Origin of the sequence: Marinitenerispora sediminis, from assembly GCF_003336425.1 — a bacterium.
Taxonomy (GTDB): Bacteria; Actinomycetota; Actinomycetes; order Streptosporangiales; family Streptosporangiaceae; genus Marinitenerispora; species Marinitenerispora sediminis.
Map to the genome: position 1 here is coordinate 1 of NZ_QEIO01000036.1, position 42,227 is coordinate 42,227.

The window sequence follows — 42,227 nt, forward strand, 5'->3', positions numbered from 1 at the left end:
CCGCGGAACGCGTTGGTGAAGCAGTATCAGCGGTTGTTCGAGTTGGACAATGTGGAGTTGGAGTTCAGTGCGGACGCGCTGGACGCCATCGCCGAGCAGGCGATCATCCGCGGCACCGGCGCCCGCGGCCTGCGGGCCATCATCGAGGAGGTTCTGCTCTCGGTGATGTACGAGGTTCCCAGCCGCGAGGACGTCGGGCAGGTCATCATCACCCGCGAGGCCGTGCTCGAACACGTCAACCCCACCATCGTCCCCCGCACCAAGCCGAGCACCGAGCGCCAGGAGAAGAGCGCCTGAGCGAGGCGCCGCCCGCCCGGCGCCGCGGCCCGGGCGGGAGCCCGCCGCGGGCGGCCTCAGCGCTCGACCGGCGCGCCGAGGACCAGCGTGATCCGGGCCCCGGACGGGGAGTCCGCGGCGAGTGAACCGCCGGAGCTCTCGGCGGCCCTGCGGGCGATGTCCAGTCCGAGTCCGCTGGAGCCCGCGCCGCTGGTGCCGCGTTCGGTCGCCGACTCGGGCAGCCCGGGCCCCTCGTCCTCGACCACCAGGACCGCTCCGTCCGGCCCGCCCGGCCGCAGCCGGACCGCGAACGCCGTGCCGTCCGGGGTGTGCGCGAACACGTTGCCGAGCAGCGCGTCGACCGCGGGCTCCAGTTCGTCATCCGGCAGCCCCACCGGGAGCGGCCGGTCGGGGAGCTCCACCGTCAGCGGGCGCTCCTGGTCCTCGGCGAGCACCGACCAGAACTCCACCCGCTCCCGCACCACCCGCGTGGCGTCGCAGCGCCCGCCCTCGCCTGCCGGCCGGCGGGCGTCGTTGATGCTCCGGGTCACCGCGCGCTCCAGGGCCGCGACGGACATCTCCAGCCGCTCCCGCTCGGCGGGGTCGCGGACGGACTCCACGTCGAGCCGCAGCGCCGTCAGCGGCGTGCGAACCCGGTGCGACAGGTCGGCCACCCGCTCCCGCTCGCGCACCAGCAGGTCGCTGATCCTGGTGGCCAGGGTGTTGAGGGTGCCGGCCACCGCGCTGATCTCGGGCGGGCCCTCCGGCCGGGCGCGCGCGGTGAGGTCCCCCTCGGCCAGCCGGCGGGAGGTGTCGGCGAGCCCGTCGATGGAGCGCACCAGGGAGCGCGCCAGGCGGTTGGCCACCAGCAGGCCGATGCCGAGCAGCGTCGTCCCGAGCAGCGCCAGGATGAGCCAGGCGCGGTAGACCCCGGCGCGCTGCTCCTCGGGGCCGACGTAGACCCGGATCACCGACGTGCCCTCGGCGGCGCCGACGCTGAACAGCACCTCGATCCCGCCGTCGGGCAGCTCGGCGTTGAGGGTGCGCCCGGTCCGCGCCAACCGCACCGCCGGCGACTCCGGCGCGGGCTCGCCGATGACCGTGCCGTCCGGACGGAAGACCGTGACCGGGAACGGCTCTCCGGCGTTGGTGCGCTGTACGACGCTGCGCAGGGCGGCCTCGTCTCCGGTGACGACCGCGCTGAGCGCCCGCGCCTCGATGGCCGCGGAGCTGATCGCGCGGTCGTGGGCCACGGTGTGCACGAGCAGGGCGAGCGGTACCAGGAACGCGACCAGCACCAGTGAGGTGGTGGCGCCGACCAGCAGCGTCAGCCGGCGCCTCACCGGCCGTCCTCCGGCGCCGCGTTCGAGCCCGCGTCGCGCGGAGCGGACAGCTTCACACCGACGCCGCGGACCGTCTGCAGGTAGCGCGGCCGCTGCGCGGTCTCGCCGAGCTTGCGGCGCAGCCAGGACAGGTGGACGTCCACGGACTTGTCGGCGCCGCCGTAGGGCACCTGCCACACCTCGGTGAGCAGCTCCTTTTTGGAGACCACCTGGCCGGCGCGGGCCGCCAGGTAGTGCAGCAGGTCGAACTCCTTGGGGGAGAGGTCCAGCTGCCGGCCGTCCAGGACCGCCTCCCGGGAGACCGGGTCGACCCGCAGCCCGGCGACGGCGACGGACGTGTCGCCGCCGGCCTCCGAACCCAGGCGGCGCAGCACGGCGCGGATCCGGGCGTCGAGCTGCGCGGCGCTGAACGGCTTGACCACGTAGTCGTCGGCGCCCGCGTCGAGGACGCGGACGATCTCGCGCTCGTCGTCGCGGGCGGTCGCCACGATCACCGGGACACGGGAGACCGCGCGCAGCATCCGCAGCATCTCCACCCCGTCGAGGTCGGGCAGCCCGAGGTCGAGTACCACGAGGTCGGGCCGGTTCTCGACCGCCTCGCGCAGGCCGCCCATGGCGGTGCCCGCCGAGGCGACCGCGTGTCCGCGGTCGCCGAGCGCGCGGACCAGGCCGCTGCGGATGGTGGGGTCGTCTTCGATGAGGAGCAGCTGGGGCACTCCTGCACGTTAACCAATGGGCGGCGGCCCGACGCCGGTGGTGGGGGAGCGATAGTCGAGGATTAAGGTCGCCTTAGCGTAGGCGTTGGCAGAGTGGGGGCCATGAAGCGGCAATCCCTCCTGGCCGTGGGCGGCTGGGTCGCGGCGGCGGTGCTGGCCGTCGTCGTCGGCGTCACCGCGGTCAGCCTGCTGGGCACGGGCATCACCTCGGGCGCCGTGCGGCCGGTGTCGCAGGACGATGCGGAGCAGCAGCTCGCCTCACGTGAGCCGAGCGCGCCGCCGGCGGCCGGTGGGTCGGCTCCGGCCTCGCCCAGCCCGTCGGGGGGAGCCGACGGTGCGGCTCCCAGCGCCGGCGCGCCCGAGGCCGAGGTGATGCAGAGCGACGCGGGTTCGGTCGCGGCGCGCTGCGTCGGCGACGACGCGGTGCTGGACTGGTGGGCGCCGACGCAGGGCTACACGGTCGACGACGTGGACTCGGGGCCGGACGAGGACGTGTCGGTGGAGTTCGAGAGCCAGCAGGACGCGCCCGACATGGAGATGACGGTGGTCTGCGCCGCGGGGACGCCGCGGCTGGTGGTCTCCGACGACGACTGACCCCGGCGCCGGCCGGCGGGGCGCCGCACCGGACGCTCAGCCCGGCGTCAGCCCTCCATGATCCGGCGCATCCGCTCGATCTCGGTGCGCTGCTCGGCGACAACGTCGGTCGCCATCTGGCTCACCAGGACGTTCTCCCCGTCGGAGAGCACCTCCTCGGCCATGCTGACGGCGCCTTCGTGGTGGGTGGTCATCAGCTCCACGAACAGCTCGTCGAACTCCGCGCCCTCGGCCGCCTCCAGTTCCGCGAGCTGCTCCTCGGTGGCCATGCCCGGCATGTCCTCGTGGTCGATGGGGACGCAGTCGCCGCCGTGGTGCGACTCCTGCTCCTGCAGCCCGCAGTAGTTCTGGTGGGCCGGGTTCTCCCGGGCCGGGCCGTAGACGTTCGTCTCCAGCCAGCTCTCCATGACGTCGATCTCGGGCCCCTGCGCGGCCGCGATCCGGTCGGCGATCAGCTCCAGGTCGCCGTCCTCCACGCGGTCCGGGACGAGGTCGGTCATCTCCAGCGCCTGGCCATGGTGCTCGATCATCTTGAGGACGTACTCCACGTCGGCCTCGTTGTGCTGCACGCTGGCCGTGGCCGAGGCGAGCTGGTCCTCGGTGGCCGGTGAGGCCGACTCGCCCGGGGCCCCGGGCGCCAGAACCGGCGGGCCGCCAGCTGAGTCGGACTCGGACTGAGCGCAGCCGGCGACGCCCGCCAGCAGCACGGCGGTTCCTGCCGCAACGAGCCAACGCCCCACGGGAGATCCTTCCAGCACGGTTGCCCGGCGCCCTCATGGGCCGCCGTAGGATGCCTGTTTACTCAGTTCCGGCGGGAGTTGTCCAGTATTGGCATGATCCGGCGGGTGCTACGGAGCGTATTTCCGGGCATTGAACTGGGTGAATGCCCTCCATCGCAGCTCTTGTGTCTTCTACCTCTAGGCAGGCTGTGGGCGTCCTATGTATTTTCGTGGTGTTTTATGCACTTTACGGCGTGCATCGGAAGAGGAGACCACATGCCGATATCCCCCAAGCCGTCCGGAGGACGGACGGCGCTACGGCGCCTGCGACAATCCGGCGTCGCCGTGCTCGGTGCGGCATCCCTGCTGCTGGGCACGGCGTTCACATCCGCGGCGCAGGCCGACGAGATCCCCGGGGTGGACGAGGTCGTCTCCAGCGACAACATCACCCACGTCTCGAACCTGCCCAAGCCGGCGGGCTTCAGCACCAACTCCGACCTCGCGTTCACCGGTGACTACGCGATCGGCGGAAACTACAACGGCTTCATCATCTACGACATCTCCGAACCGGAGTCCCCGGAGATCGTCAGCCAGGTGCTGTGCGAGGGCGGTCAGGGCGACGTCTCCGTCAGCGGGGACCTGCTCTACTTCTCCGTGGACTACCCGCGGGCCGACGACAACTGCGGCAGCCCCGCGAGCACGCCCGCGGATCCGAACGCCTTCGAGGGCATCCGGATCTTCGACATCTCGGACAAGGCCAACCCGCAGTACGTGGCGGCCGTGCGCACCGACTGCGGCTCGCACACCAACACCCTGCTGCCGGGCAAGGACGGCGAGACGGACTACATCTACGTCTCCTCCTACGCGCCCTCCGGCAACTTCCCGAACTGCCAGCCGCCGCACGACAAGATCTCGATCATCGAGGTCCCGCTGGACGACCCGGCCTCGGCGGCGATCGTCAACGAGCCGGTGCTGTTCCCCGACGGCGGCAACCACGAGCAGGACGGCCTGCTCCGGCCCACCGAGGGCTGCCACGACATCACCGTCTACCCGGAGCGGGACATCGCCGCGGGTGCCTGCATGGGCGACGGCGTCCTGATGGACATCAGCGACCCGGTGAACCCCGTCATCATCGACCAGGTGCAGGACGAGAACTTCGCGTTCTGGCACTCCGCCACGTTCAACAACGACGGCACGAAGGTGATCTTCACCGACGAGCTCGGCGGCGGCGGCGCGGCCACCTGCAACGACGAGATCGGCCCGCACCGCGGCGCCGACGCGATCTTCACCGTCAAGGGCAAGCTCGGCAAGGGCGACGGCCCCGAGCTGAGGTTCGCCAGCTACTTCAAGATCCCCCGCGACCAGGCCGACACCGAGAACTGCGTCGCCCACAACGGGTCCCTGATCCCGGTCCCCGGCGGTGACTTCTTCGTGCAGTCCTGGTACCAGGGCGGGGTCTCCATCATCGACTTCAACAACGCCCGCCGCCCGCGCGAGATCGGCTACTTCGAGCGCGGCCCGCTCTCCGACACCCAGCTGGTGGGCGGCGGCACCTGGTCCGCCTACTACTACAACGGCTACATCTACTCGTCGGACATGGCGAAGGGCTTCGACGTCCTCAAGATCGACGACCGCCGCCTGAACCGGGCGGAGAACGTCGAGTACGACGAGTTCAACCCGCAGAGCCAGCCGAGATACAGCAGGCGCTGACCCCGGCCCGGAACCGAGCGACCGACGGCCCACCGCCCTTCCGGCGGTGGGCCGTCCCCGTACCGGGGCACTGGCCCGTCGGGAGCCATGACGCGTCAGACGAGTCAGCCACGCCGTCCGCCCTCAAGCTCCGAGAAGTGGTCGTGCTGGACGACCGAGAGCCGCTGGTGAGCGGACGGGAAGGCCGGACGGGGTCATAGACTCGAAGCGCACCAGTGTCCCCGGCGCCCTGACCGGAACCGGTCATCCAGCGCCTCAGCCCGACTTCGAGAGATCCGTGAGCTCAGCCGACTACCAGGACGTCCAGGCAGCCATACTCGCTCGTGCCGGCGAGTCGCTCATCCATCCAACGCTGGACCGGATCCGCGCGGTCATGGACCTGCTCGGTGAACCGCAGCGCAACTACCGGGTCATCCATCTGACCGGGACCAACGGCAAGACGTCGACCGCGCGCATGGTCGACGCGCTGCTGCGGGAGCGGCGGCTGCGGGTCGGGCGGTACACGAGTCCGCATCTGGTGACCATGCGGGAGCGGATCGTCATCGACGGGGAGCCGATCTCCGAGGAGGCGTTCGTCGCGACCTACCGGGACGTGCTGCCCTACGTCGAGATGGTGGACGCCCGCGGGGGTGTGCCCATGTCGTTCTTCGAGGTTCTCACGGCCATGGCGTACGCGGCGTTCGCGGACGCGCCGGTGGACGTCGCCGTCGTCGAGGTCGGTATGGGGGGCCGGTGGGACGCCACCAACGTGGTGGACGCCGACGTCGCGGTGGTGACGCCCATCGCGATCGACCACACCGACTACCTGCCGGACACCGTCGACGGCATCGCCGATGAGAAGGGCGGCATCATCAAGCCCGGGGCCGTCGCGGTGGTCGCGCAGCAGCCGGTGGCGGCGGCCGAGGTGCTGATGCGGCGGGCCGCCGAGGTCGGGGCCCGGGTGGCGCGGGAGGGACTGGAGTTCGGTGTCGTGCACCGGGACGTCGCGCTCGGCGGGCAGCAGATCGCGCTGAAGGGGCTGCGCGGCGGGTACGACGGCGTGTTCCTGCCGCTGTTCGGCGGCCACCAGGCGAGCAACGCGGCGGTGGCGGTCGCGGCGGTGGAGGCGTTCGCCGCCCCGGGCGAGGGCGACGAGCAGCTCGATCCGGATCTGGTGCGCACGGCGCTGGCCGGGGCCAGCTCGCCGGGGCGCATGGAGGTGGTCCGGCGCAGCCCGACCGTGCTGGTGGACGCCGCGCACAACCCGGCGGGCATGGCCGCCACGGTGGACACCGTCCAGGAGGCGTTCACGTTCAGCCGGCTGGTCGGGGTGGTCTCCGTCATGGCGGACAAGGACGTCGAGGGCATCCTGGAGCCGCTGGAGCCGCTGCTCACCGAGATCGTGGTGACCCGCAACTCCTCTCCGCGCGCCATGGAGGTACCGGAACTGGCGCGCATCGCCGAGGACATCTTCGGGCCGGACCGGGTGCACACGGCCCCGCGGCTGGACGACGCCATCGACGCGGCCGTCACCCTCGCCGAGAGCACCGGTGAGTTCGGCGGGGCCGGGGTGCTCGTCACCGGTTCGGTGGTCACCGCCGGTGACGCGAGGCATCTCATGAAGGGGGCGTGACCGTGCGGACGATGTGCGCGGTGGTACTGGCGTTCGAGGCCGTGGTGATCGCGCTGGCGGTTCCGGTGGCCATCCAGCTGGGCGGGTACTCCCCGGCGGTCGCCGGCGGCGTCTGGGGCGGGCTCGCCGCCGCGGCGCTGGTGCTCGCCGCCCTCCAGCGGTTCGCGTGGGGGCACTACGCCGGATGGGTGCTGCAGGCGGCGTTCGTCGTGAGCGGCGTCTTGGTGCCCGGTCTGTTCGTGCTGGGGATCGTCTTCGCCGCCCTGTGGGTGGCCGGCGTGTGGCTCGGTCGGCGCACCGACGCCATCCGGGCCGCCAGGGAGGCGGGCGCCTCCGCCGGGGCAGGGACCGGGGCCGCCGAGGCGCGCCGCGACGGGTGACACCGCCGCCGGCGAAGACTGATCCGGCCGACCGCGCGGCCGGTGGCCCCACGCCGCCACCGGCCAGGTGACCGGTCCGCAACCGGTAGGGTTGCGCACGACCGGGATGGCGGTTCCCAGGGCTGGTCACAGCCTCCGTGGCGTGAACGGAGAAAATGATCTCCGTGGCGTGAACGGAGAAAACGGCCTCCGTGGCGGCTACGGAGAACTGCCTCCGTGGCGGGTACGGGGAATCCGGTCTCCGTGGTGTGTACGGGACGACGGGCCTCCGTGGCGGCTGCGGAAAGCCGTCTCCGTGGCGGTACGGGGGAACGGATCTCCGTCGCGTGAACGGAGGAACCGGTCTCCCGTACGCGGGGGAGGAAGGGACCTCCGCGGCGTGAGCAGAGGCACGGACCTCCGCGGCGCACACGGGGCAGACCAGGCCACCCGGTCCACCAGTCAACATCCAGGTGTCGAGGAGACAACCACCGTGGAGCGCACTCTTGTCCTGATCAAGCCCGATGGCGTGCGGCGCAGCATCATCGGGGAGGTCATCTCCCGTATCGAGCGCAAGGGCCTGAAGATCGTGGCCCTGGACCTGCGCACGCTCGACGCGGACACCGCGAAGACGCACTACGAGGAGCACGCCGCCCGGCCGTTCTTCGACTCGCTGGTCGAGTTCATCACCGGCGGCCCGCTCGTGGCCATGGTGGTCGAGGGCGAGCGCGCCGTCGAGGCGTTCCGTGCGCTGGCCGGCGCGACCGACCCGGTGCAGGCCGCCCCCGGCACCATCCGCGGCGACTTCGCGCTGGAGGTCCAGCAGAACATCGTGCACGGCTCGGACTCCACCTACTCCGCCGACCGCGAGATCAAGCTGTTCTTCCCGGAACTCGGCTGACACACGGCGGCTCCGGCCCGCCATCCCCGCCTTCCGGCCGGGCGAGACCCCTCGGGTTTCGCCCGGCCGTATTCGTTCTCGCAGCCCACAGAGTTCGGTGTGTTTGCGTAACGGTGTGACTGCTGAGCGTTACGATACGGGTAGCTCGGTCCGCTTCCGTGTCGGATCGGGGTCGTAATGACCGCCCTGTGCAGTAACCCGCCCCGTGTACGTCGCACCCGATTGGTGTCGCCGAGGACGTTTCATGACCAATAATCTCGCCTTTCTCGGCCGCGACATGGCCGTCGATCTCGGGACCGCCAACACGCTGGTTTACGTGCGGGGCCGTGGGATCGTCCTCAACGAACCCTCGGTGGTGGCCCTGAACACGTCGACCGGGAAGATCGTCGCGGTCGGCATCGAGGCCAAGCAGATGATCGGGCGCACACCGAGCAACATCACCGCCGTGCGCCCGCTCAAGGACGGCGTCATCGCCGACTTCGAGATCACCGAGCGCATGCTGCGCTACTTCATCCAGAAGATCCACCGGCGCAGGCACTTCGCCAAACCGCGCATCATCGTCGCGGTACCGAGCGGGATCACCTCCGTCGAGCACCGCGCGGTCAAGGAGGCCGGCTACCAGGCCGGCGCCCGCCGGGTCTACATCATCGAGGAACCCATGGCCGCCGCGATCGGCGCCGGGCTCCCGGTGCACGAACCGACCGGCAACATGGTCGTCGACATCGGCGGCGGCACCACCGAGGTCGCCGTGATCTCCATGGGCGGGATCGTCACCTCGCAGTCCATCCGGGTCGGCGGCGACGAGCTCGACCAGGCGATCATGACCTTCGTCAAGAAGGAGTACTCCCTGATGATCGGGGAGCGCACCGCCGAGGAGATCAAGGTCGCCATCGGCTCCGCCTACCCCACGACCGCCGAGGAGCTGCACGCCGAGGTCCGCGGCCGCGACCTCATCAGCGGGCTCCCCAAGACCGTGGTGATGTCGGCCGCCGACGTGCGGCAGGCCATCGAGGAGCCGGTCACCGCCATCATCGACGCCGTCCGAACCTCGCTGGACAAGTGCCCGCCGGAGCTGTCCGGCGACATCATGGACCGCGGCATCGCCGTGACCGGCGGCGGCGCCCTGCTGCGCGGACTCGACGAGCGGCTCCGCCACGAGACCGGAATGCCCATCCACGTGGCCGAGAACGCCCTCGACTCCGTGGCCATCGGGTCGGGCACCTGCGTGGAGAACTACGAACGCCTGAGCCAGGTGCTGATCCCGGACCGGCGTCGCTGATGCCGACCGCACCCGGTGACGCAGCACCGGAGGGAGCCTGACCATGTTTCGCGACACCTCCCGCTCGCGGCTCGTCCTCGGAGTCCTGCTGGCCCTCTCGCTGACCCTGCTCGTCCTGGACGAGCGGGACGACGCCAACCCGGTCTCCGGCACCGCGCGCGCCGTCGGCGCGGCGGTGTTCGAGCCGATCTCCGCGGCCGTCACCCTCGCCTCCCGCCCGATCAGCGACGGCTACCGCGCGCTGGCCGCCGCGCCCGGCGCCCAGCGCCGCATCGCGGAGCTGGAGGCGCGCAACGCCGAGTTGACCCGGGAACTGGAGAGCGTCGACGCCGACGCCGCGCGCTCCCGGGAGCTGGCGGACCTGCTCCACCTGGCCGGGCTCGGCCGCTACGAGGTCGTCGCGGCGCACGCCGTCACCCGGATGACCGCCCAGGGCTTCTCCGACACCGCCACCCTCGACGTCGGCCGCCGCGACGGGGTCACCGCCGACATGACCGTGGTCAACGGCGACGGGCTGGTCGGCCGGGTGGTGCGGACCACCGAGCGCACCTCCACGGTGCTGCTCGTCACCGACGGCGCCTCCTCGGTCGGCGCCCGCCTGGAGGGCTCGAAGGAGATCGGGGTCATCAGCGGCGGCACGCACGGCATCGCCGACACGGCGCCGCTGCGCCTCGAACTGCTCGACGGCACGGCGACCGTCCGCAAGGGCGAACGCGTCGTCACGCTCGGCTCGCACGGCGGAGCCCCGTACGTGCCCGGTGTCCCGATCGGCACCGTGCGCCACGTCGAGGACACCCCCGGGGCGCTGACCCGCACCGCCAGGGTCGCACCGGCGGTGGACCTCAGCCGGCTGGACGTGGTGGGCGTGGTGGTGGCCCCGCCCGAGACCGACCCGCGCGACTCCGTGCTGCCGCCCAAACCCGATCCGCGCGCCCAGGCCGAGCAGCGCCACAACGGCCGGCCGGACCGGGGGCGCAAGACGGCCCCGAAGCACGACGGCGCCGAGGATCCGGCGGACCCGCGGCACCCGGACGGGGCGGTCGCGCGCGGCAAGGCCAGCACCAGCGCCGGCCAGGTCGCCCCCGCCCGGCCGGCCGAGCCCGCGCCGCGCGCCCCCGGAGGCGGGGGCGGCCCGCCGTCCGGCGGGCAGAGCCGCCCGCCCGCGCCGGCCGACCCGCCCGCCGCCGAGCCGGCCGCGCCGGCCGACACCGGGGGTGTCGCCGGCCCCGCCGGTGCGGAACCGGGTGATCTCGCCAACCCGCCGCGCCGCCCGCCCCGGCCGCCGGAGCGCGGCTGATGCGGGCCGCCTGCCGCGGGCGGTCCGCGCGGCCCGCGCGGCGGCGCGGCCCGGCCGGCGCATCAGCGGCGCCGGAACACCGCGCCGCGCCACCGGCCCCCGTCGAACACGCCCTGGAGGAGGAGCCCCGATGATCCGACGGACACTGGCCGCCGTACTCGTGGCGGTGGCCGTGCTGCTCCAGACCGTGGTGGTGAACCGGCTGCCGATGCCATGGGGGGTCGGGCCGGACCTGGCCCTGCTGACCGTGGTGGCGGTCGCCATGCGCACGACGGCGGTGACCGGCGCCGTCGCCGGCTTCCTGGGCGGCCTGGCCATCGACATCCTGCCGCCCGCCGACCACGAGCTCGGCCGCTACGCCCTGGTGCTCTGCCTGGCCGGCTACCTGGCCGGCGCGCTGCGCGATCCCATCTCGCGCGCCGGCGGGCTGTGGCCGTTCGGCGTCGCCGCGCTGGCCACGGCCGGGGTCTCCCTGGGCTTCGCCGGCGTCGGGGTCGTCCTCGGCGATCCGCGGGTGACCCTGGGCGGGGTCCTCGGTGTCCTGCCGCCCACCCTGCTCCTGACCATGGTGGTGAGCCCGTTCGTGCTGTACCCGGTGTTCTGGATGCTGCGTCGGACCGAGCGCGACGACTTCCGGGCCGTCGGCGCGACCCCGTGGGCGAACGGGGGCATCGTCAGATGAGGACGTACCCCCGGCCCACGATCGTCGAGCCGCCGCGGCGCCCGGGGCGGCGCGGCCTGATCACGGCGCAGGTGCTGGTGCTGAGCCTGCTGGCCGTGCTCACCGGCCGGCTCTGGTACCTCCAGGTGCCCATGGCCGACCACTACCGGCAGCTGGCCGCCGCCAACCACAGCCAGGACCTCATCATCCCCGCGACCCGGGGCCAGATCCTCGACGGCGCGGGGCGCCCCCTGGTCCGCAACCGCACGGAGCTGGTCGTCTCCGCCGACTTCCACGCGCTCGCCCGGCAGGAGGACGGCGGTGACGCGGTGCTGCGCCGGGTGGCCGAGGTACTCGGCGTCCCGCACGCGGAGCTCCGGCAGCGGGTCCGGCTGTGCGGGCCGCAGGTCAGCCGGCCGTGCTGGCCCGGATCGCCCTACCAGCCCATCACGCTGGCCGAGGGCGTCGAACCGCAGCTCGCGCTGCAGATCATGGAGCGCCAGGAGGAGTTCCCCGGCATCTCCGCCCAGCAGAGCGCGGTCCGCGACTACCCCGGCGGCGCGAGCGCGGTCCAGGCCCTCGGCTACCTCCAGCCGGCCACCGAGGAGGAGCTCGCCGCGCGCGAGGAGCTGCGGGCGCAGTTCAGCGGCGTCACCCAGGTGGGCCGTGACGGCCTGGAGGCCACCTACGACGAGCAGCTGCGCGGCGTGGCGGGCGTGCGCACGCTCGCCGTGGACAGCCGGGGCAACGTCACCGGCCTGGTCACCGAGCGCCGGGCGCAGCCCGGCCAGCACCTCGTCACCAGCCTCGACGCCCGGGTGCAGCGGGTGGTCGAGGAGGCCCTGACCCACGGGATCGAGCGCTCCCGGGCCAACGGCTACCCCGCCGACTCCGCCGCCAGCGTGGTCATGGACGTGCGCACCGGCCGGGTGATCGCCATGGCCAGCGTTCCCACCTACGACCCCGAGGTGTGGGACGGCGGGATCGACCAGCGCACCTACGACCGCCTGCTCAGCGAGGAGGCCGGCGAGCCGCTGATCTCCCGCGCGCTCCAGGGCCAGTTCCCGCCCGCGTCGACCTTCAAGGTCTCCTCGCTCGCGGCCGCCGTGGAGAACGGCTCCCCGCTGCGCGGCACCTACTCCTGCCCCAGCTCCATCAACGTCGGCGACCGCGCGTTCCACAACTACGAGAGCAACGCGCACGGCAGCCTCAGCCTGCACCAGGCCATCGTGGTCTCCTGCAACACCGTCTTCTACCAGCTGGCCTACGACATGTGGAAGGCCGACGGGGGCATGCGGCCGAAGGAGGAGCCGCGCGACGCCATGTCCGCCATGGCGAAGGGGTTCGGCTTCGGCAAGCCCACCGGCATCGACCTCCCGAACGAGTCCGTCGGCCGCATCCCCGACCGGGACTGGAAGCTGGAGTACTGGGAGAGTACCCGCGAGGACATCTGCCGGCGCGCCAAGTCCGGCTATCCGGAGGTCGCCCGCAAGGATCCCGCGCACGCGGCCTACCTCCAGGCGGTGGCCAAGGAGCAGTGCGTCGACGGCTACGTGTGGCGGGCCGGCGACGCCGCCAACTTCGCCATCGGCCAGGGCGACGTGCTCGTCACCCCGCTGCAGCTCGCCCGTGCCTACGCGGCCATCGCCAACGGCGGCACCCTGTACGCGCCGCGGGTCGGCAAGGCGTTCATCTCCGCCGACGGCGAGCAGGTCGAGGAGATCCCGCCGAAGCCCAATGGGCGGCTGCCGGTCAGTGACGAGACGCTGGCCTACCTGCGCGCCGCCCTCGCCGACGTACCCAAGAAGGGCACCGCGGCCGGGGCCTTCCACGGGTTCCCGCAGGACCGCGTCTCCATCGCCGGCAAGACCGGGTCCGCCACGGTCGTCGGCAAGCGGGAGTCCGCCTGGTTCGCCTCCTACGCGCCGGCGGACGACCCGCAGCTCGCGGTCGTCGTCCTCATCTCCCAGGGCGGTACCGGCGGCACCGCAGCGGCGCCGGTGGCCCGGGAGATCTACGACGGCATCTACGGCTTCGAGCCGCCGGAGGACCTCCCCGAGGCGCAGGAGGCCGGGCAGGAGCAGCCGGGCCCGCGGCCCGGCGACCAGCGCGAGGGCCGTCCGCGCCGCGCGCCGCGCCCGGCCCTGCCGGGGGGCGTACCGCCCGCCCAGCTCCCGGTGGTCCGGCCGGACGGCACGGTGGCCGCACCCGCGGGCTACGAGTAGCCCAGGGCCCCGCATCCACGCATCCGCCCCGCGCGCCCCGCGGCCCCGTGCCGCGGCGCCGCCCTACCGGAACAGGTCGATCGGCATGTCGCTGTATCCGAGTCCGCAGGTCCAGCCGCGGTCATGGCGCGGCCGCGTCGTGTGGTTCATGGTCGCCGGGATGCACCGCCGCATCGACTGGCCGCTGCTGTCGGCCGTCGCCGGCCTCTCCGTGATCGGCCTGCTGCTGGTGTGGGCGTCCACGGCCGCGGGCGGCGACCCGGCCGCCTCCATGGGCTTCGTCCGCCGGCACCTCGCGCACCTGGGTCTGGGGGCGGTGGTCTGCCTCGCGGTCGCGGCCGTCGACTACCGCGTGCCGCGCGCCTACGCGCCGATCATCTTCGTTCTCGCCGCGGTCGGGCTGTCCCTGGTGCTGACGCCGCTCGGTGCGGTGATCAACGGATCGCGGTCATGGATCGTGGTCGGCGGTTTCCAGGCGCAGCCGGGCGAGGTCGCCAAGATCGCGCTCATCCTGGGCGTGGCGATGCTGCTGGGGGAGCCGCGCGACGGCGAGCACGCGCCCACCACCCGCGACGTGCTGGGCAGCCTGGTGGCGCTGGCCGTGCCGATGGGCCTCATCCTGCTGCAGCCTGACCTGGGCACCGCCATGGTGCTCGGCGCCATCTACCTGGGGATGCTCGCGCTGTCCGGGGCGCCGATCCGCTGGGTGCTCGGACTGGTGGGCTGCGGGCTGCTCGGAATCCTGGCGGTCTGGTGGTTCGGGCTGCTCAAGGACTACCAGCTGGCCCGGTTCGCGACGTTCGTCGATCCCACGGCCGACCCGCAGGGCGCCGGCTACAACGCCAACCAGGCGCTCATCGCGATCGGCTCCGGCGGCCTCAGCGGCACCGGACTGTTCCGCGGCGAGCAGACCGCCGGCCGCTTCGTCCCGGAGCAGCACACCGACTTCATCTTCACGGTGGCGGGTGAGGAGCTCGGGTTCTTGGGGGGCGCGCTGATCATCGGCCTGATCGGCGTCGTCATCTGGCGCACCCTGCGGATCGCGGCCGGCTGCGACGGGCCCTACGGCCGGCTGGTGTGCGTCGGCGTCGCGTCCTGGCTGACCTTCCAGAGCTTCATCAACATCGGCATGACGCTCGGGATCATGCCGATCACCGGGCTGCCGCTGCCCTTCGTCTCCTACGGCGGCACCGCCAGCATCGCCCACCTCACCGCGATCGGCCTGGTGCTCGGCATCCACGGGCGCTACCGGGCGTTCCACTGACCGCGCCGGGCCGCGCCGCGCCAGCGCGCGGTGGGAACGGGCCCGTGCGCGGGCCCGTAGGCTGGGAGACCGACCACAAAGTCGACCGATTAGCCATCTCCAGCGGAGGCGTCCCACCATGCCGATCGAGTCCGTCTTCCCACGACTGGAGGCGCTGCTGCCGCGCGTGCAGAAGCCGATTCAGTATGTGGGCGGTGAGCTGAACTCCGTCGTCAAGGACTGGGACGAGGCGGAGGTGCGGTGGGCCCTCATGTACCCCGACGCCTACGAGGTCGGGGTGCCCAACCAGGGCGTGCAGATCCTGTACGAGGTGCTCAACGAGCGCGAGGGCGTGCTCGCCGAGCGCTGCTACGCCGTGTGGCCGGACCTCGAACAGCTCATGCGCGAGCACGGGATCCCGCACTTCACCGTGGACGCGCACCGCCCGCTGGGGGCGTTCGACGTGCTCGGTATCAGCTTCGCCAGCGAGATGGGCTACACCAACATGCTCACCGCGCTGGACCTCGCGGGCGTGCCGCTGCGGGCGGCGGAGCGCCGCGAGGAGGACCCCATCGTGCTGGCGGGCGGGCACTCCGCGTTCAACCCCGAGCCCATCGCCGACTTCCTCGACGCCGCGGTGCTCGGCGACGGCGAGGAGATCGCGCTGGCCATCACCGAGGTGATCCGCGAGTGGAAGCGCGAGGGGAGCCCGGGCGGCCGCGACGAGGTGCTGCTCCGCCTTGCGGCCACCGGCGGGGTGTACGTCCCCCGGTTCTACGACGTGGACTACCTGCCCGACGGCCGCATCGAGCGGTACCGGCCCAACCGGCCGGGTGTGCCGTGGACCGTGCAGAAGCACACGGTCATGGACCTTGACCAGTGGCCGTACCCGAAGAACCCGATTGTCCCGCTCGCTGAGTCGGTGCACGAGCGCTTCAGCGTCGAGATCTTCCGCGGCTGCACGCGCGGCTGCCGTTTCTGCCAGGCCGGCATGATCACCCGCCCGGTGCGGGAGCGCAGCAAGGCCGTCGTCTCCGAGATGGTCGAGCAGGGGGTGCGCTCGTCGGGCTTCCAGGAGGTGGGGCTGCTCTCGCTCTCCAGCGCCGACCACAGCGAGATCGGCGACATCGCCAAGGGCCTCGCCGACCGCTACGAGGGCACTAACACCGGGCTGTCGCTGCCCTCCACCCGGGTCGACGCCTTCAACATCGACCTGGCGAACGAGCTCACCCGCAACGGCCGCCGCTCCGGGCTCACCTTCGCGCCGGAGGGCGGCAGCGAGCGCATGCGCCGGGTGATCAACAAAATGGTGACCGAGGCCGACCTCATCCGCACCGTCACCGCGGCCTACGCGGCGGGGTGGCGCCAGGTCAAGCTCTACTTCATGTGCGGACTGCCCACCGAGACCGACGAGGACGTGCTGGCCATCGCCGACCTCGCCCGCGAGGTGATCCGGACCGGCCGCGAGGTCACCGGACGCAGGGACATCCGGTGCACCGTCTCCATCGGCGGATTCGTGCCCAAGCCGCAGACCCCGTTCCAGTGGGCCGGCCAGACCCCGCACGAGGTGGTCGACGCCCGGCTCCGCGCGCTCCGCGACGCGCTGCGGGCCGACCGCGCCTACGGGCGGTCGGTCGGGCTGCGCTACCACGAGGGGAGGCCCTCGATCATCGAGGGGCTGCTCTCCCGGGGCGACCGCCGGGTCGGCGCCGTCATCGAGGCGGTCTGGCGCGACGGCGGCAGGTTCGACGGCTGGAGCGAGCACTTCTCCTACGAGCGCTGGACCGGCTGCGCCGAGCGGGCGCTCGCCGGCGAGCCGGTCGACCTCGACTGGTACACGGTGCGGGAGCGGGAGCGGGACGAGGTGCTGCCCTGGGACCACCTCGACGCCGGGCTCGACCGCGGCTGGCTGTGGCAGGACTGGCAGGACGCGCTGCACGGTGAGGAGTCGGTGGAGGTCGACGACTGCCGGTGGAACCCGTGCTACGACTGCGGGGTCTGCCCGACGATGGGCACCGAGATCCAGATCGGGCCGACCGACCGGTCGAAGCTGCTGCCCCTGACCGTCGTCTGAGCGGATCCTCCGCCTCCGATCGCCCCCGCCCCGCGGGCGGGGTATGGCCCGGCGCCCCGCTCGCGCCGGGCCATACGTGTACTTAGACGAGCGACCCCCCGCGATGGTTGGCAGAGATTTGCGATTCGCTCAGAAATTTTTCCCGGCCCGGCGTCCTTGCACTTCAGTGAGGGGGTGACCGCCTCCGGCGAGGTCGGAGCGGTCCGCGATCCCCGAAGTTGTGGCCGACACAACTGCACCGGGGCTTTTCAAACCGCCGCGGGAAGGGAACAGCACAGAGGTGTGTGATCCGTCACGAAGCGCGGCGGGGTCCGGTCATCCGTCGACCCGCCGTCCGCCGCCCCGACCAGGCCCACCGGCCCGGGGCGATGGCGCGAGACAACCGGAGCGCACCGTACGCTAATGAGGACGTGAATCTCCCGCCCGGCCGTGCCGCACGCCGGACACGGCGGCCGGGAGACATCGACGAAAGGAGCAGCACTGCCCCCCGCACCAGAGGGCACCGTCTCGCCCTCCACCGGAACCCAGGGCCACCGACTGCGCGTGCGTTACGCCAAGCGCGGCCGGATGCGGTTCGCGAGTCATCGCGACATCGCCCGCGCGCTGGAGCGCGCGCTGCGCCGGGCCCGGATTCCGGTCGCCTTCTCGGCGGGGTTCTCGCCTCACCCCAAGATCTCCTACACCGGAGCGGCCCCCACGGGGGTGGCCAGTGAGGCGGAGTACTTCGAACTTGCGCTGACCGAGGCGTCCGAGCCCGAACAGGTGCGTGTTCGGCTCGACGCGGCGATGCCCGAGGGCCTCGACGTCGTCGAGGTCGTGACGGCCACGGCGGGCGGTCTCGCGGACCGCCTGGAGGCCTCGGAATGGCGGGTCGAGCTGCCGGGTGTCGCCCCCGACGACGCCCGTGCGGCGGTGGCCGCGTTCCTCGCGGCCGACACCGTCGAGGTGGAGCGGCTGACCAAGAAGGGACGCCGCCGCTTCGACACCCGCGGGGCCGTACTCCGTCTCGATGTGGACGGAAGCGGCGCAGCGGAGCGAGACGAGACATATGTCATACTTCAACTGGTCGTCCGGCATACGACACCTGCCGTTCGACCGGACGACGTGGTGAACGGCCTCCGTCAGGTGGCCGGCCTCGCGCCGCCGTCATCACCGCTGATGACCAGGCTGGCGCAGGGGCCGCTGGACGGGGCCTCCGGCGAGGTCACCGACCCGTTCGCGGCGGACGGCGCGTCCGCCCGAGACAGCGGACGGGAACGGGTCGACTCCGGTACCGGGGCGTCGCAATGCGCCCCCGCCGGGGCGGCGCAGGACCCACCCACGTCGTCGGCGCCCACGCGGAGCACGTCACATGGCTGACCTCCGGCGGGGAACGTGGGCGCGCTCCAAGGACTTTGTCCCGGTACCGCCGAACGCGCTACCGGGGCCGACACAGTGACGACAGTTCTCGCGCGCAGCGGCCGCGGCGCATGACGCCGACGCCGCGCCCGAGAACTCTGACGGGAGACCGCCCGGATGCTCGAGAACGAGCCCAGCAGCGGTGCCGAGGGCACCGCGGGACGTACAACTGAAACAACCGAGACAGCGCAGGCGGACGTGACCGTCCGCACTGGCGAGAGCGCGTCCGGCGCTGCCAAGCCGGCGCGGCGCCGCCGGAGCGCGACGCGGCCCGCCGGACCGCCGCCGGAGCCGGAGCCGATCGCCCCCGCGGCGGCGGCCCGGACCGCCCCCGCGGCCGAGGCGGCCGTGGAGTCGGTGCCGGCCGAGGGTGAGTCCGCGCCGGAGCCGGAGCGCGGCGCCCCGGCGCCGCGGACCCGTACCCGTGCCCGCCGCGCGAAGGCCGCCCCGCCGGCGGCCGAGGCCGAGCCGGACGCTGCGGAGCCGGCCGCCGGGCAGGAGCCCGAGGACACCGGCGCCGAGCAGCCGTCCAGCGGGGCCGCCGTCGCCTTCCAGCCGCCCATGGTGGTGTTCCAGCCTCCGGTCCCGCAGGGGCCGGCCAACGGCGTGCACCCGGTCGGTCCCGCGGACACCGCGCAGGCCGACACCGAGGAGGGCGCCGAGGCCGACGAGGAGCACACCGACGACGAGGACGACGACCGCCCGTCCCGCCGGCGCCGCCGCAGGGGCGGTCGTGGCCGGGGCCGGACGCGGGCCGGCGAGGAGGGCGACGAGTCCGACGAGCCGGGCCAGCCGGCGCCCGCCGTCGCCGAGCGCGCCCCGCGCGGGCGGCGTGCCGAGGCGGCCGAGGACGAGGAGCCGGCCGCCGACGAGAGCGGCGCGGCCGAGGAGGAGACCGACGAGGGGCGCCTCGACGACGCCGCCGGCACCAGCCGGCGCCGCCGGCGCCGCCGCCGCAGGTCCGGAGCCGAGGCCCCCGAGGAGTCGCCCGAACCGGACGACCCGCCCAACACGGTGGTCCGGGTGCGCGAACCGCGCGCCGCGGCGCCGATCGAGGACGAGGTGCAGGCCGTCCGGGGGTCCACCCGCCTGGAGGCCAAGAAGCAGCGCCGCCGCGAGGGCCGCGAGCAGGGCCGCCGGCGCGCCCCCATCATCACCGAGTCGGAGTTCCTCGCCCGCCGCGAGTCGGTCAAGCGCGACCTCGTCATCCGGCGTACCGGCGAGCGCACCCAGATCGCGGTGCTTGAGGACGACGTGCTCGTCGAGCACTACGTCGACCGGGCCACGCACAAGTCCTACGTCGGCAACGTCTACCTCGGCCGGGTGCAGAACGTGCTGCCCTCCATGGAGGCGGCGTTCGTCGACATCGGCAAGGGCCGCAACGCGGTGCTCTACGCCGGCGAGGTGAACTGGGACGCCTCCGGCCTGGAGGGCCAGCCCAAGCGGATCGAGTCGGCGCTGAAGTCCGGCCAGTCGGTGCTGGTCCAGGTCACCAAGGACCCGCTCGGCCACAAGGGTGCCCGGCTGACCAGCCAGATCAGCCTGCCCGGCCGCTACCTGGTGTACGTGCCGGACGGCACGATGACCGGCATCAGCCGCAAGCTCCCCGACAAGGAGCGGGCGCGGCTCAAGCAGATCCTCAAGAAGGTCATGCCGGAGCACGCCGGCGTGATCGTGCGCACCGCGGCCGAGGGGGCCAGCGAGGAGGAGCTGGAGCGCGACATCTCGCGGCTGGCCGCGCAGTGGGAGTCGATCCGGCGCAAGTCGAAGTCGGCGACCGCCCCCGCGCTGCTCTACAGCGAGCCCGACCTCACCGTCCGCGTGGTGCGCGACGTCTTCAACGAGGACTTCGCCAGCCTGGTCGTCTCGGGCGACGAGGCGTGGCGGACGGTCGACGAGTACGTCAACTACGTCGCTCCGCACCTGGCCGAGCGGCTGTCGCACTGGTCCAAGGACCGCGACGTCTTCGACGCCTACCGGGTGGACGAGCAGATCGCCAAGGCGCTGGAGCGCAAGGTGTGGCTGCCCAGCGGCGGATCGCTGGTCATCGACCGCACCGAGGCCATGACGGTCGTCGACGTCAACACCGGGAAGTTCACCGGCCAGGGCGGGAACCTCGAGGAGACGGTCACCAAGAACAACCTGGAGGCCGCCGAGGAGATCGTCCGCCAGCTGCGGCTGCGCGACATCGGCGGCATCATCGTCATCGACTTCATCGACATGGTGCTGGAGAGCAACCGCGACCTCGTGCTGCGGCGGATGCTGGAGTGCCTGTCCCGGGACCGCACCAAGCACCAGGTCGCCGAGGTCACTTCCCTCGGCCTTGTCCAGATGACGCGCAAGCGGGTCGGCCAGGGACTGCTGGAGGCCTTCTCGACCACCTGCGACTGCTGCAACGGCCGCGGCCTCATCCTGTCGACCGAGCCGGTGGAGGCCAGGCCGGCGAACGGCGGCAACGGGGCCTCGGGCGGCGGCCGCAAGAAGAAGGGCAAGGGCGGCGCGGCCGAGAAGGCGGAGAAAGCCGAGAAGGCGGCACCGGAGAAGCCCGCCGCCGAGGCCGGCAAGGGCGAGCCCGAGCCGGCCGCCCCGCCGGCCGAGCAGCCGGAGCCGGCCGAGCAGGCGCCCAAGGCGGAGAAGAAGACGGCACGCAAGGCGTCGCGTCGGGTGAAGCGCGAGAAGGCGGCCGCGGTCGACGCCCCGGAAGAGGCACCGGCCGCCGCGGCACAGGACAGCGGCGAGCCGTCCGCGGCGCCGGAGCCGGTCGCCGCCGAGGCGGCGCAACCCGCCGCGGCGCCGGCACCCGAGGCCGCCGAGAGTGCGGACGCGGAGGCCGAGCCGACCGAGTCCGGCACCGAGCGCCCGCGCCGGCGGCGCACCCGGCGGACCAAGACGGCGGCCGCCGCGGCCGAGACCGCGGTGGTCGAGGCCGGCAGCACGCCGTGATGGCATCCGGTCGGACCGGGGCGCCCGGTCCGACCGGTATGGACGGTGGTTGACGTGCTCGCCCCCAACGGGCGGATGGTAATCTAAGGGTCGGTGCGTCGGCGCGCCCCAATCGTTCGCGCGCCCGAGACCTACTTTCGATTCCGCGCCCCCGTCGCGGGGGCGAGTGGCGTTGAGACCGCGGTCGGTTGAGAGCGCATTTTTTCTGAAGCGAGCAGGAAGAGAGTTTCCCGGTGTACGCAGTCGTGCGAGCGGGCGGCCGACAGGAGAAGGTGTCTGTCGATGACGTCTTGAACATCGACAAGGTGGCCGACGAGGTCGGCGCCACGCTGACGTGGCAGCCGCTGCTGGTGGTCGAGGACGGCAAGGTCATCAGCGACGCCACCGAGCTCGGCGGCTACCAGGTCACCGCCGAGGTCCTGGGCGAGGCCAAGGGCCCGAAGATCAACATCATCAAGTACAAGAACAAGACCGGTTACAAGAAGCGCCTGGGACACCGCCAGAAGTACACCCGCGTGCGCGTCACCGGCATCGCCGCGAAGTAGCAGGAGGAGCGCGAGATGGCACACAAGAAGGGCGCGTCGTCCAGCCGTAACGGCCGCGACTCCAACGCCAAGCGGCTCGGCGTCAAGCGTTTCGGTGGGCAGAGCGTCAAGGCCGGCGAGATCCTGGTCCGCCAGCGCGGCACCCACTTCCACCCGGGTGACAACGTCGGCCGCGGTGGCGACGACACCCTGTTCGCGCTCGTCGCGGGACAGGTGCAGTTCGGCACCCGGCGCGGCCGCAAGGCCGTGAACATCGTCCCGGCCCCGGCCCCCGCCGAATAGGGCCGGCGCGACGCGACGTCACCGACTGCAGAACGCGTAGGGCGGGCCAGCACGACTGGCCCGCCCTACGTGCGTCCGCACCCGCCCGCGCCACGCGCGCACCCGGAACGAATCGCAAGACACGACCCAGGGAGAGCCATGCCGGACTTCGTCGACGAAGCGGTCTTGCACATCAAGGCCGGTGACGGCGGGCACGGCTGTGCCTCCGTCCACCGGGAGAAGTTCAAACCGTTGGGCGGTCCCGACGGCGGCAACGGGGGCGGGGGCGGCGACGTCGTCCTGGAGGTCGACCCCAACACGTCCACCCTGCTGGAGTACCAGCGCCGCCCGCACCGCAGGGCGGGCAACGGCGCCCCCGGCCAGGGCGGCCACCGTGCCGGGGCCAACGGCGCTGAGCTCGTGCTCCCGGTCCCCGACGGCACCGTGGTCACCACGCCCGACGGCGAGCTGGTCGCCGACCTCGTCGGACCGGGCACCCGGCTGGTCGCGGCGCGGGGCGGCAGCGGCGGGCTGGGCAACGCGGCGCTCGCCTCGCCGCGCCGCAAGGCGCCCGGGTTCGCGCTCAAGGGCGAGCCGGGCGAGCAGCTCGACATCCGGCTGGAGATCAAGACGATCGCCGACGTCGGCCTGGTCGGCTTCCCCAGCGCGGGCAAGTCGTCGCTGGTCGCGGCGCTCTCCGCTGCCCGGCCCAAGATCGCCGACTACCCGTTCACCACGCTGGTCCCCAACCTCGGCGTGGTGGAGGCGGGATCGACCCAGTACGTGGTCGCCGACGTGCCGGGGCTCATCCCCGGCGCGAGCGAGGGCAAGGGGCTCGGCCTGGCCTTCCTCCGGCACGTCGAGCGGTGCTCCACGCTGGTGCACGTCCTCGACTGCGCCACCTACGAGCCGGGCCGGGACCCGGTCACCGACCTCGACGTGATCGAGGCCGAACTCGCCGCCTACGGCGAGTCGACCGACGTCGACCTCAGCGACCGGCCGCGGCTGGTGGTACTGAACAAGGCCGACGTCCCCGACGCCCGCGAACTCGCCGAACTCGTCACGCCGATGCTGCGCGAGCGCGGCCTGCGGGTCTTCACGGTGTCGGCGGCCTCCCATGAGGGGCTGCGGGAGCTGTCCTTCGCCATGGCCGAGCAGGTCGCCGCGGCCCGCGCCGCCCGGCCGACCCCCGAACCCACCCGCATCGTGCTGCGGCCGAAGGAGATCGGCGAGACGCCGTTCGAGGTCGTCCCGCTCGGCGGCAACACGTTCCGGGTCCGCGGCGACCGCACGGCCCGCTGGGTGCGCCAGACCGACTTCGCCAACGACGAGGCCGTCGGCTACCTCGCCGACCGGCTGAACCGCCTGGGCATCGAGGAAGCCCTCGCCAGAGCGGGGGCGATCGCCGGCGCCGAGGTCTACATCGGCGACGAGGACGACTCCGTGGTCTTCGACTGGGACCCGACCATTGACGCGGAGCGCACCCCGATCGGCCCGCGCGGCACGGACTCCCGGCTGGGCTGACGTCGCGCGGGGACCCCGGCGCCGTGCCGGGCGGGCCGCCGGCCCGCCCGGCACGGCCGAACCCGGCCGAGCGTAGGGGCACACACGCAGATGGGAACGGAACGTGCGGACCACGCACACTGATGGGGAAGAGTCCCGGAACGGGACGCGGGCGGCGGCGCCCGCGGGCGCGGAGCAGCACCGCGCGGACGTCACCGGGGCGCGCCGGGTCGTCGTCAAGGTCGGGTCGTCGTCGCTGACGACCCCCGACGGCCACATCGAGCGCGAGCGTATCGGGGAGCTCGCCGACGTACTGGCGGAGCGGCGCGCTGCCGGGGTCGAGGTCGTGCTGGTGTCCTCCGGCGCTGTGGCGGCCGGGATGACACCGCTCGGCCTGGCCCGGCGGCCCCGCGACCTCGCCACGCAGCAGGCGGCGGCGAGCGTCGGCCAGGGCCTGCTGCTGGCCCACTACAGCGCCGCCCTCGCGCGGCACGGCGTGACCGCCGCCCAGGTGCTGCTCACGGTCGACGACATGATGCGCCGGACGCAGTACCGCAACGCCCAGCGCACCCTGGGCCGGCTGCTGGAGATCGGCGCGCTGCCGATCGTCAACGAGAACGACACGGTGGCCACCGACGAGATCCGGTTCGGTGACAACGACCGGCTGGCGGCCCTGGTCGCGCACCTGCTGCGGGCCGAGGCGCTGGTGCTGCTCTCCGACGTGGACGCCCTCTACGACGGCAACCCGAGCCGGCCCGGCGCGCGCCGCATCCCCGAGGTCCGCGGACCCGCCGACCTGGAGGGCGTGGACATCGGCACGGCCGGCCGGCGCGGCGTCGGCACCGGAGGGATGGTCACCAAGGTGGAGTCGGCCCGGATCGCCACCGAGGCGGGGGTCCCCACCGTGCTGACCTCGGCCGCCAACGTCCGCGCCGCCCTGGTCGGCGAGCCGGTGGGCACCTACTTCGCACCGAGCCGGCGGCGCCGCCCCTCCACCCGGCAGCTGTGGCTGGCGCACGCCACGGCCGGCCGCGGCAGCGTGGTGCTGGACCCGGGTGCCGTCCGGGCGGTGGTGCGCGAGCACGCGTCGCTGCTGCCCGCGGGCGTGGTGAAGGTGGAGGGCGAGTTCGCGGCGGGCGATCCGGTCGACCTGCGCGACGAGGACGGGGTGATCGTGGCCCGGGGCCTGGTCAACTACGACTCCGCCGAGATACCCGACCTGATGGGGCGCTCGACGCGCTGGCTCGCCCGTGAGCTGGGACCTGCCTACGAGCGCGAGGTGGTGCACCGGGACGACCTGGTGCTGCTCGCCCGGCACCGGCGCTAGCCGGTCGCCGCCGCGTGCGCCCGACCTGCACGTACGCGGAGCGCCTCCAGCCCGCCGTCCCGGCGCCGTGGCCGGCGGACGCGTAGGCTCAAGACACGGCGGGAGCGGCGGTGGGCCGCCGACGAACGAGAGTGGAGAAGACACGATGAGTGACATCGAGCGGGACGTCCGCGCCGTCGCGGAGCGCGCCCGGGAGGCCGCCGCGGACCTCGCCCCGCTCAGCAGGGCGGCGAAGGACGAGGCGCTGCAGGCGATGGCCGACGCCCTGGTGAAGCACGCGGACCAGATCGTCGAGGCCAACGCCGAGGACGTCGAGCGCGCCCGCGCCGCCGGGCAGAGCGCGGCGATGGTCGACCGCCTGGCGCTCACCGCGAGCCGGATCGAGGCGATCGCCGACGCGGTGCGGGAGATCGTCGACCTCCCGGACCCGGTGGGCGAGGTGGTGCGCGGTTCGACGCTGCCCAACGGACTGGAGCTGCGGCAGACGCGGGTCCCGCTCGGCGTGATCGGCATCATCTACGAGGGCCGGCCGAACGTGACCGTGGACGCGGCCGCCCTCTGCCTGAAGAGCGGGAACGCCGCGCTGCTGCGCGGCTCCTCCTCCGCCTACTCGTCCAACACCCGCATCGTGGAGGTGCTGCGCGGCGCGCTGGAGGGGACCGAGGTGCCGGTGGACGCCGTGCAGCTGGTGCCGGGGGTCGAGCGCGACTCCGTGCGGCACCTCATGCGGGCCCGCGGGCTGGTGGACGTGCTCATCCCGCGCGGTGGCGCGTCGCTGATCCAGACCGTCGTGCGCGAGTCGACGGTGCCGGTCATCGAGACCGGTGTCGGCAACTGCCACGTCTATGTCGACGCGCACGCCGACCTGGACAAGGCCCTGGCGATCACCGTCAACAGCAAGGCCCAGCGGGTGTCGGTGTGCAACGCGGCCGAGACGCTGCTCGTGCACGCCCGCGTGGCCGAGCGCTTCCTGCCGCGGGCCCTGGGCGCGCTGCGCGACGCCGGGGTCACCGTGCACGGCGACGACCGGGTCCGGGCGTTCGACGACGCGGTGGTGCCGGCGACCGAGGCCGACTGGACGACCGAGTACCTGTCGCACGACATCGCGGTGCGGGTCGTGGACTCCCTGGACGAGGCGGTGGCGCACATCCGGGAGTACTCCTCGGCGCACACCGAGGCCATCGTCACCGACTCCCAGTCGGCCGCCCGCCGGTTCGTCGCGCGGGTCGACTCGGCCGCGGTGATGGTGAACGCCTCCACCCGCTTCACCGACGGCGGCGAGTTCGGCTTCGGCGCCGAGATCGGCATCTCCACCCAGAAGCTGCACGCCCGCGGCCCGATGGGCCTGCAGGAGATGACGTCCACCAAGTACGTCGTCACGGGCGACGGGCACGTCCGGGAGTAACCGCCAGCGGGCCGCGGCGGGGGCGGGAGAGCCCCCCGCCGCGGTCCGCCGAGGTTCCGGCGATCACCGCGCCCCCGGGCTTCGGGGATGCGGCGCTCTTGGCGATCCGCGGTAGCCCGGCACCGTCCCGCGGCGACGCGCGAACCCCGATGGGGAGACGCCGGCTTGGGTACCTGTCCACCCGGCTGGACCCGTGCGAGCCTGTCGCCGGCTCCCGGGCGGCGCGCGGCCGGACCGCGGTCGGCGGGCGCGGTGGGAATCCCGCCGGAGCTGACCGGGACCCGTTTCCCGCGCACGGCCTCCGACCGCCAGGCCTCCGACCGCCAGGCCTCCGACCGCCAGGCCTCCGACCGGCCTGGACCGGCGTCCCCGATCACGCCCCGCACGGCCGTCTCCGCGCCGATGGCGAGCCCCCGACCAGCACCACGTCCACCCCCGCGGACGCCGCGGGCCACCGGACCCCTCCGGGACCCGGCGCCGGAGGCGTCCGGCACCCGGCCGGTCGACCACGGCCGGCACCGGCACCGGGGCCGCCGGGCGCGGGGCCCCTCATCCGGCTTCCGATGGCGGCACAGGGCCCAGCGCCGTCCCAGGCCCCGCCCGCCCGTCGCGGAGCCGCACCAGCTTGGGGGCGGTCCCGTCCCGGTCGGCCCAGGTGGCGGGACCGGCGGGCGCGGCTGGCCACCGCCGCGGCCGGCACCCCAGCGGCACATCCCCGTGGTGCGGGCGGCCGCCGCGACCGGCCCGCCTCCGGCCGGAGAGGTCCCGCGGATCGTGCCCGTGCGCCCAGCCGTGCCGCCAGGTGGTGCCGGGCGGCGGCCGCGGCCACCGCCGCGCCGGGCCGTCGCCTCCGAGACCAGGCCGAACCTATCGTTGGAGGTGAGGGCAGGAGGCGAACCGCGCGCTCGCGGATCTCGGTGCGAACCGTGGCGCGGCGCCCGTCCGGTGCCGCCGGTACCGGTGGGCTCGCGACGATTCGGTGAAGTCCTGGCACGGCCGGTCCGGTTCCAGCAGTCTGAGAAGCCCGGCCGAAAGGAGAAGGCACGTGAAGCTGCGCATGCTCGGATCGACGTCCCAGGGCGGGGGCTGCCCGACCCTGTACGAGACCGAGACCGGTGACATCGTCGTGCAGGGGGACCGGCTCACCGACCCCGAGGCACTGGCCCAGCTCAGCGACGTGCTCGACGGGGAGGAGTTCGTCGTGGTGCCCAGGGAGCTGCTCATCCGCTTCGCGCCGTGCGGGGGCCCCGGCCACCGCGCGTCCCCGGCCGTGCGGTGGCGGGGGAGAACCGCGGCGCTGCTGCGCGCGTTCTGCTGGACCACCCAGCACCGTGCGGCCGCGCCCGCCAACCGGGTGCCCGCCGTGCCGCGGGGCGTGCCGCCGCGGGCGGCCCGTCCGGCCCTGGCCGAGGCGCGGGTGCTGCCGGTGCCACCTCGTTCGTTCCCCGTTCTCCGCGGTGACGCCGGGCGGCGCGCTCCGAGCGACGCGGCGTGACCCGACACTGGATCCACGGCAGGTAGATGAGCACCGACTACCAGACCGCCCGCGAAACGCTCGGCGCGCGGCTGCGCGAGCTGCGACTGGCGGCCGGGCTGACCGGGCGCGGGCTGGCGGAACTGCTGGGCTGGTCGCCCAGCAAGATCAGCAAGCTGGAGCACGGCCGGCAGACGGCGGCGGGCGGCGACGTCCAGGCGTGGACCCGCGCGTGCGGCGCGGCCGAGGTCGCCGATGAGCTGATCATGCAGCTGCGGACGCTGGAGACCCACTACACGAGCTGGCGGCGGCAGCTCGCCACCGGTACGCAGGCCCGGCAGCGGGCCTTCCACGAGTTGGAGCGGCGCAGCCGCGCGCTGCGGAACTTCGAGTCCGCGTGCGTGCCCGGCCTGCTGCAGACTCCCGACTACGCGCGCTACATCCTGCGGCGCACGGTGGAGCTGCACGGGACACCGAACGACGTCGAGGCGGGGGTGCGCGCCCGGGTGCGGCGCCAGGAACTGCTCGCCGATCCGCACCGCAGGTTCGAGTTCCTGCTGTGGGAGCCGGCGCTGCGGCTGCTCATCTGCCCGGCCGAGGTCATGGCCGGCCAGCTGGACCGGATCGCCGGGCTGATCGGCACGGGCACCGTCCGGATCGGGATCGTGCCGACGAACATCGAGGTGACGGCCGTGCCCACGCACGGTTTCTGGATCTTCGACGACGAGTTGGTCCTCGTCGAGACGATCGGCGCCGAACTCCGGCTGGCTGACGCCGACGCGATCACGCCCTACCGCAGGGTCTTCACCGAACTCGGCCGGGTGGCGGCGCGCGACCACGCGGCACGGCGGGTGCTGGCCCGGATCCGCCGCGAACTGCCGATCCCGTGAGCGTGCGCCGGTGCCGTTGTCGGCGATCGCCGCCGACTCTCGGAGAAATTTCGAGAAATCCGGCTGAGCGACGAAATCACGGCTTCTAGCGTTGACCTGTGCGTTTCCGCGGCGAGGTGACGGTGATGGCGACGTTTCCCGAGGTCAGCGACGGCGAAGAGCACCTGCTCCAGGAGATCCGGGACCGCTACCCCGACTGGCTGATCGCGCGTGCGGGGGTCCGCCTGGTCGCGACCCACCGGACGGAGCGGCCGGACCCGGAACGGGAGCGTGCGCTGGTGGTCACCCGGGTCGTCGCCGACTACCCGGAGCAGCTGGCGGCCCGGCTGTACGTGCAGGAGGCGCTGCGCTCCGGGCTCCGGGGCGGCGGCAGCCGGGCCACCAGCGCGTGAGGGGGCGGGGCCGGTCGTGCGGGGGCCGATCGGCCCCGGCCGGGGTGCACCGGCCGACCGCGTCAGCACCGGGGCCGGGGCTCCGTCCCGCGGCGCTCCCGGAGTGTGTCCGCCCCGTCCGCCCGTTGTGGCCGCGGCCCCGCGGGCCGCGGCGTCCGCGGCGGGGACCCGGGGCGCGTCGCCGGACGCGCGGGGCCGGTCAGTTCGCGCTGCCGTCCTGCCCCCGCCCGGCGTTGCGCACGCGGTGCGCCACGGAGTCGAAGAGCTTCCCGCCGGCGCTCGCGGCACTGCCGGCGACGTCGCGCAGCGTGCCGACCAGGGGGTCGGCCGTCCGCTCCCAGGACTCGCGGTAGGAGTTCGCGGCGTTGCGCGCCTCCTCGGCGATCGAGGCGTCGCGGTCGGTCCCGCGCCGGGGGTAGTCGCCGTTCACGATGCGCTGGTAGGAGCCGTCCTTCACCCAGCGGTCCAGCTCCGCCAGCCGGACGACCGCGAAGGGGTGGGTCTGGCCCATGAGGTTGAGCAGCTTGAGCAGGCCGTCCCGGGCGTCGCCGCCCCGGTCGTACTCCGCGGCCTGCTCAAGGAAGGCGTCGGAGTTCATCTCGGCGAGCCGGGAGCCGCCGGCCAGCTTCATGAGGGCGCGCTTGGCCGCGTCGGGGTCCTGCCCCGCGAGCAGGCCGGCGCGGTCGCAGGAGAGTTCGGACTTGCGGTACCACTCCTCCAGCGCGGTCACGATGGCGCGCAGGCCGATGTAGCCGAGCGGGATCCACGCGACCCGGCTCGCGAGCCGGATCAGCGCCAGCAGCATGGTGCGGTACACCGCGTGGCCGGAGAGGATGTGCCCCACCTCGTGGCCGACGACGAAGCGCTGCTCCTCCGCGGTGAGGAGGTCGAACAGGCCGGTGGTCATGACGATGAACGGCTTGCTGCTGCCGATGGCCATGGCGTTGGGCTGCGGGTTGAGCTGGATGTACAGCTCGGGGACCTCGTCGAGGTCGAGCACGTAGGCGGCGTCGCGCACGTAGTCGTACACGTCGGGGAACTGCCGCTCGCTGACGCGCACCGAGCCGGACAGGTACATCAGGCGCAACGCCCGCTCGTTGAACAACCCGGACAGCCGCTTGAACACCTCGTCGAAACCGCGCAGCGACCGCAGGGCGACCAGCGCGCCGCGGTCGGCCGGGTGCTCGTAGGCACGGGAGCTGATGTCGGCGAGTCGGACGCGGGCGCGATCGGGAGTGTTGGCCATGTCGGCATGCTATGCGCCGACCGTCCTCGAGCGCCACGATTTCGGGACATCAAGATATGACGCGTTTGAGGTGCCGCTGTGGGTAGGGCGGGGAATAAGCGATCCGACAGCCCGGGTTAGTCTCGGCGTTGACCACGCGACCCGACGCCGGGGCGAGAAACCGAGCGAAAGCAAAGCCGTGCCGAACGAACCGACCAGTCCTCTCGACGGGACTCTCCGCCCCGCAGCCGCTCGCGTCGACGTACCGGGCCGGCCGCGCCCGCGCCGGGTCGGCATCATGGGTGGCACCTTCGACCCGATCCACCACGGGCACCTGGTCGCCGGCAGCGAGGTCGCCCACCTCTTCCATCTGGACGAGGTGGTGTTCGTGCCGACCGGTCAGCCCTGGCAGAAGGACTGCTCCAAGGTCACGCCGGCCGAGGACCGGTACCTCATGACCGTCATCGCCACCGCCGAGAACCCGCAGTTCCGGGTCAGCCGGATCGAGGTGGACCGGGCCGGTCCCACCTACACCATCGACACGCTGCGCGAGATGCGGTCGATCTACGGTCCGGAGGTGGAGCTGTTCTTCATCACCGGCGCCGACGCGCTGGGCGCTATCCTGAGCTGGCGCAACGTGGATGAACTCTTCGAACTCGCGCATTTCGTAGGCTGTAACCGTCCAGGTCATCGGCTCACCGATACCGGGCTGCCCGACGGCAAGGTCAGTCTCGTGGAGATTCCGGCGTTGGCCATCTCCTCGACCGAGTGTCGGGAACGCGTCCGCAAGGGCGAGCCCATCTGGTACCTCGTGCCCGATGGCATCGTCCGCTACATCAACAAGACCGGGCTCTACCTCGACGACGGCATGGCCTTCGGTGCAGGCGCCGGCTGAGCGCCGCCGAGCCGACCCGCCGCGTGGCAGGACCCCAGGGAGGCAGCTGCTACATCGTGACCGCCACGGACAGGGCCGTCGAGCTCGTGAACATCGCCGCTGAGGCGGCGGCCGACAAACTCGCACAGGAGATCATCGCCTACGACGTCAGTGAGCAGCTGGTGATCACTGACGCCTTCGTACTGTGCTCCGCGCCCAACGACCGCCAGGTGCGGTCCGTCGTCGACGAGATCGAGGAGCGGCTCCGCGCGGCCGGGGCCAAGCCGGTGCGGCGCGAGGGCGAGCGCGACGGGCGCTGGGTGCTGCTCGACTACGTCGACGTCGTCGTGCACGTCCAGCACGAGGAGGAGCGCGGCTTCTACGGCCTGGAGCGGCTGTGGAAGGACTGCCCGGTGATCCCGCTCCCCGAGGAGGCCCGGGGCCTCGCGCGCGCGGCGAGCTCCGGCGACCTCTGAGCCCTCCACCGCCCTCACCGGCCTTCCCCACGCCGCCGGAGCCACCCGTGCGGGCGGGCCACCCATGCCGGTGGCCCGCCCGCACACGGCTGCCGGGCGCACCCGGCCGGCCTCCCGGCCCCGACCCGTCGATCCGCAGTGGTCAGGAGTGAACCTGTGACCGAATCCCGCCGCGTGGTCTGCTGGCGCCACGGGCAGACGACCTGGAACGTCGAGAAGCGCTTCCAGGGCCAGACCGACATCCCCCTCAACGACACGGGTCGAGCCCAGGCCGAGCACGCCGCCCGGCTGCTGAGCGCCCTGCGCCCGGACGCCATCGCCGCCTCCGACCTCCGCCGCGCCGCCGACACGGCCGCCGCGCTGTCCCGCCGCACCGGCCTGCCCGTGGAGCACGACAAGGGGCTGCGGGAGCGCACCGGCGGCCTGTGGGAGGGCCTCACCGGCGCCGAGATCCGGGAGCGCTGGCCGGAGGAGCACGCCCGCTGGGAGATCCCGGACGGCGAGGACATGGCCGCCGTGGCGGAGCGGGTCGCCGAGGCGATCCTGCGCCACCTCGCCCGCGTCCCGGAGGGCGGCGTGCTCGTCGTGGCGAGCCACGGCGCCGCCCTGCGCGCCGGGATCGGCCACCTCCTGGGCCTGCCCGCCGAACACCGCGACGTCCTCGGACCGCTGGACAACTGCGCCTGGTCGGTCCTGGGCCCGCGCCGCGCGGGCGGCTGGCGGCTGCTGGAGCACAACGCCGGCACCCTGCCGCAGGAGTCCCAGCTCAGCGACGACCGCTGAGTGGCTGCGCGGCCGCCGTTTCGACTAACCGCCGCGACTCCGCTATTGTTCTGGGAGTCGGCCGGGGTGACCCGGGCCGGCTCCCGCCAGGGGCTATAGCTCAGTTGGTAGAGCGCTTGCATGGCATGCAAGAGGTCAGGGGTTCGAATCCCCTTAGCTCCACCCCGAACATGGATACCCACTCCGACCAGCGGCTCTGCGGCCGCTGGTTTTTTCGTGCGCCCAGCGGGAACGCGCCGGCCGCTCAGCGGGGTGCGGCCGGGCGGGCGCCGCCAGGGCCGGGGTCGCGCCACCGCGGCCCTGCCGCGCTCTCCAAGCACCCCTCGCCGGGGACCGAAACGCCGCCGGCGGTTCGTTCGGAGCACCCCTCCAGGTCAGGTAAAGTTATGGATGTCGCGAGGGGCTATAGCTCAGTTGGTAGAGCGCTTGCATGGCATGCAAGAGGTCAGGGGTTCGAATCCCCTTAGCTCCACAGCCTGAAGGCGGTCCCGGTCCGGGGCCGCCTTCCGCGTTTCCGTGCGGCCGGCCGCCCCGGGGCATCCACCGGCCCCGGGGCGGGACCCGGAGCGGCACGGACACCTCTGCCCGCCACGGGATTCCCCGGTTGCTCCGCCTTTCGCCGGATGGTGACGATCCCGTCTCGTGGGCATAACCACCCGCGACGGCGGCGCACGCAGTACGAGGAGGCACCATGTCGCTGACGTTCGGAGGCGGCCCGCTGGCGGGGGACGCGCCCGCGACGGTGAACTACCGGATCGACGGGCCCGCACACGAGCTGTACATGCATCCGTTCCCGCGCCGGGTCCGCGCCGAGGTGGGCGGGCAGACCGTGCTCGACACGGAACAGGGGCACCTGCTGCACGAGACCGGCCTGACGCCGGTGCTCTACGTGCCGTGGGAGGACATCAAGCGGTCGACGCTCACCCGCACCGACCACACCACGCACTGCCCCTTCAAGGGCGACGCCGCCTACTGGACGCTGTCGGTGGGCAGCCGCCTGGCGGAGAACGCCGTGTGGGCCTACCCGGAGCCCAAGCCCGCGGCGTCGTGGCTGCGCGGGCTGGCGGCCATGTACTGGGACGCCGCGGACGCCTGGTACGACGAGGAGGAGCGGGTGCGCGGCCACCTGCGCGACCCCTTCCACCGGGTGGACACCCGGCAGTCCAGCAAGTTGGTGCGGGTGGCCCTCGACGGCGAGGCGGTCGCGACCACCGGGAACCCCAAGGTGCTGTCGGAGACAGGGCTGCCGAACCGCTACTACCTGCCGCCCGAGGACGTGCGGCGCGACCTGCTGGTGCCGAGCCGGACGAAGGCGTACTGCCCGTACAAGGGGGCGGCCTCGTACTGGAGCCTGCGGGTGGGGGACCGGGAGGTCGCGGACGTGGCGTGGAGCTACCAGCACCCGCTCAAGGACGCCCAGGACGTGCGCGGGTACTTCTGCTTCCTGCACGACGACCTGGCGGTGACGGTCGAGCACCAGCCGGAGCCGGTGCTCGCACACCACCCGCGCGGCTGAGCGGCGCGCCGCGCCGGGGCCGCCGCCCGGGAGGAGGACCGGCTGTGCACGACGGGCCGCGGCGGTCGGCACGGAGCGGTACTGTCACAGGCGTGGCAGATCTTCCCGAGGTCGGCGTCCTGCTGGACGCCGCGGTGCGCGCGCTCGGCGGTGCCCGGCGCTCCGGTCAGGTGGACATGGCCGAGGCCGTTGACGCGGCCGTCGCCACCGAGGAGCACCTCGTGGTGCAGGCTGGAACCGGGACCGGCAAGTCGCTGGGCTACCTCGTGCCGGCGGTCCGCCACGCCATGGCCCATGACACCACCGTGGTGGTCTCCACCGCCACCCTCGCGCTGCAGCGCCAGCTGATCGAGCGCGACCTGCCCCGCCTGGCCGCCGCCCTCGCGCCGCTGCTGCCGCGCGAGCCGACCTTCGCCATCCTCAAGGGCCGGCGCAACTACCTGTGCCGGCACCGGTTGCAGTCGGCCTCGGACTCCGAGCCCGATGAGGCGGAGCTGTTCGACCCGCGCGCGCTGTCGTCGCTGGGCCGCCAGGTCAAGCGCCTGCACGAGTGGGCCGAGGAGACCGTCACCGGTGACCGCGACGACCTCGCGCCCGGGGTGAGCGACCTCGCCTGGCGCCAGGTGTCGGTGGCGGCCAACGAGTGCATCGGCGCGGCGGCGTGCCCGTTCGGCGGGGAGTGCTTCGCGGAGCAGGCGCGCGCCGAGGCGGGGGGAGTCGACGTCGTGGTCACCAACCACGCGCTGCTCGCCATCGACGCCATGCAGGGCCGCCACATCCTGCCGGAGCACAGGGTGCTCATGGTCGATGAGGCGCACGAACTCGTCGACCGCGTCACCTCGGTGGCCACGGGCGCGCTGACCGAGCGGCTGGTGAGTACGGCGGCCAAGCGCGCGGCGCGGATCTGCGACCCGGAGTACACCGAGCGGCTCGGCGAGGCCGCCGAGGGCCTGGGGCTGATGCTCACCGACGGCGAGCCCGGCCGCCTCGACCACCTGCCCGACGCGCTCGCGGGCGCGGTGGCGGCGGTCCGCGACGCCGCGCACGGCTGCGTCTCCGCCCTCGCGCCCGAGAACAAGGAGGACCCCGAGGCGGTGTCCGCCCGGCGCCGGGCGCAGGCGGCACTGACCGAGGTGCACGACACCGCGGTGCGGGTGCTGGAGTCGTTCGAGCCGCCGCTGCGCGAGCGCCGCGACGTCGTCTGGATCACCAAGGCGCCCCAGTACCCGCCCGGCCTGCACGTGGCGCCGCTCGCCGTGGGCGGGCTGCTGCGCGAGCGGCTGTTCGGCGACCGCACCACGGTCCTCACCTCGGCCACGCTGGCGTTGGGCGGCTCCTTCGGGACGCTGGCCATGCAGTGGGGGCTGGGCCGGCAGAGCGGCGACGCCGCCGAGGCGCCGACCGCGCCGCCGCCCGCCGCGGCGGAGGGCGCCGAGTCCGGCACAGCCGAAGCCGCGGCTGTCTCCGCCGCGGAGACGGGCACCGCCGCGGAGACGGGAGCGGCGGGCGAACCGCGCTGGCGCGCCCTCGACGTCGGCTCCCCGTTCGACCACGCCCGCAGCGGCATCCTCTACGTGGCCCGGCATCTGCCTCCGCCGGGGCGCGACGGTCTCGACCAGCGCTACCTCGACGAGATCGCCGGCCTGATCGAGGCGGCCGGCGGGCGTGCGCTCGGCCTGTTCTCCTCGATGCGGGCCGCCGGCCAGGCCGCCGAGGAGCTGCGCGAGCGGCTCGACGTCCCCATCCTCTGCCAGGGCGACGACTCCACCGGCCGCCTGGTCGAGGAGTTCGCGGCCGACGAGCGGTGCTGCCTGTTCGGCACGCTCTCCCTGTGGCAGGGGGTCGACGTCCCCGGGCCGTCGCTGCAGCTGGTCATCGTGGACCGCATCCCCTTCCCCCGCCCCGACGACCCGCTGACCTCGGCCCGGCAGCGGGCGGTGGGGGCGCAGGGCGGCAACGGCTTCATGGCGGTGGCCGCCACGCACGCGGCCCTGCTGCTCGCCCAGGGCACCGGTCGGCTGCTGCGCTCGATGTCGGACCGCGGCGTGGTGGCGGTGCTGGATCCGCGGCTGGCCACGGCCCGCTACTCGTCGTTCCTGCGGGCGTCGCTGCCGCCGTACTGGGGGACCACCGATCCGGAGGTCGCCCGCGCCGCGCTGCGCCGGTTGGACGCCGCCGCGCGTGAGCCGGTCGAGGCGGGCGCGTGAGGCCCCTCTAGCGGCGCACCCGGTAGCCGAAGAGCCGGACCGCGTAGCCGGGGGATTCGTCGTCGGACGGCTGGATGTACCAGCGGTCGTCGTGGTCGCCGATGGCGAGTTCGTTCCACATGAGGTCGATGAGCTTGAGTCGGGCGACGACGGAGGCGTTGGGGTCGAGCACGATGGCGTAGGCGTGGTCGGTGAGCCGCTGGGTGACCATGCCCACCGGCTGGCCGTCCCAGATGGCGGGCACCGGGGCGTGCCCGATGTCGACGCCGCACAGCCGCAGCTGCTCGATCTCCTCGTCGAGCGCCTCGGCGGCGAGGGCGTCGTCCAGCTTGAGTGCGTCCTCCAGTTCGTCGCGGTCGATGTCGTCGCGCAGATAGGCGTGGTAGGTGCGCTCTCCGCAGAATCCGCACATGCACCGCACCACGCAACGGGCGACTCCGTAGGCGGACTGGGCCTCGCCGACTCCGCGCCGGGCGCTCACCTCGCGGATCGCGCCGCATTCGCAGCACAGAGCGGTCAGCTCCTGTTTCATCCCTGAGTTCCCCCTCCCACGCCCGAGTATGCGATGCGGACCCCGCGTTAGGGAACCGGTTGGGTGAAGGAGTTCCTACAAACTGTCGTCATCAACGGCCAAAAAGTGGCGCACCTCTTCGGGAGATCGTGTGGTTCGCCGGAAATGTGACGCATGGGGAACGGGGGACCGGCACGTCGTCCGGCCGGGGCGGCCCGGCTCCCGCCGACCGTCAGGAGGAGGGGCGAGGTGCGCCGGCGCCGTCCTCCTGGTCGGCGTCCGTGCCCGGGGGGACCGGCGCCGGCTCCCACTGATGCGCTCCCGTCCGCGCCCCAACGGTTGGCCCGGCTTCGGATTTGGCGCTGTCCGGATCCTGGACGTGGAGGAGCGGATGCTCCTCGACCGTGTACCTGCGGATGTAGAGGCTGATGAAGGTCTGCAGGCTCGCGCCCACCGGCAGCGCCAGCAGTGCGCCGGGGGCGTCGAGGATGGCGGCGCCGGCGATCACCGAGCCGAACGCCACCGCCGGGTGCATGTCCAGCGTCCGCGCCGTGATGCGCGGCTGCAGGACGTAGTTCTCGAACTGCTGGTACACCGTGATGAAGACCAGGATCCACAGCGCCTGCCACGGCCCCTCCAGCAGGGCGACGAGGACCGGGACGGCGCCGCCGATGTAGGTGCCCACCGTGGGGATGAACTGGGAGAGCACCCCGACCCACAGCGCCAGCGCGAACGCGAACGGGATGTCCAGCATCACGAGGACCAGGTAGTGGGCCACACCGCACACCAGCGCCAGCAGCGCCCGGGAGTAGATGTAGCCGCCGGTCTTGTCGATGGCGATCTCCCAGGCCCGCAGCACCTCGCGCTGGGTGCGCGGCGGCAGCACCGAGCAGATCGCCCGGCGGAACCGCGGCCCGTCCGCGCACAGGTAGAAGGTGAAGAGCAGGATCGCCAGCGTGTTGAACAGCAGGGTCAGCAGCGTGGTCCCGGCCCCGAGCACGTTGCCGAACAGGCTCGACGCGTACTGCTCGACCAGCCCGCTCACGCTGGAGATCTCGCTGAGCAGGTTGGTGGGGGAGAAGTCGGTGTTGAACGTGCCGTTGATCCAGCGCAGTACCACCCGGGTCATGGCCGGCAGCTCGTCGACGAACGCCAGGACCTGGCCCACCAGCATCGAGCCGAGGACCGTGAAGAACGCGGCGATGAGGACGAACACCACCAGGATGACCGTCCCGGTGGCCAGGCCGCGCGGCCAGCGGTGCGCGTGCAGCCAGTTGACCGCCGGCTCCAGCGCCAGCGCGAGGAACAGCGAGATCAGCAGCAGCACCAGCAGGCTCTGCAACTGGACGAACAGCCACCACGCGATGCCGAACGCGACGACGGTCCACAGGGCGAGCGCCAGGGCCTTCGGCAGCCACGGGGGCATGCCGTTCTTGGGCGCGGTCGGCGGTCCGGCCGGCGGACCGGCCTCGGGGGCGCTCATGGGCGCTGTGACTTCCTTCTGACTCGACAGTTCCGGCGCCGGGCGGTCCGCGTGGCGCTGCGCACACGCTGGCGGCGTGCCGTGGCCGCGGCGGCGCGACCGGCGCGGCCCTCCTAGTCCTCCAGGGAGAGACCGCGCTTGTTGCGAGCCGTCCATTCGCGCATGCGTCTGGGGTACCCGACGATCTGCACATCGTAGGCCGGGAGTGCCAGGTCACGGGCGACCTTGCGGATGACGTTCGGAGAGCCCACCCGTCGCCGGATCCACTCGCCGTCGGTCGCCACCGCCACGGCGGTGGTGTTTGTGGCGAAGGTCTCGGGCTCAACGTAGAACTCGACGCCCACTCGGCTCTTGGCGAACTCGATGAGCGAGGTGATGTCGGAGTTCTCGGCCGGCCGGTCGAAGCGGCTCTTGCCGCCGCGCCGTGCCCTGCGGAGTCCGAACCGGTCCCACCATCCCATGCCCACTGCGCTCCTTGAGCGGATCGGATCGTCTCCCCGAGCGGGAGACGTGTCTGACGCCCCCGGTCCGTCCTGAGTCTAGCCTCCCCGCCGTGCGGGACTTTTCGCGATCGCGGTCCCGCAGCGTGGCCGCGCTGCTACGTTCGGTGTCGCCGCAGGTGAAGGGGGAGGGTTCATGACGCTGTGGGCGTGGGTCGGGGAGACGGCTGAGAGACTCCGGGCCGACGGGCACCCGGTGCTGGCGGACACGGTCGCGGGCATGCCGCGGCTCGCGGCCGAGGGGGACGTGGCCCGGCTGAAGGCCGAGCTGCCGTCCGCCCTGCGCGCCGCCCGGGACGTCGCCGGCGCGGCCTGGCTGCCGGCCTACCTGCGGCACTGGCCGGTCTGGGCCCGGGTGAACCACCGTATGGAGGGCACGGCGGCCCTCGCCGACGCCGAGGCCCTCCTGCGCGCCGCGCACGCCGACGGCTCCGGCCCGGCGGCGCACGGCTGCTGCCCGGCCGCCTGCCCGGCGGAGAACGTCCTCGCCTGCTACGCCAACATCGACGGGCCCGGCCACGCGGTGGACCGCGCGGCCCTGCTCACCGCCCTCCGGGCGCACGTCCAGCCCGGGCAGCCGGCGTTCGAGTCCCTCGCGCTCGCGCACGCCGACATGCTGGTGGACGACGAGCGGCCCGAGGAGGCGGTGCGCCACCTCGACGGCCAGGCGGCCCGCGTCCGCGACACCGGCACCGACGTCGGGCTGTCCTACGGATTCGGCTACGTCCGGGCGCTGCGGCACCTCGACCGCTTCGACGACGCGCTCGCGATCCTGGACCACCTGGAACGCAACGGGGTGCGGCGCTGGCCGCGCGGTGTCCCCCGGACCGACGCCGACCGCCGGATCCGGTTCGAACGCGCCCGGCTGCTCGCCTGGCTGGCCCGCACGGGCGCGCGTCCCGCCGAGGACGCCGTCGCCGCGCTGCCCGACGTGCGCGAGGCCGAGGCGCACCCCTACCTGCGGTCCGCCTGGACGGAGGCCGTGGAGCACCTGGTCGAGCGCGGCGCGGTGCGCAACGACTGGCGGATCGGGGTGACCCTCACCACGTGGGCGCGCCACCTGGAGCGGGTCGGCTCCCACCGGCCGTGCCTGGAGCTGTCGCTGAGCTCCGCGCGGCTGGCCGCCGCGCGCGGCGCCCGGTGGGTGGCCCACGGCGCACTGCGCCGGGCGCAGCGCGCTCTCAGTGCCATCCGGCGCGGCGACGACCTCCGCGACGACCTGGTGGAGGCGCGGGAGTACGTCGAGCGGATCCCCGCGGCCGTCCTGCCGGTCCCCGCCGAGAACCTGCTCGCCCATCTCCGGGGGGAGACACCCGACCAGGTCGATCCGGAGAACCAGGCCGACCTCGTGCTCGCCGCGCTGACGGTGCGCCCCGACGACACCGCCCTGCTGAACGCCCTCGGCCAGGTCGGCCGGACGCTCATGCTCACCGACGTCGCCGTCGGACCGCAGTGGGAACGGGTCCGCCGCGCCCCCGGCGACCGGACGGCCGCGCTCGCTCTGCTGGAGTCGCTGCTGCACGACAACGACACGGCGGGGGTGCGCACGCTGATCCGCACGCTCTCCGACGCCGTGGTCACGCAGCGGCAACCGGCGTAGCGCCCGGAGCCGGGTCCGGGCCCGGTCCGCGGTGCGCCCCTTCCGGAGCGCCGCGGTGGTGCGGCCCGGGCCTGCCGGTGGGAGGCCGCGCTGGCCAGAAGGGGTCGAGACCGGTCGGCGAGGTGCGGGGCTCAGCCGGTCGGGGCGGGTGCCGCGGCCAGAAGGGCGCCCGCCGGATAGCGGAGGGCCGCGGGCGGCAGGCCGCCGGGGCGGCCGCTGGCCAGCACCCGCAGTGTTCCGGTGCGGGCGGCTTCCGGGCGGGCGGTGGTGCCGAGCCGGCGCAGGGTCTGCGCGGCGACCGCCCCGGCGGCGGTGAACAGCGCGGGCCGGTGGCCGAGGGCGGCCGAGATCCGGTCGCCCACGAGGTCGTAGTGCGTGCAGCCGAGCACCACGGCGCGGACCTCCGCGGGGGTGCGCGCCGCCGCGCGGGCCACGGCCTCGTCGATCGCGGCCCCGTCGGCGGCGTCGACCGCGTCGGCCAGTCCGTCGCAGGGCACGGGGGTCACCGGCACCCCGTTGGCGAACCGGCGGATGAGGTCGCGCTGGTAGGGGCTGCCGCTGGTGGCGGGGGTGGCCCAGATGGCGAACGGCTCGCCGCGGTCGGCCGCCGGCTTCACGGCCGGCACGGTACCGACGACCGGGGTCTCGGGTTCGAGTTCGGCGCGCAGGGCCTCCAGGGCGTGCACTGAGGCCGTGTTGCAGGCGACGACGACGGCGTCCGGCCGGTCGGCCAGCGCCGCCCGCGCACCGGCCAGCGCGCGGGCGATGATCTCCTCGGCCGTGCGCGGGCCCCACGGCATGTGGTCGGGGTCCATGGAGAGGACGAGGTCGGCGTCCGGCCGGGCCTCCCGGAGCGCGGCGGCGGTGGAGAGCAGCCCGATGCCGGAGTCGATGAGAGCGATGCGCACGTCAGCCGATGATATGTGGGAGCCGGCGGCCGGCCGGCCGTCACCCCCGGTGGTGCCCGACCCGCTCTGGCCCATTGATCCGCCTCACCACTGCCCACGCCGCCATGGCTCCGGCCGACCGGAAGACCCGGGGGAATGAGTCGACGGGGTGGTGGCGGGCCTCGCGGAGCACCATCCGGACGGCGAGCAGCGGTGCCCCGGCGGCGCCGAGCAGCGGCACGCCCCGCCGGAGCGCGTGCCCGGCCGTGCCCGGAGGCTCCGAGGGGAAGCGGCGGCTGAGCACGGTTCCCATCTCCCCCCACCTCACCTCGTACTCGGTTGCGCCCGCGAGGGTGAGCAGCGCGCCCGCGGCGACCGCCTCGGAGCACTCCCGGAGTTCGGCGCCGGGGACGTCGTCCTCCGCCGGGCGAGCCCAGTCGGCGAGGTCGGCGAACTCGAACCCGAGCACCCCGTCCGGGAGCGGTTCGAAGTCCACCGTGATATGCGCGAACCCGCCCTGGCAGCTCGGCCGGCTCTGCCGGATGCGGACCTCGCTGACGGCGTGTGGAGGAAACGTCGGCATGCCGCCGATTGTGCCGCCGGGTGGGAGCGGACGCCACCGCGTTCCCGTCCGGGTGCCGACGAAGACGGGCGGCCCGCCGTGGTGCGGTTCCACCGCCCGCCGCCGACCGGGCACACGGAGAAGCGGAGCCCCGGCGGTGGCGGTGCGGGATGGCGGGGGCAAGCGGTGCCGGAGCGGTGCGGCTGGCCGCGCCGGAGCCGGCCCGCCCCGCGCGAAGCGGCCGGGACCGCCCCTGCGCAGCTGTTCCGTGCGGGGAGGGCGGGGCCGCCGCTCCGCCGGCTGGCCGCGCCGGGAGGGCGGAGGAGCCGAGCGTGGCCGCCCCTACCGGAAGCGGTCGGAGGCGGTCGGCGCCGGTCGGTGGCCGCGCCGCTCGCCTGCGAGCTTCGGGGGCTGCTCCGCCGGGCGAGCGGGTGGGACGTCGGTGCTTCGCGGGGC

Annotated in this window: 33 protein-coding genes, 2 tRNA genes and 4 pseudogenes; 30 read left to right on the forward strand and 9 right to left on the reverse strand. The window is 73.5% G+C overall.

The genetic code is table 11. The annotated features are described in order from the left end of the window. A pseudogene (locus DEF28_RS09420) lies at nt 1-297 on the forward strand (ATP-dependent Clp protease ATP-binding subunit ClpX); the annotation flags it as partial. A gap of 56 nt (nt 298-353) precedes the next feature. Here DEF28_RS09420 and DEF28_RS09425 read toward each other — a convergent pair. Both DEF28_RS09425 and DEF28_RS09430 read right to left on the reverse strand, forming a co-directional pair. Continuing rightward, the gene (locus DEF28_RS09425; RefSeq protein ID WP_114400098.1) at nt 354-1,619 is read right to left on the reverse strand and encodes a sensor histidine kinase; all 1,266 of its coding nucleotides are present in this window, start codon (nt 1,617-1,619) and stop codon (nt 354-356) included. Next, nucleotides 1,616-2,335, reverse strand: coding sequence for a response regulator transcription factor (locus tag DEF28_RS09430; RefSeq protein ID WP_114400099.1), 720 nt, complete (start codon nt 2,333-2,335; stop codon nt 1,616-1,618). The genes DEF28_RS09425 and DEF28_RS09430 overlap by 4 nt, the downstream gene beginning before the upstream one ends. Nucleotides 2,336-2,437: 102 nt before the next feature. Between DEF28_RS09430 and DEF28_RS09435 the strand changes: the two genes are divergently transcribed. Then, nucleotides 2,438-2,929 carry a septum formation initiator gene (locus DEF28_RS09435; RefSeq protein ID WP_114433417.1) on the forward strand — a complete coding sequence of 164 codons (492 nt, stop codon included), beginning with the start codon at nt 2,438-2,440 and terminating at the stop codon, nt 2,927-2,929. A 47-nt stretch (nt 2,930-2,976) separates the two neighbouring features. Here DEF28_RS09435 and DEF28_RS09440 read toward each other — a convergent pair whose 3' ends face one another. Continuing rightward, nucleotides 2,977-3,669 carry a DUF305 domain-containing protein gene (locus tag DEF28_RS09440; protein ID WP_114400101.1) on the reverse strand — a complete coding sequence of 231 codons (693 nt, stop codon included), beginning with the start codon at nt 3,667-3,669 and terminating at the stop codon, nt 2,977-2,979. Nucleotides 3,670-3,924: 255 nt separating this feature from the next. Between DEF28_RS09440 and DEF28_RS09445 the strand changes: the two genes are divergently transcribed. The 20 genes and pseudogenes from DEF28_RS09445 to DEF28_RS09545 all read left to right on the forward strand — a co-directional run bounded on the left by DEF28_RS09445 (nt 3,925) and on the right by DEF28_RS09545 (nt 29,147). Next, nucleotides 3,925-5,358 (forward strand): LVIVD repeat-containing protein, encoded by a 1,434-nt coding sequence (locus DEF28_RS09445; protein ID WP_114400102.1) that lies wholly within the window; start codon nt 3,925-3,927, stop codon nt 5,356-5,358. Between the two features lie 277 nt (nt 5,359-5,635). Continuing rightward, nucleotides 5,636-6,970 carry a bifunctional folylpolyglutamate synthase/dihydrofolate synthase gene (locus DEF28_RS09450; RefSeq protein WP_233515199.1) on the forward strand — a complete coding sequence of 445 codons (1,335 nt, stop codon included), beginning with the start codon at nt 5,636-5,638 and terminating at the stop codon, nt 6,968-6,970. Between the two features lie 2 nt (nt 6,971-6,972). Continuing rightward, entirely contained in the window at nt 6,973-7,350 is a 378-nt protein-coding gene (locus DEF28_RS09455) for a DUF4233 domain-containing protein (protein WP_114400106.1), read from the forward strand. Nucleotides 7,351-7,822: 472 nt separating this feature from the next. Beyond that, nucleotides 7,823-8,230, forward strand: coding sequence for a nucleoside-diphosphate kinase (gene ndk, locus DEF28_RS09460; protein ID WP_114400104.1), 408 nt, complete (start codon nt 7,823-7,825; stop codon nt 8,228-8,230). Between the two features lie 244 nt (nt 8,231-8,474). Continuing rightward, entirely contained in the window at nt 8,475-9,509 is a 1,035-nt protein-coding gene (locus DEF28_RS09465; protein WP_114400105.1) for a rod shape-determining protein, read from the forward strand. A gap of 43 nt (nt 9,510-9,552) precedes the next feature. Further along, nucleotides 9,553-10,437, forward strand: a pseudogene (mreC, locus tag DEF28_RS09470) (rod shape-determining protein MreC); the annotation flags it as partial. Between the two features lie 499 nt (nt 10,438-10,936). After that, nucleotides 10,937-11,488: a rod shape-determining protein MreD gene (gene mreD, locus DEF28_RS09475; protein WP_114399409.1), complete on the forward strand. Its 552-nt coding sequence runs from the start codon at nt 10,937-10,939 to the stop codon at nt 11,486-11,488. Beyond that, complete coding sequence (mrdA, locus tag DEF28_RS09480) at nt 11,485-13,692, forward strand: penicillin-binding protein 2 (protein WP_114399410.1); 2,208 nt, start codon at nt 11,485-11,487, stop codon at nt 13,690-13,692. The genes mreD and mrdA overlap by 4 nt, the downstream gene beginning before the upstream one ends. Nucleotides 13,693-13,777: 85 nt before the next feature. Continuing rightward, on the forward strand, nt 13,778-14,956 hold the full coding sequence (gene rodA, locus DEF28_RS09485; RefSeq protein ID WP_114399411.1) for a rod shape-determining protein RodA: 1,179 nt from the start codon (nt 13,778-13,780) through the stop codon (nt 14,954-14,956). A 118-nt stretch (nt 14,957-15,074) separates the two neighbouring features. Next, nucleotides 15,075-17,009 (forward strand): TIGR03960 family B12-binding radical SAM protein, encoded by a 1,935-nt coding sequence (locus tag DEF28_RS09490; RefSeq protein ID WP_114399412.1) that lies wholly within the window; start codon nt 15,075-15,077, stop codon nt 17,007-17,009. Between the two features lie 567 nt (nt 17,010-17,576). Further along, the gene (locus DEF28_RS09495) at nt 17,577-18,368 is read left to right on the forward strand and encodes a TIGR03936 family radical SAM-associated protein (RefSeq protein ID WP_233515202.1); all 792 of its coding nucleotides are present in this window, start codon (nt 17,577-17,579) and stop codon (nt 18,366-18,368) included. A gap of 156 nt (nt 18,369-18,524) precedes the next feature. Next, nucleotides 18,525-21,350, forward strand: coding sequence for an Rne/Rng family ribonuclease (locus DEF28_RS09500; protein WP_114399414.1), 2,826 nt, complete (start codon nt 18,525-18,527; stop codon nt 21,348-21,350). A gap of 233 nt (nt 21,351-21,583) precedes the next feature. Beyond that, on the forward strand, nt 21,584-21,895 hold the full coding sequence (gene rplU / locus DEF28_RS09505; RefSeq protein ID WP_114399415.1) for a 50S ribosomal protein L21: 312 nt from the start codon (nt 21,584-21,586) through the stop codon (nt 21,893-21,895). 15 nt (nt 21,896-21,910) lie between these two features. After that, a complete protein-coding gene (rpmA, locus tag DEF28_RS09510; RefSeq protein ID WP_114399416.1) occupies nt 21,911-22,177 on the forward strand; it encodes a 50S ribosomal protein L27 in 267 nt (88 codons plus the stop codon). Between the two features lie 138 nt (nt 22,178-22,315). Then, nucleotides 22,316-23,680 carry a GTPase ObgE gene (gene obgE, locus DEF28_RS09515; RefSeq protein WP_114399417.1) on the forward strand — a complete coding sequence of 455 codons (1,365 nt, stop codon included), beginning with the start codon at nt 22,316-22,318 and terminating at the stop codon, nt 23,678-23,680. Nucleotides 23,681-23,783: 103 nt separating this feature from the next. Continuing rightward, nucleotides 23,784-24,986, forward strand: a complete 1,203-nt coding sequence (gene proB / locus DEF28_RS09520; protein ID WP_114399418.1) for a glutamate 5-kinase — start codon at nt 23,784-23,786, stop codon at nt 24,984-24,986. Between the two features lie 145 nt (nt 24,987-25,131). After that, nucleotides 25,132-26,391, forward strand: a complete 1,260-nt coding sequence (locus DEF28_RS09525) for a glutamate-5-semialdehyde dehydrogenase (RefSeq protein ID WP_114399419.1) — start codon at nt 25,132-25,134, stop codon at nt 26,389-26,391. 1,045 nt (nt 26,392-27,436) lie between these two features. Then, nucleotides 27,437-27,628, forward strand: a pseudogene (locus tag DEF28_RS09535) (hypothetical protein); the annotation flags it as partial. Between the two features lie 284 nt (nt 27,629-27,912). Then, entirely contained in the window at nt 27,913-28,755 is an 843-nt protein-coding gene (locus DEF28_RS09540) for a helix-turn-helix domain-containing protein (protein ID WP_114399542.1), read from the forward strand. A gap of 125 nt (nt 28,756-28,880) precedes the next feature. Next, nucleotides 28,881-29,147, forward strand: a complete 267-nt coding sequence (locus DEF28_RS09545) for a hypothetical protein (RefSeq protein WP_114399545.1) — start codon at nt 28,881-28,883, stop codon at nt 29,145-29,147. 199 nt (nt 29,148-29,346) lie between these two features. On the opposite strand, the gene DEF28_RS09550 is transcribed toward DEF28_RS09545, so the two are convergent. After that, nucleotides 29,347-30,393, reverse strand: coding sequence for a M48 family metallopeptidase (locus DEF28_RS09550; protein WP_114399541.1), 1,047 nt, complete (start codon nt 30,391-30,393; stop codon nt 29,347-29,349). Nucleotides 30,394-30,652: 259 nt separating this feature from the next. On the opposite strand from DEF28_RS09550, the pseudogene nadD reads away from it, so the two are divergent. The 7 genes and pseudogenes from nadD to DEF28_RS09585 all read left to right on the forward strand — a co-directional run. After that, a pseudogene (gene nadD, locus DEF28_RS09555) lies at nt 30,653-31,267 on the forward strand (nicotinate-nucleotide adenylyltransferase); the annotation flags it as partial. 56 nt (nt 31,268-31,323) lie between these two features. Further along, nucleotides 31,324-31,722 (forward strand): ribosome silencing factor, encoded by a 399-nt coding sequence (rsfS, locus tag DEF28_RS09560; protein ID WP_114399539.1) that lies wholly within the window; start codon nt 31,324-31,326, stop codon nt 31,720-31,722. A 156-nt stretch (nt 31,723-31,878) separates the two neighbouring features. Continuing rightward, the gene (locus tag DEF28_RS09565) at nt 31,879-32,505 is read left to right on the forward strand and encodes a histidine phosphatase family protein (protein ID WP_114399538.1); all 627 of its coding nucleotides are present in this window, start codon (nt 31,879-31,881) and stop codon (nt 32,503-32,505) included. A gap of 89 nt (nt 32,506-32,594) precedes the next feature. Next, nucleotides 32,595-32,667, forward strand: a tRNA-Ala gene (locus DEF28_RS09570). Between the two features lie 237 nt (nt 32,668-32,904). Next, nucleotides 32,905-32,977, forward strand: a tRNA-Ala gene (locus DEF28_RS09575). A 219-nt stretch (nt 32,978-33,196) separates the two neighbouring features. Further along, on the forward strand, nt 33,197-34,021 hold the full coding sequence (locus DEF28_RS09580; protein WP_114399537.1) for a DUF427 domain-containing protein: 825 nt from the start codon (nt 33,197-33,199) through the stop codon (nt 34,019-34,021). A gap of 92 nt (nt 34,022-34,113) precedes the next feature. Continuing rightward, nucleotides 34,114-36,228, forward strand: coding sequence for an ATP-dependent DNA helicase (locus tag DEF28_RS09585; protein ID WP_114399536.1), 2,115 nt, complete (start codon nt 34,114-34,116; stop codon nt 36,226-36,228). A gap of 7 nt (nt 36,229-36,235) precedes the next feature. Here the strand turns inward: DEF28_RS09585 and DEF28_RS09590 are convergent, their stop codons facing one another. The 3 genes from DEF28_RS09590 to DEF28_RS09600 form a co-directional block, all read right to left on the reverse strand. Further along, nucleotides 36,236-36,760, reverse strand: coding sequence for a DUF6315 family protein (locus tag DEF28_RS09590; protein WP_114399535.1), 525 nt, complete (start codon nt 36,758-36,760; stop codon nt 36,236-36,238). 211 nt (nt 36,761-36,971) lie between these two features. Beyond that, nucleotides 36,972-38,222: an AI-2E family transporter gene (locus tag DEF28_RS09595; RefSeq protein ID WP_233515200.1), complete on the reverse strand. Its 1,251-nt coding sequence runs from the start codon at nt 38,220-38,222 to the stop codon at nt 36,972-36,974. 113 nt (nt 38,223-38,335) lie between these two features. Further along, on the reverse strand, nt 38,336-38,683 hold the full coding sequence (locus tag DEF28_RS09600; RefSeq protein ID WP_114399534.1) for a hypothetical protein: 348 nt from the start codon (nt 38,681-38,683) through the stop codon (nt 38,336-38,338). Nucleotides 38,684-38,858: 175 nt separating this feature from the next. Here DEF28_RS09600 and DEF28_RS09605 point away from each other — a divergent pair, with 175 nt between their 5' ends. Beyond that, on the forward strand, nt 38,859-40,322 hold the full coding sequence (locus tag DEF28_RS09605) for a hypothetical protein (RefSeq protein ID WP_114399533.1): 1,464 nt from the start codon (nt 38,859-38,861) through the stop codon (nt 40,320-40,322). Between the two features lie 131 nt (nt 40,323-40,453). Here DEF28_RS09605 and DEF28_RS09610 read toward each other — a convergent pair whose 3' ends face one another. Then, nucleotides 40,454-41,230, reverse strand: a complete 777-nt coding sequence (locus tag DEF28_RS09610; protein ID WP_114399543.1) for a glutamate racemase — start codon at nt 41,228-41,230, stop codon at nt 40,454-40,456. Nucleotides 41,231-41,270: 40 nt separating this feature from the next. Then, nucleotides 41,271-41,792 (reverse strand): hypothetical protein, encoded by a 522-nt coding sequence (locus DEF28_RS09615; RefSeq protein ID WP_114399532.1) that lies wholly within the window; start codon nt 41,790-41,792, stop codon nt 41,271-41,273. Nucleotides 41,793-42,227: the final 435 nt, after the last annotated feature.

What these genes read in the sequence shown, in the direction of transcription:
- DEF28_RS09435 (WP_114433417.1), top strand. Translation starts at nt 2,438, where the DNA reads ATGAAGCGGCAATCCCTCCTGGCCGTGGGCGGCTGGGTCGCGGCGGCG.
- DEF28_RS09445 (WP_114400102.1), top strand. Translation starts at nt 3,925, where the DNA reads ATGCCGATATCCCCCAAGCCGTCCGGAGGACGGACGGCGCTACGGCGC.
- DEF28_RS09465 (WP_114400105.1), top strand. Translation starts at nt 8,475, where the DNA reads ATGACCAATAATCTCGCCTTTCTCGGCCGCGACATGGCCGTCGATCTC.
- mreD (WP_114399409.1), top strand. Translation starts at nt 10,937, where the DNA reads ATGATCCGACGGACACTGGCCGCCGTACTCGTGGCGGTGGCCGTGCTG.
- mrdA (WP_114399410.1), top strand. Translation starts at nt 11,485, where the DNA reads ATGAGGACGTACCCCCGGCCCACGATCGTCGAGCCGCCGCGGCGCCCG.
- rodA (WP_114399411.1), top strand. Translation starts at nt 13,778, where the DNA reads ATGTCGCTGTATCCGAGTCCGCAGGTCCAGCCGCGGTCATGGCGCGGC.
- DEF28_RS09490 (WP_114399412.1), top strand. Translation starts at nt 15,075, where the DNA reads ATGCCGATCGAGTCCGTCTTCCCACGACTGGAGGCGCTGCTGCCGCGC.
- DEF28_RS09495 (WP_233515202.1), top strand. Translation starts at nt 17,577, where the DNA reads ATGCGGTTCGCGAGTCATCGCGACATCGCCCGCGCGCTGGAGCGCGCG.
- DEF28_RS09500 (WP_114399414.1), top strand. Translation starts at nt 18,525, where the DNA reads ATGCTCGAGAACGAGCCCAGCAGCGGTGCCGAGGGCACCGCGGGACGT.
- rpmA (WP_114399416.1), top strand. Translation starts at nt 21,911, where the DNA reads ATGGCACACAAGAAGGGCGCGTCGTCCAGCCGTAACGGCCGCGACTCC.
- obgE (WP_114399417.1), top strand. Translation starts at nt 22,316, where the DNA reads ATGCCGGACTTCGTCGACGAAGCGGTCTTGCACATCAAGGCCGGTGAC.
- DEF28_RS09525 (WP_114399419.1), top strand. Translation starts at nt 25,132, where the DNA reads ATGAGTGACATCGAGCGGGACGTCCGCGCCGTCGCGGAGCGCGCCCGG.
- DEF28_RS09540 (WP_114399542.1), top strand. Translation starts at nt 27,913, where the DNA reads ATGAGCACCGACTACCAGACCGCCCGCGAAACGCTCGGCGCGCGGCTG.
- DEF28_RS09545 (WP_114399545.1), top strand. Translation starts at nt 28,881, where the DNA reads ATGGCGACGTTTCCCGAGGTCAGCGACGGCGAAGAGCACCTGCTCCAG.
- DEF28_RS09550 (WP_114399541.1), bottom strand. Translation starts at nt 30,393, where the DNA reads ATGGCCAACACTCCCGATCGCGCCCGCGTCCGACTCGCCGACATCAGC.
- DEF28_RS09580 (WP_114399537.1), top strand. Translation starts at nt 33,197, where the DNA reads ATGTCGCTGACGTTCGGAGGCGGCCCGCTGGCGGGGGACGCGCCCGCG.
- DEF28_RS09590 (WP_114399535.1), bottom strand. Translation starts at nt 36,760, where the DNA reads ATGAAACAGGAGCTGACCGCTCTGTGCTGCGAATGCGGCGCGATCCGC.
- DEF28_RS09595 (WP_233515200.1), bottom strand. Translation starts at nt 38,222, where the DNA reads ATGAGCGCCCCCGAGGCCGGTCCGCCGGCCGGACCGCCGACCGCGCCC.
- DEF28_RS09600 (WP_114399534.1), bottom strand. Translation starts at nt 38,683, where the DNA reads ATGGGATGGTGGGACCGGTTCGGACTCCGCAGGGCACGGCGCGGCGGC.
- DEF28_RS09605 (WP_114399533.1), top strand. Translation starts at nt 38,859, where the DNA reads ATGACGCTGTGGGCGTGGGTCGGGGAGACGGCTGAGAGACTCCGGGCC.
- DEF28_RS09615 (WP_114399532.1), bottom strand. Translation starts at nt 41,792, where the DNA reads ATGCCGACGTTTCCTCCACACGCCGTCAGCGAGGTCCGCATCCGGCAG.